Origin of the sequence: Hominisplanchenecus murintestinalis, assembly GCF_943193015.1 — a bacterium.
In the GTDB taxonomy this organism is placed as follows: Bacteria; Bacillota; Clostridia; order Lachnospirales; family Lachnospiraceae; genus Hominisplanchenecus_A; species Hominisplanchenecus_A murintestinalis.
The window spans coordinates 1-46404 of the sequence record NZ_CALPCM010000022.1; the positions used below are offsets into that span (position 1 = coordinate 1).

The window sequence follows — 46404 nt, forward strand, 5'->3', positions numbered from 1 at the left end:
GGGCTGGATTCTCCGGCTGAATTTACGCATTCTCACGGACTTTGCAGCAAGTGCAAAGTCCTGGGCTGAACTGTTACCTCAATTCCCCGCGCTGTGGTAAGTCCCCGGACGGGTCACGCGATCATAGATGTAATAATTCTCCGGTTCTTTATCGGTATTAGCATCCAGATTCATAGCAAGCGCCTCATCCCTTGTAATCGTACAGGCGTCAATAAAGTTCTGATCCTCTATATCCTTGTAATTATATTCTTCCCGATACTTTATACGATTGAGAATATCTGCCTTCCATGTCTGGCTTCCGGAATCATAGTAATACGTCGTAAAACCACTCCACACACCTGTCTCAGCATTATATCTGCTTACCTCATCCATCGCATCGTAATTATAATAATAGGTTTTTCCGTCATCAGGAAGCTTGATGCTTACATCTTTCATGATGATAGAAGGCGACTCCGTTTCAACGGTATCCTCGAATTTGGCGCCAGGATAATAATACTCCCATTTATTAAAATACCTTCCGTCATACCACGCATTTGAAAAATGTCCGACGGATCCCCAGCCCTGAAAGCCTTCGCTGGTACTGCCATTATCATACATAAATGTATAGCCGTCTGCACTTCCCCCAAATATTGAGGTCAGCAGCGTAAGCTTTACATAGCTTCCCTCTTTGCCGACTGTCTGCCGAACAGACGCCCATGTAAGCTCCGGCTGGTCTGTAGGTTCTTTCGGAACTTCCATTGCGCTGTACTCCCGGATCATTGCCGCGACGTCCTTTAGGTTACGCTTCCTGTAAGCATCCCCGCCGGAACCGTCAAATGAATACCAATATTTAATCTGATTGGCATGGATTCCCTGTCCTTTGCCTGAACCCTGGCCGCCATAGGACCTGGTTTCGCCGTTATAGGTTACATCTACAAGATAATGTGCCGAAGAAGACCACTCAACGGTCACTGCGCTGTTAAGTTTCTTAGCAACCGACATCATCACGGACGGAAAACCTATCGAGTCACATTTCATTGGATGCAGCGCTGATACGAGCATGGACTTGCTGTCAGCCCTGTAATATGGGCTCTGAATATAAAAAGCCTGGTCCACATGCGGTGAAGTCGAAAGACCGTAGTATGGCGCTGCTGTACTCTTTTTCTGCTCGCCCAGCACATATACGCCGCTATAAAGGGATTCGCTGCTAAAGCCACTCTGGATTCCCGATAGATTATCAAAATATGGCTTCCTGCTGTCTCCATAAGTTGATATCAAATAATCGACAACATCCTTAAGCCCGGCAACTTGAACCGTGGCCTTAGTATCTTTATATTCATAGTCTTTTTCTATGGTCGTCTCGCCTGTTGTTATATTGTAAACCGAATGTGTTCCTGTTACTTTTCCTACCTGAAGACTTAGTTTTCCGCCATCTGTCTCGCGTCCTTCTGCAATATATCCTCCCTTAACCCTCTTCGTCTTAATATTTTCGTATTTTACATCAGAAAAAACAGTGTCCGTCGGGGTTACGCTTCCCGTCTTACCTTTATCCGCATATTTAGTCTCCTTATCCACAAACCGGAATGAGTCAGGATCCGGATTATTTGTCTTAATGTAAAAATATGAATTAAACGGCGGCATAAGCGGAATCACCTCATAGGAATATCCCCCCTCATCCGTTTTTGCTTCATTTGGCGATACTGACGGTTTCTTTTTAGCCACAACCGTCACTTTACATGTGTATTTTTTCTTTCCGATTACCGCCTGAATTTTTGACTTACCCTTTTTAAGCCCTTTTACTGCCGCATATGTTTTTGATTTCTTTACGATTTTAATTCTTTTTTTACCTGCTATAACCTTCCACTTAACTTTTTTCCTATTGTTCTTTAATTTTACCTTGACAGTTTTCCCAACCGTCACCTTTGCTGATTTGGCAATACGCACTTTCTTTGCTTTCGCCTGTAGATTAGGAGCAGGATGAAACATTACTCCTCCCAAAACCAAAGCGACTGCCATAACTGCTGCCACCGCTTTTTTTAATACCTTATTCATAAATCCCTCCCTTTCCGCCCACACATGCAAGCAGGCATATCCATTCCCCGTGTCGTGCAAAACCAAACGGTGTTTGATTTTGCACAAATAGCTATACTATGTTACTTAGTTTCTCTATATTTAATATAGCACAACCCCAGGCAAATGTATAGAAAATCATTAAGCCAAATCCAGATGCTTAGTAACAGTTCAGCCTTCGGCTTCACTGTTACGGAATCCAGCCCATTTAAAGTTTGCTGTTCGCAAAGGGCTGGATTCTCTGGCTGAATTTACACATTCTCACAGACTTTGCAGCAAGTGCAAAGTCCTGGGCTGAACTGTTACGATGCTTATTTAATTTTTACTGTCCTTTTCTTCGTCACATACCCCGGCCTGCTCACCTGGACTTTTATCACTGTCTTTTTGGGCAGGCGTTTTGAGAGCTTCAGCACGATTTTCCCTGTTTTGTTCTTAGACGGTGATATCGTGATGGATTTTACTTTTCTCCTGCCTTTTATAAGGATTTTCTTATTGAGCGTTATTTTCACCTTGCTCTTTTTCATTGTTTTGACGGTAATCTTTTTAGCGTTTTTCTTCGCTTTTATCTGGAGCGTTGTGATCTTTTTCTTAACTGGCGGTTTCACGGTTGGCCTGGGGGCGTTCGCCTGCTCTTTTGCTTTGACCGTAACTTTAAACACCGCCGTTTTCCCTCCGTAGGAGACGGTACAGGTATAAACGCCCGCCTTTTTCATGTTCACCCCGGAAGCATCGAGCTTCGCCGCTTTGGTGACGTCCTCTTCTGTCCCGTCCGCATACCGCGCCTTTACTATCAGATCAGAGGATGTAAACGCTTCCCCCTCTGTGTAAACAGTCTTTGTCTTGGAAACCTTCAGCTCATAAAGCTGTCTCTGGGAGGCTTTTTCATATACGGCGCTGTCCAGTACGACAAAGTCTGCATTGTTTCCGGTCTGTCCGTCCTCTTCCGGCGCAGATACTTCCACATAATACACCTTATCCTTCTCATAGGGGACATGGAACGCCGCGTAGCGGCTGTCAAAGGACTCCAGCTCTCCCACCTCCATACTGTCAACGACAGAACCCTCTGCCGACGTTTCCCGGAGGTTTACCCGGACGCCTGTTTCTGTATGATATCCTCTGTTTACCACTGTCGTGTAAATGCAGACGCCGCCGTCCTCTTTTGCCCCCCATCCGGTTCCTTCCGCACTGATATCACGGTAATCCAGGGTAAACTCTTTCCTGTTGTTTGCGGTATCCGCATCCTGTCCGGCGCGCTCCTCTGCTTCAAAGGTAAGCCTTGTCCCTATCTGCTCTTCCAGAATCTTATATGGATATGTGAACGTCTGCGTCTGTCCCGGAAGCAGGGCGTCCTGAGCTTCCATGCTGCTAAGGATGTTCCCCTCGCTGTCTAAAATGTTTATTTTATAATTCCCGGCTTTGTTCCCGTGGTTCTTCATTTCGACACGGAACAGGGTCTGAGCGCCCGGAAGAATCGTTCCGGCGTCTGCCGTAATCTCCTCTATCCCGATGTCGCAGCTTTGCCCCACCGCAAGCAGCGCCAGGTTCGCCGTGCCATAAGGCTCTTCCGCTTCATAGTCTCCCGTCACATCTATACGGTTCAGCAAAAGCTCCATGCCGCTTTCCGTCCATGCCCCGCTGAAACCGGAAATGCTCTTTCCGAAATCTGTCAAAGCCTTCGGAGACCCCCATTTCCCGGATTCTGAATCATAAAATACGCCGTACAGCTCACAGGACAGGCCGTCCGAAACTGGATAGACGACCGCCCTGTTTTCCCCATCGCAGACTACCCGGAAGTTGTCGGTGGCTATCACCCCTTTTTCTGTGACAGCCGTCCCTTCACTTCCGTAAATCTGCTCCCGGCACATCACCGTGCCGTCCTGGTACCAGTACAGGCTTCCCCCTTCCATGAGCGGGGCGGAAACCTGCGCGGCGTCTTCCGCTTCCTCAAGCGTATCGCCGTCCAGATAAACTACAAGGTCTTCGGTCGTATTCGGATCATTATCGGAGTCCTCGCACCACGCGGCGCTCAGCTCTCCGTCTGCATACCCCGCCGTAAAGCCGGAAACAGAACCCAAATCTTCATACATGCACCCCGGCGCGCTCCAGGAGCTGCCGTCAAAGCGGCTTGCCCAGACAGCGTTTTTCCCTCTCATCCCGAACCAGTCGTACATGCTGTTATTCAGCCACAGGACTGCCACCTCTCCGTTTCCACCGCAGACCTTCGGCGTCATGCACAGCCCGTTGTTTCCTTCCTCCAGTTCTGATACCCGGAAGCTCCTTTCCTCCCTGTCGAATACCGCTGCGGAAATCCCCATGCCATATGCCATAGTATCCAGCGTGTCGCCCTCGCCAAATGCCCGCCTTCCGTCCTGCCATACGACATAAGCCACATCATCTATCACAGCCAGCTCCGGCTGGAAGTCTACGGTGCCGTCCCCCTCTACAGGCCGCGGCTCCGACCACGCGGAACCGTCAAAATACGAATAGTACAGGCAGATATCGTTGACAGCGCTGCTGCCGCTGTCTATCCATACCGCGATTTTACTTCCGTCTGAAAAAGCCGCCAGCTTCGGCGCTGACTCCGCATATGTATTCGTCTTGAAAACTGTCTCCCCGCTGCTTTCCGCGGCGCGGCTCTTTACGGTGCTCTTCCGGTTCGCCAGAAATTCCGAGCCTTTCTCCAGGTAGCTCAAATCCTGCGCCTGGTACAGCCCAGCGTCATACCAGGCAAAGACGTCCGCCTCTTCGGAGACAGCCCTCGCTTTTTTCGTCGCGGGATATTCCACAAACCATTCCTTTATCGGCTCAAAATCATGCCGGTATTCAAAAAATCCCAGCTTCGCTTTAAAGTAGGCGTTAATCGACGTCTTCATGCTGAAATAAGGGCTTGCTGGAGAAATCTTTACATACGGTTTAAACGCCAGTTTCCCTCCCCCGCCGATCGTTGCAACTTTATTAATGCCGACGCCTGCCCCTACGCTGCCTGACACAGTGGCTTCCAACTCTCCTGCAGGCAGAAAGCCCTTCGCCTGCGCGCTGCGGTATACATTCCACTTCGCCTCGGCTTCCCCTTTAATCTGGGCTTCCCAATAGCACGGTACAGGTCCGATGGCAAACTGCCCGGACCAGTCCCAGGAAACCGACGGGCTAAAGATTACCTTCCCATCCAGAAATTCAAAGCTTCCCTGCGGCGTGACATAGCCTTCCAGATAGCCGATAATCGTAAAATCTGCTGAAAAGCCAAAGGAACCCTGCGGATATTTCATCGCAGTCCCATACGTACTTTTTATATTTTTCAGCTTTTCCAGCGTCTTTTTACGGTCTTTTTGTTTTACCGCATCTTTTATATTCTGCCACAAAAGTTTCGTTTCCGTATTCGGCACATGCGCCCTGCTTTTGCTCGCCGCATTCGTGGCATATTTATCTGATTTTGTATATTGCGCCACATCAATCCCTATCGTCGCATACACCTTATTATCTTCTACCCCCACAGACACCGGAAGAAAATTCACCACGTCCAGCCCGACCTTCGCGCCGCCGACAAACGGCCAGCTCTTAGGCAGGGTGATTCCTATCTTACTGTCAATGGAAAATTTTATTCCGTTCGCCCAGGCGGGTACTGCGCCGTCGGCTTTCAGCTTCAGCTCCCGCACGGATACATTCCCCTTATCATCCGTGGCGCGCAGGTAAATCGTATCGCTCACATCAAACTTATTCTTGAGAACCATCCGGAGCGTCCCATTGGAAAACGTCTGCTTTGCGCCTTTCTGCGCCAGCTCGACCTTTCCATAGCCATGTTTTCCCCAGTCAATCTCCGCTTCCAGAGTAACCGCGTCAGACTTCAGCAGGTCTACGGCATATTCTTCATTCATCACATCCGTATTCCCTATCCATACGGCATTGATCACCGGCTTCTCCGCCGACGGCTGCAGGTAAACTTTCCGGGACTGCTTCAGCCGCTTTTTCGAAATCCACCGCGTCGAATAGCCCTTCTTCGAAATCACCGCCTCGCTCCAGCTTCCCTCTGCCGTCTCCGCGACGCCGTCTGTTCCAGTTTCATACTTCGCCGTTCCCGCCGAAACCCTGGCACCTTTCGACAGCCCATACTTTACGCCCTTCTCCGGATTTTTCTCATGATTCTCGTATACGGTAAGCGTCAGCTTTTTTAAGGGAGCCTCCGGCGTATTCTCCCCGGGGAAAACCGCGCCGCCCACCTCCGCATCTGTCCCGTCGGAACATACCGTCCCCGCATAGGTATAGAGATTCGAAGATGAAAGATTCAGATTCAAAGCCAACCGCGCGCTGTCACCATAGTTACCGACATAGTAGCCATGACTGATGACCCTGCCGTCGCAGTCGACGTAAATCGCATTGATTGAATTACCGCCCGGCGACCGCAGCCACCAGAAGCAGTTTCCGGCATAAGATGTATCGCTATAGCTCCACACTCCCATCGCCTTTGCATAGGTGCTGCTCTGGCAGCGGCGGGCTTCGTCCCTTGTATCTCCATTCTTTACAAACCCATAGGATTTTGCCCTGTCTGTATTCCACACATCCGACTCGGAGAGCAGAAAGATTTTGTCCTTGGTAGCGTTTCCTCCGTTTGTTCCATATTCTATGTTGTCGGCATTCTCCAGATATGAATTTGCGATTGCCGCCTGCTCGGATGCGGTAAACGCGCTGCCGATAAAATTCTTCCGTCTGTAGTCCACGGACTGCTGGTTACTCCCCGCCCCGTAACCGTTCAGCCAGCTCCGTATGATGCTCGTCTCCCAGGTGACGTCTTCCCATTCAATATGGTACTTCTGGCCGTCCAGCGCCACGTCCGACAGGAGCAGCGCCTCGTTTCCGTCCGTATGTAGCACCCGCCACTTGATTGGCTCATATTTGAAGTAGTGGTAGACTGTGCTGCTGCTCCAGTGATAGCAGTCGCCGTCATCGGGGGTTACGAAATTCGTATCTTCCTCTTTCAGCCTCCGGTACTTTTCCCCGTTCAGTGTGATATCGTTATTATCATCCCAGCCGGATGCACTTTGCAGCGCACGGTACACGCTGTCCGACACGATAACGTCCCCGTCCCGCCGCAGGCTGGCGTCCAGAGCCGTATATTCCACGCCGTTTGGTATCACTTCCGCCTGTGGATAACTCCCGAACCACACGCAGTCCCAGGTCACCTTCTGCCCCGCTTTCATGCTGGCGTCCGGGACGATGCGGGGGTTTTTCAGCGTAACGTCCGCCGCTTCTGCGTTTTCTGCTACGTTCTCCGGCATCGCCGCCGGAAGCGGGGATAGCGCCAGCACAGCCGCCATGACCGCCGCCAGCGCCGCGGACAGAAGTCGCCTTACCGCTGGCTGAAATGTTCTTTTGTTTTTCCTCATCTTTCTCCCTCTCCTTTGCTTTCTCTGTCTGTATAGTTCCTATCATGTACTATAGCCTTTTTAAGAAGCATAGTCAATTATGAAAGCGTATTTTATCGCACTTTCTGTAACAGTTTAACCCAGGACTTTGCACTTGCTACCTGTACTGATTGTGCATTTTGCGCAAATGGCATAAAGATATCTATGCGCGCAAAAAACACCCGCGCAATAAAACACGCGAGTGTTTTTCAGCCGCAATCAATACGGCTATCTCTGTATCAGTATACTACCATATGCCCAAAAATATTTCAAGTAAAATTTAGAAAAAATATTCACGAATATTTACGAAAAAACATTTACTTATCAAAACTATTATAATTTATATCAGGTTTGGGAAAAGCTTCTAAAATTCGCAAATCATCTAAATTTCGTATTCCTATCTTTCCTCGGATGTTTGCAAAAGCATTGGGATGAATCCCCCGTTCCAACGCAGATAACATTGCATAAATTTCTTCAATAAATGTTTTATACTCTTTCTGAGGCAAGTAATATTTGAGATATACAACCAGGTCAAAAATTCTCTGTTCATGGTCATTGTGATAAGATTGACGCAATTCCTGAAAATATTTCTCAAATATCCTCCCAGAATGCCGTCTGCCATCATTTGACCGAGATAAACAATAGATACGTTCATTATGCGCACAGGCATTTCTTACTTTTCGCATCCAATGCAGACTTCCAATCAGCAATTTCACATTAGGTAAACCATTATTATCAAACATGTTATACAATTTACAAATAGAATGTGTTACTTCAGGCTTACTATACTGGAGAACAGAAATAAATGTCGAAAAATTTACGACCTTCAACATAATCCACGTAGGTATTTGTTTATGGTTTGACATATAAAATTTAACATAATCTAATTGACTTCTGCTAAGTTCACTATATGCAGAAGATATTGTGCTCATTTTATTTTGCAGGGAACTCGAAGGATTGTAAGCATTTGTATCGTACCACGTAATGCCTCCATTGTTGTTTACTTTATCAAAACGATAACCTGTAAGAGTTCTCACTTCCTCTTCGACCTGAGTTATATATTTAAGCAATAACGAACGGAGATTATCATCAAATTGCTTTACTAAATACATTTGATCTATTGTTGTTTGAGGAAGATAAATATGTTTACCTTTTGAATCATTACCAGAAACAAACGGCATTTTATATCCATTTATAATGTTAAAATACCCTGTTCGCACAAGTATTTGCTTATGTTTCGATCCAAGACATTCTATTTTTTTATCATTTCTTAATTTTCTCATCTGTTGATTATATGTTAAAAAATATTTATCATTTTGCATCACATTATCTTCCTTTTTTATTTTTATCATTAATCCATTCTGGTTGTTTTCAAAAGAAAATTCTTAGGATATCCATAAGCTGATTATAATAAAAATCTTCTTTAAATACAAGCCAAAGATTAAACTATAATCTTCCCAAAGCCCACACAAAAAAGGAACGGATATCCCCCAGATATTTTTCACCGTTCCTTTTCCATACTCTTCTGATACTAAATATTCCTTGCTATGCCCAGATATCTTCCTCTGCCATTTGATAACCCATAAAGCCTCTCCTGTGTTTGTTTTTATTCATTGTATCACAGGAGCTTTCTGCAAAGCATAGGATTCGGGCTTCTATTCTGTTTCTATTCTGTTTCCAATCAGTACTTCCTTCCCCCGAAACGCAAATCCGTACTTCCGTATCCTCTCCTCCGGGATTCCTTTCGAACGGAGCGCGGCAGCGTAGTCCTTTTCCTCTATCTGCCTGAGCGCCGCCTGGACGGTATCTTCCATGCTCTTCTCCTTCGCCGGCTGGTGTATTTTAAATTCCAGTATAAACGCATCATCAGTTTCCTGAAGCGGCTCCAGCATCACGTCATATCTTCCGAATCCGCTTTCCCTGTTGGAAGTCAGCACATACCGCCCGGACAGATCTACCATCAGTCCCAGGACAAAGCCATGATAAAACCTTTCCGGTTCCTGCCGGGACGGGTTCTTCCCTGTATCAAAAGAACTGAATGTTACGGCCGCCACCGTATTCATGTATTCGTTCATCGCATCTAAATCTCCAAGAAGCAGCGCTTTGATAAAATCATTGTATGCATAAGAGACGCTCCCGAACCACCTGCGCACCATCCCCCGGAACATGGTCTTTACTTCAAAGTTCGTCAGCTCCAGCTCATACTCTTCCTTCCAGTCTCCAAACTCTGTCTCATACGCGTTAAACTGCTTCACTTTCAGATACCCGGCGGCAAGCAGGAGGCTCCATACTGCCTGCCCGTCGCTGTCCAGTTGGCTGTACACAATCTGCTCGTCTATTTCCGCGCATATGGATTTTCCCTGCATCAAATTCTCAAAAGAAGTTTTGATTCCCTTATCCCCCTCGCGAATCAGTTTCCCTGCAAGGCTGTTTGAGCTAGTATTCGCCCAGTAAGCCGCCAGTCTCTTCTTGCTCAAATAGTTGAGAATTGACCAGGGATTATAAATATCTGTAACGTTTCCGAACGTAAAGCCATCGTACCACTGCTTTACTTCCATTTTCTTTTCAGACATCCCATATTCATCCAGTGCGCAAAAAACTTCTTCCTCCGTAAACCCAAAGCTGTCCGCATATTCATTTGAAGTAATTGTCACGACATTCAGGTTATTCAAATCTGAAAAGATAGATTCCTTGCTTACTCTGGTAATCCCTGTCATAACCGCCCGCTCCAGACAAGGGTTCGTCTTAAATGTGGAATTAAAAAGCCCACGGATAAACTCTGTCATCTTCTCCCAGTATCCGCCTACATATGCTTCCTGCAGCGGCGTATCATACTCGTCCAGGAGAATGATGACCTTTTTCCCATAATAGCGGCTTAAAAAATCTGACATCTTATGAACGGCGACTGCCGCTGTCACCTCTGACATATTCATAGAAATACTTCGGAAATACTCCTGCTCTTCCTCCGTCAGCAGACCTGTTTTCAACAGAAAATACTTTTTATTGTACAAATCCGTCAGAACCCGGCAGATTCCCTGTTTTGTCATTTCATAAGTCCCTTCTTTCACATTCGCAAAAGAAAGGCTGATAACCGGATACGTCCCCTGGAGCTTCCTGTATTTCTCATCTTCCCAGATGGAAAGCCCCTCAAACAAATCTCCCCGTCCCGCATAGTCTACAGAGAAGAACTGTTCCGTCATGCTCATATTCAGCGTCTTTCCGAATCTCCTCGGACGGGTAATCAGGGTCACTTCATCTTCTGCTTCCCACCATTCGCGGATAAAGTCTGTTTTATCAATATAGAAAACATTTCTCGTCCTCATTCTTTCAAAGTCCTGCCGCCCGATTGCTATCGTCTTTGCCATAGAATCACTTCCCTCCATTTTCGCCTCTGCCCATTCCTTCTATCCGAAATATCCCGAAAGCCTTTTTTTCATTATACCCAATCCATTCTTACTTTTCCATAGAGAACATACTTTTTTCACCAAAGCTTTTTAATATGTATCTTATTGTATAAATTTCTCTATGCGGGATGAAATACGGCAGACAGGTTCTTCCCCGTCTGCCGCATACGTTTCTATGTGTTCTTCTATATTTATCGCACTTTCCGACTGCTGTCTGCATCGATTGTACATTCTGCGCAAATGGCATAAAAGATATGCTTATGCGCAAAACTCTTGATGAAGAATCTCTTGTCTCACTTCTACAACCGCTCCTATCCTTACTACCAGGTAAAATTAATAAAAAAGTGCAAAAAGTGAGACGAATGCTTTTTGCAGGAAAGGACAGATAGATGCCAAAACCAAGAACCGCTTCCGGTGAAAAAAATCTTGTCGGCTCCCGCCTTATTGAACTGCGCAAAAGAGACGGGCTGTCACAGCGCGCTCTTGCCTATCGGCTGCAGCTCGCCGGATACGACATTGACAAAAACGTCATTACCCGGATTGAAACAAACAAGCGATATGTCACTGACCTGGAGTTAAAAGCTTTTTCAGAACTTTTCCATGTTTCCTACGATTACCTGATTGATGGGAAAAATGACTGAAAACGGTACGCTGGTATTCTGGGTGACAGAGCAGTGGGCGGACTTACATTCCCTCTATCAGCACTTCCTTCCCCTGGAATGCCACCCCGTACTTCCTTATCCTCTCCTGCGCAATTCCTTTCGCCCGCAGCACAGCGGCATAGTCCTTTTCCTCTATCTGCTTCAGCGCGGCCGCGGCCGTATCTTCCAGGCTCTGTTCCTTTCTCGGCTGGAATACTTTAAACTCCAGGATAATCGCATCGTCGTTTTCTTTCTTCGGCTCCAGCATCACATCATATCTGCCGAACCCGCTTTCCCTGTTTGAAGTGAGGAGATATCTTTCGCTCAAATCCACCATCAGCCCCAGCACGAACCCATGATAAAACTTCTCCGGCTCTGCGCCGTAAGCGCTTTTCCCCGTGTCAAAACAGCTGAATATATTCAGCGTCACCCTGTTCATATACTCATTCATCGCGTCCAGGTCGCCAAGAAGCATCGCCTTAACAAAATCATTATAGTTCCCATCCCTCTCCGAAAACCATCCGCGGATCATGTTTTCAAACATCAGCTTGACTTCCCTGTTTGTCAAAGCCAGCCAGTATTTCGTCCTTCCCTCCGCTTCTGTAAACTCCGTCCTCACCACTTTCAGATAACCGCTGGCAAGAAGCAGGCTCCAGATAGCGTTTTCATTTCCTGAAAGCTGATTATAGACAATCTGCTCATCCAAAAATATTTCCATAGCTTCTCCCTGCAAAAGCCTTTCGAAAGTCTGCTTAATCTTTCCATCTCCCTCTCGGATTATTTTTCCGGCCAGGCTGTTGGAGCTGGTGTTTGCCCAGTAAGTCGTTAATCTTTTTTTATCCAGGTAATTCAAAATCGACCAGGGATTATAAATATCTGCTTTGTCCCCAAACGTAAATCCATCATACCATCTCTTCACATCCTTTTTCATCTCAGGCAATCCAAACTCATCTAATGCCTGAAATACTTCTTCTTCTGTAAATCCAAAGCTATCCTCATATTTTTTTGAAGTAGTCGTTACGACCTCCAGATTATTTAAATCTGAAAAAATAGATTCCTTACTCACTCTTGTAATCCCTGTCATAACTGCGCGCTCCAGATAAGGATTCGTCTTAAACGCAGCATTGAACATATTTCTGGTAAAAGAAACCATATCGTCCCAGAAACCATTTACATAAGCTTCCTGCATCGGCGTGTCATACTCATCCAAAAGGATAATAACCTTTTTCCCATAATAACGGCTCAAAAAATCCGCCATCTTGTGGATTGCTATCGTAGCCGATACCTCTGCCATATCCATAGAAATACTCCGGAAATATTTCTGCTCCTCCTCCGTGAGCAGGCCCGTTTCCAGCAGAAAATAATTCTTATTATACAAATCCGTCAGAATCTGGCTGATTCTCTGCTTTGTCATCTCATAATTCCTCTCTTTTACATTTGCAAAAGAAAGACTGATAACCGGGTAACTTCCCTGTAATGTCCGGTACTTCTCCTCTTCCCAGATAGAAAGCCCCTCAAACAAATCGCCCCGTCCTGCATATTTCACTGAAAAGAACTGCTCCAGCATACTCATATTCAATGTCTTCCCAAAGCGCCTGGGACGGGTAATGAGCGTTACGCTGTCCGCATTCTCCCACCATTCTTTGATAAAATTTGTTTTATCGATATAAAACCATCCGTTTTTTCTCAAATCCCCGAAATCCTGATGCCCAATGCCTACTGTCCTTGTCACAAAATCACTTCCTCTCTTATGCCATTTTCTTTTAGTATAACGAATATCACAAAATATTTCCATGTTCTTTTCCGGTTTTTAACCTCCCGTCCCGGCGCCTCATCCACACAAACGCTATCACGCATACAGCCACCGACAACAAAGACCCTCCCGGCGCCGCCATCCCCATCGGGAACAGCGTGTCCGCAAAATATTTCGACGCCAGGTACGCGCCGGGAATGCGCACACAGACAATGGACAAAAAATTATGTAAAAAGGAAATCCCCGACATACCATAGGCACAAAAATACCCGCTGAAGCTAAAATGCATCCCGGCAAACATACAGTCCCAGATATAGCTCCTCAGATACTGACCGCCCAGAACAACCGCCTGCGCTTCATCGGTAAACATCCCGACAACCGGCTCGGCAATCCACTGTACCAGCACCGATACCGCCAGCCCGAAGCCCGCCGCCAGAAAAACCGCGTAGCGCAGTGTAAGAACCGCCCGCCCATGCTTCCCCGCCCCGATATTCTGTGCGGAGAGCGCGGAAACTGTAGAAAGCATAGTCGATGGCACCAGGAACACGATTCCTATGATTTTTTCCACAATCCCGACAGCCGCCGCGTCATTCAGACCCCTGCGGTTCGCTATGACTGTAATTACGATAAACGCAATCTGGATAAACCCATCCTGTATGGCAACCGGAATGCCGATTTTCAAAATCTGCCCCATCATTCCTGCCTGCGGCCTGAAATACTTTTTCTTCAGCGCCAGCCCCGTCTTCTGCCTCCGGATAGCGGCTAATGCAATCATCACACTGATTGTCTGGGACAGCGTAGTTCCCAGCGCGGCTCCCGCCGCCCCCAGCCTAAACACGCCGATAAACAGATAATCCAGCGCAATATTCGCCGCACATGCAACGGCAACAAAATACATCGGGCTTTTTGAATCCCCAAGCCCGCGGAAAATCGAACTGATAATATTGTAAGCCGTAATAAACGGAATACCCACAAAACAAATCGTAAGATAAAGCGCTGTACCGGAAACTGCCTCCTCCGGGGTAGACATCACCGCTACAATCGGCTTTACCAGAAAAAGCAGCAGCACCGTAGCCACAGCCGACACTCCCATAAATAGGGACGCCGTATTCCCCACTGCAAGGGATGCCTCCTCCTGCCGCTTCGCCCCGACTGCCTTTCCTATCGTTACGGTAGCGCCCATAGCCAGCCCCACTATCATAACCGTCAGCATGTGCATTACCTGGCTTCCCACCGAAACCGCCGTTATATCCTCAACGCCATGAAATTGCCCCACAATAAACAAATCTGCCATTCCGTACAAAGTCTGCAAAAAGTATGATAGCAGATACGGTAACGAAAAATATACAATATTTTTAAATACACTTCCAGATGTCAGATTCTTTTCCATAATACGATTCCTGCCTGTTTCCGCCCTTTACAGCATAGTTTTCTCCATTCAAAAAACAGGCATTCCACTCCTTCCGGGGTTATTATAAACCCTTTTATAGAGGAAGCGTCAAGAAAAAACAGAAAACTTTTTATCTTGGAAAATCTTGTATTCATGAAAAAATTAATTTAAACTGATAAAAAATGAGCCTGTGGTTTCCCTTTGGACTGTATAGACATGAAAATCACCGGAAAGGATAAACACATGAAACGAATACTGATTGTTGAAGATGAACTCTATTTACAGAAAACCATAAAAGAACTTCTGGAAAAGCATGGATATCACACCATAACGTCTTCCAGCCTGTCTGATGCCATGCACTATATGCTGAACATAGATGATATTGATTTATTTTTGCTGGACATCTGGCTCCCGGACGGAGACGGCTTTCAGCTGTGCCGCCATATCCGGCAGCGCAGCCTGAAACCCATCCTTTTCCTTACAGCGTGTAACGACGAAGAGTCCGTAGTAAAAGGGCTGAACCTGGGTGGGGACGACTATATTTCAAAGCCTTTCCGTGCCGCAGAACTGATTTCCCGCATACAGGCAAACCTGCGCAGGCAAAATCCTTTAAACGCCGTAAAAATACTGCGGGGCGGAGAAATCAAACTGGATAAACAGCAAGGCTGCGCATATAAAAACGAGGAAAACCTGAATCTGGGCACAATGGAATATCAGCTTCTGCTGGTTCTCATGCAGAATCCCCGCCGCATTGTAAAAAGAGAACTTCTATTAGAAAAACTGTGGGATAATTCAGGAAAATTTGTAGAGGACAATACTCTTTCTGTAAATATGAGCCGCCTGCGAAGAAAGACCGGCGCTGAGTATATCGAAACAATCAGGGGGTTTGGCTACCGCTTTACAAAACAGACAGAGGAAGGTTTGGACTATGTTTAAAAAAAGAGATTCTATCTGGATAACAGGCTTTGCAACTGTAATGCTCCTGATTCTTATTCTCGGATTTCTTTCCCTGTTTTTTATAAAAAATTCTTTTATTACAATGCAGCAAAACGTAATCGGAAAACTGTATGAAAGAAACCCTGAACTATGTGCCGAAACCCTGCAATATATGTTTCATGAAGATATCGCCAAAGAAGCTTCCGAAAAGGGAACGCAGGCTCTTATTTCCCTGGGATACACAGAAAAAGGCGGATATTACCTTTACCGGCACATGGGCTGGCATAAGGCCTTCCTGGGTATTTTTTGCCTTCAGGGAATCCTCGCACTGCTTCTCCTCTGCCTGTTTTTTCACTTAAAAAGGCAAAATCACCGCGAGGAAGAACTTTTGATTCAGGATATCCGAACCGAAAAACTTCAACTTCCAACATATCGGTTTTCGAATAAGAACGTTGTATTAGAAATCGCGAAACTGTTGGACATGCTTCATGCAAAAGAAGCATATCTGTCCGAAAAAAATAAATCCATACAGGCGTTTATCGAAAACATTGCACACCAGATTAAAACGCCCCTGAGCTGTATTTCTATTTCTATGGATTTCATGCTGGAAGAATCAGGGGGCAGCCAAAGCGAACGTATCTCTTCATGCTTTTTGTACTTAAACCGTATCGAATCCCTCCTAAAAATACTTCTTGATATTGGACGCCTGGAATCCGGCAAAACCATCATGCACCGTGAACCTTTCTATATAAATCACCTTTTCATGGAATGTAGGGAAATCCTTCCCGACGGAGAACGCCGGATTTCCATTTTAACGGAAACACCTTCGGAAAACAGTATAGAGTATCACGGTGATTACGAATGGTTAAAAGAAGCTTTTTTAAATATCCTGAAAAACTGTCTGGAACATGACGGCACAAAAGAACCTGTTTTAGTTTCCCTTTCCCAGACGCCTGAAGGTATCAAGATTCTAATACGTGATCATGGAAAAGGTTTTTCCGAAAAGGATCTTCCTCATATTTTTAACAGATTCTATATCCCGGAATCCCTGAAAAATTCCCATACAGGGATTGGGCTGAATCTTGCAAAACTGGTTATCGAAAAACATTTTGGAACCCTAAAAGCCGAAAACCATGAAGATGGAGGCGCGGCATTCTCCGTTATCCTCCCCGAATATTCTTTAAAAAGAAAAATATAATGCCTGTCACCTTCCTGTAAGGTTCCTGCTGTAAAATAGAACCATCGAAAGGGGGCGTAAAAATATGACTATATTTCTCAAGCTGGTTTTAAAAGGTTTAAAGAGAAGAAAGCGAGAAATGCGCTATGTTTCTGCCGTGACTTTTCTCTCTGCGCTGTTTATTTCCTCCGTGATTTTATTTCAGAACATCATGGATAACTACCTGATGGAGACAAACTACCAGAACTATGGGGACTGGATACTGTCCTCCGTAGAAGACTTCCAGGAATCCGGCGTCCTGTTCTCTGAACTCAGGCATCCCTATCTGGCGGCGTCTGGCGTCTGCCAGACTGGCGGGGAACTTTTAGACAGGCAGAATGAACCCAGCGGCGTAAATCTTGGAACTCTCGACGCTGCAGTACGGAATTTTGGAAATATCTCACTTTATGAAGGGAGATTTCCCAAGTCTCCAGACGAAATTGCAATGGATTTGTCCTCTCTCTCCACCCTGGGTTACAGCTATGAGCTTGGACAAACCATACGAGTCGCTGTCCAAAATGAAAAAGGCATCCATGAAACAACGTTCCGCCTTACGGGAACGATAAAAAGCTTTGCTGAAAGTTGGAAACACCTCAGCAGATACCCGCTTCCAAACGGCATTGTAACGGAAAAAGGGCTGCAAAAAACAGGGACTCCTCTATATTCCACACATTTCTACCAGTTGGACAAGCTATATGAAAATCTCGACACGGAAGAGTTCGCATCCGCATTCCTAAAACAAAGCCAGGCGCTGGTATATAACAGCTATACTTATGAAAACAGGGTCTGGGGTTCCCGAGATATGTTCCAGGCAGCCAAATTTATCTTACTGCTTACCGGAATTTTATCCATCGGATATTTGATGATGTCTTATGTTACTCAGCGGAAGAAATGGTATTACCGCCTCCGGTGCACCGGGGCTGACAGACTGCAGATACGAATTATGACTTTAACAGAGACTATATATGGTACATTTCCCTATGCGTTTCTCGCCATGATTCTCCCTTACCTCGCAGGTGCAGCAATCTGCTGTGCAGTATCCGCAGGTTCCCGGCTCCCTTATTTTTTCGAATTTCACCCTGCGGATTTTCTTTCACAGCTGGGAGCTGTCCTGGGCGCTATTTTATTCGCAGTCCTATGCGCATGCCTTGCCAGCCGGGATAAACATCTGGAAAGAAACCGTGCGGAAATCACAAAACGTCAAATAAAACGTCTTCGGAAAGACAGCCGAACCGCAAAAAATACGGCGCGCATCTTTCTTCGCCGCCAACGAAAGCTTCACCCATTCCAGAAGACAGCATCTATCCTTTTCTCTGCCACAACCTGCCTGATTCTCATCCTATGTCTCAACAAAATCTATCAGGCTTCACAAAAATACGCAGAATTAGCAAACAACGCTTCCGATTTTCATGCATCTTACAGGAAAACTCTCATAGAACGAACCGACTTTGCCAACGATCCCTATAGTTGGAGCGCTGCTTCCTCTTATATGTATGACATGTATGACGGGATGAGCAAACAGGCAGAAGAAGAAATCCAGCCGCTTATCGGCATCCGCCGCATTGACAGACAGATTTGGGATGAAACACACTGCCTGCAGTGGAGGACTAAGAATGACAACAAAACACTGACCCCACTGTTTTGTTATCAAGATACAGACAGCAAAACTCTGAAGAAACTGGAAAAAGAATATAACCTCCCGGAACTGGATAAAGCAGCTTTCCAAAATGGAGAGCAAATCATTCTGCTAGCGTTCGGCCAGGAAGCTTCCGCAATAATTGAAAAGCCCATAGAAACCCCGCCACATATTGGAGACACAGTGGAAATCGTCGGCCGGGAATCTCTTTTTTATCTGCCAGAGGAAAATACCAGCAGCAGCTTACAGGCCCCTGATTTAACGGAAATGAAAGAATATGCCCTGTCAGGACTCACCCCTGTAACAATAGGGGCCGTTATTGAGAATCCTTCTTTTGAATGGAAAGCGCTTTTCGGATATAACTTTGCCTATGGAGTTATTGCATCCCGGGAGCTTGCCGCCCGCGTAGCAAACGCGGACAGCAAGACTTTACAGAATAACAGGCTTTTCATCGATTTAAATAAAAATCAGTCTTTTGAATCCACACAAAAGCGCCTGGCATCTATCTTTCAAAAAAATAATATAGAATATGTTTCGTACACTGAAGAACTGCGGGAAACCTGGAATTCTTACATTCGACAAGCATGTATTTATGGTATCGTGTTCTGTACAATACTGTTTATTTTTCTTTTGCTGGAGCTGCGTTTCCACCAGATACAACATCAATACCGTGAACGGAAATATCTCCTCCTAAAACAGCTTGGCATGGAAGATACGATGTTCCGTCACATGCTTATAAAGGAATCTTTGGGGCAGTCCTTATGGATACTCATCAGTATCCCATGCAGCTACGCCGTCATGGCAGGAATCTTTTATCTGAAAAATAAAAAACTATGGAACACAGCCGGGCTCTGCCAATGGTCGGAATCCCTGGGGGATTATACTTCTGATTTGTACTGGCTGACTCTGGATAACCTGTATTCTTATACAAGTCTGAGTTACACCATAATCTTTGTAATCCTGCTGGCCTTTATCCTGACCCTGGCTGGCTGGAAATCCGCGGAAACGCACAAAAAACGGGAGGAAATACTATGAGCTATGTTTTACAAGTTTCAGACATATCAAAAACTTACGGAAATGACAAAATTAAGGTACATGCGCTGAAAAAAAGCAGCCTGACATTTTCCCAGGGAGAATTTACTGCCATTATAGGAAAAAGCGGCTCCGGAAAATCCACCCTGCTCCGAATACTGGGTACTCTGGAACGGCCGGATGCCGGTGAAGTGCTGCTGGATGGCGAAAATATATGCAGGCTCTCTGACAAGAAATTATCGGAAATCCGGCGCAGGAAAATCGGATTTATTTATCAGGATTACAGCCTGTTTCCTGAATATACCGCTTACGAAAATATTGTAATGCCAATCCACCTGGATGGACGGACGGAAAACAAACACATTATAAAAGATATCATGAATACGTTGGGAATCCTCTCCTGTGGGGATAGATTTCCTGCTGAAATGTCAGGAGGGGAACAACAGCGGACAGCCATTGCCCGGGCGCTCTGCATCTCTCCGTCTGTCATCCTGGCGGATGAGCCAACCGGAAACCTCGACGCAGAAAATGCCAATGAGGTCGTGATGCTTATGAGTAAAGCCGCCAGGCTATATAACCAGACAATTATCATGGTAACCCATGACCGCCAGATGGCGGATTATGCAGACAGGGTTTTGAAAATTTGCGACGGAATGTTCGTCTAAATTGCGGGGACTGGCTACACAGTCCCCTATCGCTATTTTATCTATTTCCGGTTTTCCCTCAATCTCCCCATCCTCTTCATACACACCCAGTAATTCCTCTCCCTCACTCTCCTTGCGTCCTGAGTCTTCCCCTCTATCTCCTCCTGCCCCATCATCCAATCCGCCCTTACCTGCCCTATCTCCAGGCATCGTTTGACTTCCTCCACTTTTTCCCTATCCATTCCTGTATTTTCCGCATCTTCAATCAACTCCTCTGCCGCCACGTCGTAAATCGGATGTGAAAAACCATGCCGCCCCGGCTGGTATTCTATTTCAAAAATGCGGCTCTCCTTTGTCTCTGGCAGAAAGCAGGAATCCTCGGAAGTGTCTGCTATATGCAGATAATACAGCGACGCCCTGCCTTTCCCTTCCTTCTTTCGGATAATCCTCCCCAGCCGCTGCACCCGCTGCCGTTTTGAGGCCGTTCCGGACAGAACAATCCCTACAGACGCCTCCGGGATATCCACCCCCTCGTCCATAGCCTTACATGCAATCAATATATGTATCTCTCCTGTGTAAAACCGCTCCAGGACATTTTTATTCGCCTGCCGCCCCATTTTCGAATGATACCGCCCTACCCGGCCGGGATACTTATTCTGTAAAATCCCATACAGTTCTTCCGCCTGGCTGACACGTTCCCCAAAGATCAGGATTCCTTTCTTTACATCCAGGCGTTCTATCAAAGCACATACGCAGGAAACCCTCTCGGACGCCAGGCAGACCACGCTCTTTCGTTTGTAGGAAAGCGCCAGATAGCGCGCTGCCGCCTCTGCTGCCCTCTTATCCCCGCCGCCGGTAATCTGCGACAGCATCGCATAGCGTTCCCTCTGCCCCAGCTCTCTCAGCGCCGGGTACATCTGCTGCAGCTTATGGGAAAGCCTGGACATCTGCTCACTGATTTCCTCATACTCTTCCCTCTCTTCCTTCCGGAACTCCAGGCCGATATGGAAGATATCATATCGGCACACCGTACGCATCGCCCCTGCCTCCTCCATCCCATAACTGTAGATTTCCCGCCCCAACACCGACGAAAGGTACTGTCGTTCTTCTCCGGATGGGAGAGTGGCCGAAAGCCCCAGCGAGAAAAAGTTCTCCCCACATGGCTTTATATAAGGAAGAAATTCAAAAATAAGACTGTTCTGTCCGCTCCCATAATGATGGCATTCATCCGCAATCAGCAACACTGCCTCTCCGCCCCGCAGCTCTGCCAGAATCTTCCTGGCCAGTTCATACCGCGCGGAATTAATCACATAAATCATATACCTGCGGCCATTTTCTCCCTTGTGACCGCCGCCCCGCAGGCCGATTTCTCCCCGAATGTCTCCCGAATTCCCCTTATCCCCGCATGAATCCGTCAGAAATTCCCGCAAAGCCTGATTCCACTGCCGCATCAGCGCTGCCGTCGGCACGACGATTTTCACACGCAGCCTCCTGCCCAGCCGCTTCTCCAGGCGCGCAGCCGCAGTCAAAGCCAGAAATGTTTTTCCCGCCCCGGTCACTGCCTGCACTATCCCTCTTCCGTTATTCGAAAACCATCGCTCCAGACACTCCTCCTGCCATTGATAAAGCTCTTTTTTCATAGCGGCTCCTCATTACGCAAATTTTATAACTGATTTTATCATACCCTGTCTGTTTTTGGAACAAATTGTTGAAAACCTTAACTATCTCGTTTATACTGTTACTATTCAAAGTCAATAAGGTTCTTGCCAGACATAACCGCAAGAATGCTTATGGAAAATTAAACTCAGAAAGGACGCCATCTATGAATTACGAAAATCTCTACCAGGATATGCAGCCCCTTGAAAAATCCCTGAAGGACAGTATCGCATCCATGCAGAAACTTTTTAAAGCCATTCATAAAGAAAATGAGAATGGAGATATCAAAAGCCTTGCCCGGGATTTAAACGCCATGTCGGAGAGCGCCGCTTCCGTATCTTTCACCCTGGAGAATATGATAGGATTCGTTAATGGCTTTGATACAAAGTCATATTTTGAGAACGGTGATTTTGCTGAACAGATGCTGCAAATCTGCCAGGAAAAGGGCGTAGACGTCCGGGGTGATTTCCCTGTCTACGAAATGTTCCCTTACCGTGTGAAACTGGATACGGAAAACCAGGATTTATATCTTGACAGAAAGAAAATACAGTGCGTACGTCCTCAGAGCTTCGTAGAAATCGTACGCGGCGGACAGGAAAAACTGAACAAAGCTTCTTTCAATGCCCTTACTTTTGTCAACGAACTGGCCGACGCTTATGACATGGCCATCCTGAAGCAAAACAAGCAGCCCCAGGCCGATATTTACTTAACCAGCCTGTACAAATTCCTGGCTCCTATGGGACGCTTCCGCAGGGACTATGACCAGCAAAGCTTCGCCTTTGATTTAGCCAGGCTGTACATGTCTGAGGTAGAAGAAACAAAGAACGGAAGAAAGTTCCAGTTTGGCCCCAGTCGAAATAATGGCAAGGCCATCCGTATCCTGGACAGGGATGGGCAGGAGCAGTTTCTTGCCACCATCCGTTTCTATGAATAAAAAGGAGACTTATGAAACCAGAATTCAACGAAATTCCGAAGACTGCGGATTGTTCCTCCGCTCTTCCGGCTGAGAGCCTTACCTGCGGCGTCCGCTTTCTCACGGACTTTTGGACAGAAAAATATCTCCGTGAATATATCCGGTATGGCGGCAGTAAAATCAAATTTATCACCGGGCGGATGGGGAGCGGCAAAACCCATTTTCTGCGTCTGATGACTTCTATCGCCCAAAAGGAAAATTATAAAACCGTCCAGTTTTCCGCAAAAAATATCTGGATGCACGATTTTAAAGAAATCTACGTAGAAATCTTCCGTCAGTGCGGCATTATGGAATGCCTGGAAGGAATCAGCCGTCATCTGATACAGGAAATGGGATTTGATTACCGCGACATTCCGGAAGGCATGAAATTTATTGACTATCTTTCTCAGAACGGCCTTGGCGACGCGCTGACTAAGCGCGAGATCCGCTCGCAGCTCCGCCAGATGTTCCTGAACAATCCCATGCTGGACAATAATTTTGCCCTGGCCTGCAGTATGCTTACAGGCAGCATCCTCGGTTATCCTGTTCTCGAAGAACAAAACCGTGATTTGCTTCTGGCATGGCTGGAAGGCGACCGCACTATAAAGCTTTCCCAGCTTAGGGCTCTGGATTTCTACCCCAGCCGCATCACCCGGTACAACGCCCGGCATATGCTGCGCTCACTGGCTGAAATTATCCGTATGGGCGGTTCCTCCGGGCTGTTTATTGCCATTGATAATCTGGAAATCCTCATCAGCCGTTCCAGCCTGGAACCGATACACTACACAAAAATGAAACGCGAAGATACTTATGAGAGCATCCGACAGCTTATCGACGACATCGACAGCATGAAAAATATCATGTTCGTATACGCTTTCGACCGGGAGCTGATTGACAATGAGAATACCGGGCTAAAATCCTACCAGGCGCTATGGATGCGGATACAAAATGAAATCGTGGGGGAACGCTTCAACCGTTTCTCCGATATGGTGGACATGGACAGGTTCGCGGCGCAGGAATATACCCCGGACATCATTGTTTCTATCTCTGAAAGCCTTGCAAGCCTGCAGAACCAAAACCCTCTTTCCCCACTGAACCAGCAAACCGCCCGAGAAATTACAGAACAGGCACGGACAGGCTCTATAGGCATTCCCCAGCTTATCCAAATCGCTATGCAGGAGGTGAATCCCGATGTATGATATCGAAGCCAGACATATAATAGAAGCATTACGTTCCGGCATTCCCTCACGCGCCGTCGGCCAGTATTTCTCCGAAGCACGCCCGAAAATCATGAAAGAAATTTCCGGACGGCTCGATATGGTCTGCGACTCGCACAGATCAAGTGGTATGGTAATCTGCGGAAAATACGGGGAAGGGAAAACCCATCTGCTGAACACAGTATTCAACCTGGCGCATTCAAACAATATGGTAGTTTCCTATCTCTCCCTGAGTAAAGAAACCCCTATGGATAAGCTTTACCTGGTCTACCAGAAAGTTATCCAGAACACTTACCTTCCCAAGAGACAGCAGCCGGGCTTTATGCATGAACTGGAAAAAATTTCTGCCAACAGCCCCATTGCCAACGAGATGCTGCTCTACGCGGCAAAGCATCTGGAAACGGACAAGCTATACTATCTGTTCCGCTCTTACCTGAACACAGAAGATTCTGATGAAAAGTTTCTGCTGCAAGCTGATATGGAAGGAGATTTTGTGGCAAACGCGCCGCTGAAAAAGATTTACCGCCGTATTTTCGGCCAGCCTGTAAAATACAATGTGAACTTTACAAAAACCCGGCATTGCGGGGATTATTTCTCCTTTATGAGCCGCCTGTTTACCCAGATGGGCTACCACGGCTGGGTAATCCTGATTGACGAGACTGAGCTCATGGGACGCCTGGGAAAGAAAGCCCGCCTGAATGCCTACCGGAATATGGCGCGCTTCCTGCTGCCTGAATTCTGCCCGGAAAACACGTTCAGCATCTTCGCTCTCAGCGCTTCCTATGTGGAAGATGTAATAGAAGGAAAGCATGAATACGAAAACCTGTCGGCAGTCTATCCTGAAGAACAGGAACCCGCACGGACCGTCCTGGACATCCTTTCAAGGGCGCCCCAGCTCCTGCCTCTGACACGCCTGGAAATCCAGGAAGTATTGTACAAGATTCAGGATTTCCATGGGAAAGCTTATGAATGGACGCCGAACGTTTCCCTCTCCTCCCTCGTAGAATCCACGCAGGCAGGAGGATATCTGCTCCGCACCAAAATCCGGGCGGCTATCGAATTCCTCGACCAGTTGTACCAGTATGGGAAAGCCGGTCAGACAACCGTCAATGAACTTGGTGAAGAAACTTTTACTGAAGACGTTCCCTCTATTGAGGATTTTGACTAAAGAACTATAAGGGCTGTGCCGCACATGCACAGCCCTTCCTGAATATTTAAGGAGGCCTTACTCTTGAAACAAAACCTGAAAAACGAATACCTTTCCATCCCGAATCTGATGGGATATTTCCGTATTCTCCTGATTCCCCTGTACCTTTATCTCTATATCTGCGCAAAGTCTTATCGCCTTGCCATTCTTATTATGCTCTTATCCTTTTTGACCGATTTTCTGGACGGAAAAATCGCCCGGCGCTTCGATATGGTCACTGAATTTGGAAAAATCCTGGATCCCGTAGCAGACAAACTGACGCAAGGCGCTCTCGCACTAGGGTTTGCCCTCCGTTATCCTGCCGTCGTCATCCTGCTTCTGGTGTTTCTTATAAAAGAACTGTGTATGGCAGTTCTGGGAATCTATATGATGAAGCGCGGCTACCGGATGGACGGCGCGCAGAAGCACGGAAAACTCTGCACTGCAGTCCTTGATTTCACCATGCTCCTGCTTTTGGTATTTCCGGACATCGCCTATTTTACTGTCAACCTGCTGTCCGCCCTGGCAATCTTTGTCATGCTTTTTTCCCTTGTAAAATATCTCAGGATGTACTGGACAGCTTACCGTAACCTGAACAATTATAACTCTGAAAAAAATAATACAAAAGCCAAAAAATTATGGAAAATGTTATTAGCCGTAATTCTTCTGACACTGCTTTACGCATCCGCTGTCATTCTTCCATATACCAGGCAGCCAACCGTTTCAGAAGAAACGGTACAGAGTTTCCAGGCATCTGACTTTTACAGTGAATCCGACGGCGTGGAACGCGCAAAAGTAATTTCCGACAACGGAGAAGCCCTCGCGGAACGCGTGCGCCTGATTTCCCAGGCAAAAGAAGAAATCATCCTCTCTACCTTCGATTTCGACGCCGATTCCAGCGGAAAAATCCTTCTCTCCGCACTGCTCGACGCCGCAGACCGGGGTGTGCGTGTAAACATCCTGATTGACGGCCTGGCATACACCACAGGAATCCAAGGAAACCCCTGGTTCCTGGCTCTAACGGAAACTGACAACGTAAACCTCAAAGTATATAATCCGATAAGCCTTCTGAAACCCTGGACGCTTATGGGCAGGCTGCATGACAAATACCTGGTTGCCGATTCCACAGCCTATATCCTCGGCGGCAGAAACTCTTATGACTATTTTCTCGGAGATCAGGAAGGCTACAAAAACTATGACTGGGACGTGCTCGTTTCCACAAAAAACTCTCCGGACTCCGGCTCCATAGTCCAGCTTCAGACCTATTTCCATTCTATCTGGGAACTGCCCGACTGCCGTACCGCAGGAAAACAACGCTTATTTAAAAATCATCCCGCCGTACAGGAATGCCGCCAGGAACTCCGGAATCTTTATCAGCAGACACAATCAGGGCACAAGGACTGGTTTGCCCCCCTGGATATTCTGACAGCCACTGTTCCCGCCCGCAGCATCCGGCTTGTCTCCAATCCCATCCATGTACGTGCAAAAGAGCCTGTTGTCTTTTACACCATCACGGAGCTGATGAAGAATGCAGACGAATCCGTCATTTTCCATACTCCGTACATCATCTGCAATGACTGGATGACAGAGCGGCTCAAAGAAGTCTGCACACATGTTCCCCGCGTACAAATGATGACCAACTCCATAGCCAACAATGGAAATCCCTTTGGCGCTATGGACTACCGTGAAAACAAAGCACGGCTTCTGGATACAGGGCTGCAGATTATGGAATATGACGGCGGCATCTCCTACCACGGAAAATGCTTCGCCATCGACAGCCGGATATCCGCCATCGGCTCCTTTAACTGGGACATGCGCAGCGCCTACCTGGACACAGAACTGATGCTAATCATAGACAGCGAAGAGCTGAACCGCCAGCTGCGCAAAGAAATGCACAAATATGAAAAAGACGCCCTGAAAGTTAAAGATGCTGATTCCTACGAATTGGCGGACGGCCAGTCGCCCCAGCTGATGGCTTCGCAAAAAAAGTTCAGCATCGATATGATTCGGCGCTGGGCTTATTGGGCAAGATTCCTGATGTAAGACATATTTTGATTTGATTTTTAAATTTTGTATTGACAAACCTCCAGACTTGTTGTATTATATAACTCGTGAGTTGCAAGCGCAGCTTCCCAACAAATCAAATCAGATATTGATTTGGATGCGGAAGTGGCGGAATTGGCAGACGCGCAGGCTTCAGGTGCCTGTGGTAGCAATACCGTGTGGGTTCAAGTCCCATCTTCCGCATGAACAAAAAAGAAACTTCGGAAATCGAGGTTTCTTTTTTTGTTCTTTTAATTGATACAATAAAGCAGTATGAAAACATCTCTAAAGCTCATACCAACACACAACAAAGCGATTCGTAAAAAAGGAACCGCCCACCGCGGTTCCTCTTCAAACTTTATTATTAAATTTACGCAACTTTGCTCTTTGCCAGCTCAGCCAGTGTTGCAAAACCTTCTGCGTCATTTACAGCCATATCAGCCAGGACTTTTCTGTTCATCTCTACTCCGGCCAGCTTCAGACCATACATAAACTTGCTGTAGGATAATCCGTTGATACGTGCGGCAGCGTTAATACGTGCAATCCACAGACGTCTGAACTGACGCTTTTTCTGCTTCCTTCCTGCGTAGGAACTTGCCAGCGCCCTCATAACGGACTGCTTTGCAATCCTGTACTGTTTGGAACGGGCACCTCTATATCCTTTTGCCAGCTTTAATGTTCTGTTATGTTTTTTCCTAGCGTTCATTCCACCTTTGATTCTTGCCATTTCTCAAATCCTCCTTCGCCTGATTTTATAAATACGGTAAAATCTTCTTCATGTTCTTTACGTTTGTAGCATCGGTAATCGCTGCTTTCCTCAGGTTCCTCTTCCTCTTAGAAGATTTCTTTGTTAAGATATGGCTCTTATAAGCTTTATTTCTTTTTAACTGTCCTGTACCTGTCTTTTTGAAGCGCTTTGCAGCAGCTCTGTTTGTTTTCATTTTTGGCATTGTATATGTTCCTCCTTATTTGTATATTTATCTATATACAGCCCTCTCCAGCTTCTACAGCGCTGGAACCTGCCGTACCCTTTTAACACGAAACGCCCTTATGAACGTTTCTCCGTTAAAAACATCACGATGCTTCTGCCTTCTACTTTCGAAGGCTTCTCTACAACAGCGATATCTGCCAGCTCCTTTGCGAAATCATCCAGGATATGGCGGCTGGCATTCATATGCGCCATCTCACGTCCGCGGAACCGCAATGTAATCTTAACTTTATTCCCCTTCTGGATAAACTTCCTGGCAGCGTTTATCTTTGTACTCAAGTCGTTGCTGTCAATGTTCGGTGAAAGACGCACTTCCTTCACTTCAATGATTTTCTGCTTCTTCTTTGCTTCTTTTTCTTTGCGCGCCATTTCATAACGGTACTTTCCATAATCAATAATCTTACATACCGGCGGCTTCGCTGTGGGAGCAATCTTTACCAAATCCAGCTCCGCTTCCTGCGCCCTTTTCATCGCTTCTCTCGCGGACATAATACCTAACTGCTCTCCATTCTCTCCAATCAGACGGATTTCCCTGTCCCTGATCTGCTCGTTAATCATTAATTCGCTAATAGTCGTGCACCTCCATCAACACTTTCAATCTCTCCATCCAAAAAAGTGGATAGTCAGACTATCCACTCTAAATATCTACACAGAAAACTCTCGTCCGAAAGCCCTATGTTCCATATTAACCGACAGTCGCCTCCTGCGCTGCGGTGAGAGCGGATACTCTTCTTTATTTTCTAACCTCTGCTACTTTACCACAATTACATTTTTCTGTCAACGATTTTTGCAAGTTTTACCTGCCTTCCCTTAAAGTCTCATTGCCATCTGGAACAAACGGCAGGTCATCCTTAGCAAACTCCAGGTTTACAGCTCCTGCCGTAAACCTGGGATTTCCCATCTCTTTACTTTCTCACCTTTACTTTTGGTGAAAGACCCTTTTTCTTTAACAGTTTCTTGTAAGCAGACAATTTCTTTGCCGGCACTTTAACCTTCAGCTTTTTATAGCTGCTGCTTCCCGCCTTGGTAAATGCCTTGCTTCCGACTTTCTTTGTCGTAAGTTTTGTAGTCTTTATCGTGATACTTTTCAGCTTCTTGCAGTTATAAAACGCCTTTTTCCCGATTTTGGTTACCTTCGCCGGAATAACCACAGAGGTCAGAGATGTACAGTTCATAAACGCATTATCCCCTATGATCTTTACAGAAGCCGGGATTTTAACCTTTTTCAGTTTTTTATTACCTTTAAAGGCATTCGCTTTTATCGCTGTTACCTGATATACCACCTTATTAATCGTTACTGCCGAAGGGATCGACACGGACGCCGCATTTTTATTTCCGGCTTTTGTAAATTCCACGGCAGAACCTGCTGTTACGACAGTATAGACGCTTCCATCTGCCGCAGTGAGCTTCGTTCCTGGTTTGGGCAGATTTTGCGTTGATGGTTCTCCATCCTCATCCTCATCTGTATCATCCCAAGAAGTGCCGGGCTCATTTCCGCCTGCGCCCTGTAATCTTATTTCTTTTTTGTTACACTTAAGACACCATCTTATTTCCTCTCTTATGCCAAACCTAAACCATTCGCTCCAGTTATGTCCTGCCGGAATGATTTCCTGCTTTCTCTCCCCGCACCTTATGCAAGTATAGATACAGATTCCACCTTCTTCACAGGAAGTCTCCTTTTCAAACACCCCGCCATTCCACATGTGCGAACCTTCACAGGAATCCGATATTGCCATGTTTTCTAAGCGATATGGATTTACTGTATAAAACCGTACGCTGTTCCCGTCAGACACATACCATTTCACCACACCGTTACCCGTTACAGCCGGTTGGCAGTCTGACAGGCGCATGTCTGTCTTTATGATATCCGAGATTTGATTTCCGTCGCCATCAACAGTTACCATTTTTGTCCAGACAGTATCCACACCTTCGTAATGCTCCTCCCACAGAATAAGGAACTGCCAGTCATTCATCTTGACAAGCTGCGGCGTCCCCGGCACAACTCCGTCTGTTTTTTGGTAATCCGTCAGCCAGGCAATCTTGTTTTTTGTCAGGCTCTTACTCGTAACTGTCAGGAAAATATTCCTCTGCCCCGCCGCAGAATAATTTTCTTCACTTGTCTGATCCACAGAATTTCCCACAATCAGACAATTATCTGCTGAAAGTTCAAAACCTCCCGCCGATACGCCCGTTGCATTATTTCCAAAACCTCCCTGTATAGGCAGGGGAAGCGTATAGCGGACGTCTGTGATTTCTCCGTCCACATCTGCGCGTGTCAGAGCTATTGCCCTGGGGCCTCCGTCGCCGTGATCCACACGGTACACATACGTACCGTCTGTCTGGACAAATTGATTGAACGAATGACTCACATATCCCGCCTGGGAAATGTTCAGCATATCGTAATAAGATTGCAGTTCTGTCATATCTGTCTCGTTTACAACATAGGTCATGTTCGCCTGGTGATGCAGCCCATCGCTTGACAGATACATTTCATGGCACGTATGGATATAAAGCTTTCCATCGGTTTCCGCCATACGCAGCGAACCGGCGTCAAATGGAATATAGGTGTTCGCGCCATATACCGAATATTGACCCATCTGCTTCCAGTCCTTTGAATACTTTACAGCGCGCATGATTTCACAGCTGTCGCTTTCCTGCTCATTTTCCTGTCCAAATACCAGGAAATTGTAATCTTTCCCTGCAAAAAATCCTCCAAACAGCGGAAGCGGAGATTCTATCGTCCGGCTGTTTATACGGCTGCCGTCTTTCGAATAGGTTTCTACCAGAACCCCTCTGTCTCTGATATACTCCACTCTCTCCAGTGTCTGGTTTTCTCTTTCCGTCAGATACGAATTTACAGGGCGGCTCCATACCTGGTAATTATTAAGAGAAATATTCTGGCTCACCGTTCCATTAGAAGTAACAACGCCGCCCTCCTCATTTGCGCCCTCTCTTTCCTGTACTGTAACGCTATGGCTGGCTCTCAGAGTTCCGCTGATATTTGATACCGTAATCTCCACCGATCCTGCTTTCCATGCCGTCAAATCTCCGTTTTCTGATACGGATGCCGTACGCTTATCCTCGCTGCTCCATTCATAATAAGATGTATATGGTTTATTGTGGTTTATTGTCAGGCGCTGGGACTCGCCTACCCGCATCGTCGTTTCCCCTGTGATTTCAATTTCTTCAGGGTCGCTCCAGTCTACCATTTCCACATAGTAGACATCATTTTCTTTCTCAATCAGAACCAGCGTTTCGTCCATCCAGAACATATTGAACACATAATGGGCAGTGTTATACTCTGCGGTGCGCTTGCCCGTTTTTATATCATATTCTGTCAGACGCCGTCCATTTTCATATAAAATCAGGCTGTCATGTCCCTCATGGTAAACCGTCCGCACACCAATACTGGAGGTATCGCTGTAGCTGCTTTCCTGCTCGTATTCTGTAGGTTCTCTTAAATAACTTTGGCAAATGTCGAGATTCTCCGAATGAGAATCCATCACCCGCACCACGCCAAGCAGTACGCTGACTGCCGTCAGATAACGACCGCCGAGCAGAACCGCATTATTCTGATGCTTCTTATATACATCCTGGCAAAGATATATAATATTGTCCATCTCCCGTGTAATGATTCCGCTTTCCGTAAACGAACTATATACGTCTACGCGTTTTATCACGTTATCTGTAACATTTCCCATACGAAGCGCAAGACCCGGATGCGAATATCCCCAGGAATAGTAGTCATAAGACACCTCTATATAGAAATTTCCGTTTGTACTGTCAAATCCGTTAAAGCGGTATACGCGGGTTCCCGAAGCCATCCAGGAAAGAAGCGTTCCCTCCGGGCTAAACAAGAAAACTCTGTGGTCATACTGGTTGCTGCTGTTATCCGCCGCAACATAAATGCGCCCCAGATCATCCGCGCCCACGGCTGTCGCCGTATATCCTGGTATATAGACCGTTCTGTCTACCTTTCTTTTCAGCAAATCATAAACTGTGCACTGCTGCCGGTATACGATATACAGCTTTTCTCCTGCGCTGTAAGAACAGGTAACCCCTGAAAATGTATACACCGGAGTAACCTGCTTCGCTGACAGCGAGTAAAAACTAAGCTTATTTCCATTCAGGAAATAGATTCCATTCTGCTGTGCGCACGGAATCTGCACCGTCTCGGTACTGACAGACGTATAAGAAAGCGCTTCCTGCGGCAGTTCCGTCACTTCAGCCTGCGGAATCTCATAAGGCTCGCCCGTAACGATAAATCTTTTCTCTGCCTGATAAACGCCGTCCCGGCTCCTTACAGAAACCGTAACCTCTCCTGGACGGTACGCCGAAAGCGTCCCATCTGAGGCAATCCCGGCTATCTCCGGCGCGCTGCTCGTCCATTCAAAATCCAATGCAAGCGCCGGGTCAAGCTTCGCATTCAGCTTCAGCGTATCTCCCACTGCAAGGGTTTCTGTTTCTGCTTCCAGCTCCAGGGTCTGAACGCCTGTCAGCTCATCCAAATCCACCCAGCTTTTCTCTTCCGGGTAGCTAAGATTCTCCATCTTATCTGTCCATCCCTGCCTGGAAAAACCACAGTAAATCGTAATTCCCTCTGTATTTACAGCGCTATAAGATCCAAAACCCGGCGCATTCCCTTCAAATATCAGATTCTTCAGGGAAATACATCCCGAAAAAGCTCCATACCCAAGATAACTCAGCCCCTCCGGAAAATATACGCACCGCAGGTTCCTGTTTTCACTCGCCGCATAATTTCCGATTCTTGTTACACTTTCTGGGATGCGGAGCGTTTCCTGTGGAAAATCCCCTGGAATCATCAAAAGCTGTGTTTTTTCTTTATTATATAAAATCCCGTTATCCGAACAATAGCTCTCATTCTCTGACGCCACTTCAACAGATTTCAGACTGCTGCAGCCACCCAAAATTTCTGAACCAATAGACGAAACCCCCTGTGGAATCTCCAGGGAACCCAGCTTCGTACATCCTCTAAAAGCATAATTCCCAATCGCCGTAATGCTGCCCGGCAGGCTGACCTCTTCCAGCTTATCCAGCTCGTAGAACACATATGCCCCAATAGAAGCAATTCCCTCCTGAACCGTTACAGAAGTAATGAAGCCCCGGTAAGCCTTAAAAGGCGATGCTTCTTCCCCATAAGAAGTGTAATCCTTCATAGCGCCGCTTCCGCTGATTACCAGCTCCCCGGTTTCACTATCCAGCGACCATGCTGCATCTTCCCCGCAAGAGCCGGAAAGCGCATCCAGCGGAAGAAATGTCACATTATTTTGTGTATCCTCCGCATAATCCTGTGCCGCCGTACCCGTGTATCCTGCCAACGCTATATGCATCGGAAGATATGTTCCGCTGCTCCCATTTACACAGTAATACCCAAAAGCCCGCGCGCCAATCTCTGTCACGCTTTCCGGAACACTCACCTGTGTCAGTGCAGTACAGCCAAGAAATGCACCCTCGCCAATCGACGTCACGCTTTCCGGAATCGTAACCCGTTCAACAGAACCCAGGAATCGAAAACCAAACGGCGTAATGGAAACCACTCCGTCCGGAATCTGAAGCTGTACAGGATTATCAGCCCCCTGGTAGGTATATGCTGCTTTTCCAAGTACTACGACGCCATCCTCCTGTGCTCCCAGAAACGGCGTTCCCCGAAACGCATCTTCCCCGATCCATTCTACACCCTCCGGGACTGTCACCCGTTCCAGTGCAGCGCAGCCCTCAAATACGGAATTTCCAATGGAGCGCAGGCTTTCTGGAAGCTCCACCTCCACAATCTCTTTATGATTTTTAAATACTGTGTCCGCGATTTGGGTCACGCCCTCCGGCACCGTTACCGACGTGCCGCTGCCGTTGTATTGATAGAGCATCCCATTTCCCAGTATCACGAATTCGTTTTCCGAAAGACTCTCCTCATAGGCAGTACCGCTGAATGCATTCGCGCCAATCACAGCCAAACTATCCGGCAATGTAACTTCTGCCAGGCTGCTGCAGCTTGAAAACGCCCCTTCTCCGATAGATGTCACGCCTTCCGGTATCTCAATGCTTGTCAGGGCACATCTTGCAAATGCACTTGCCCCTATTTTCTGAATCCCTCTTTGGAACACCACTTCCCGTAATTTTCTGCAGTTTGAAAAAAGGCTCTCCGATACTTCTGTAAGCCCGGATGGCAAAGTTACCCTCTCCAGCTCATAGCACTGTGTAAACGCGCCCCTCCCAATCTCCGTCACACTATCAGGAATCTGAATCTCCGCAAGTTTCCAGGCGTCAAAAAAAGCGGAAGCCCCGATTGTTTTCAGTCCGGCAGGCAGGCTTATGCTCTCCAGATTATAACAGTGCAAAAAAGCATCCTGCCCAATCGCCGTCACATTTGACGGAATTACAATTTCCTTTAAGTTTTCACAACTTCGAAATGCGCTGCTGCCAATCCGGGTCACGCTTCCCGGCATACGGACTGTCCTCAGCTTCGTACAGCAGTATAAGGCATAATTTCCAATCGATGTGATGCCATCCCCAACGATTACCGAAGTAATCCTGTCCCGATACAAATAAAAAGGTGAATCGGAAGCAGAACCCATACTGTCTGCCATATCGCCGGAACCGCTAAACGTAAGCGTTCCCGTTGACAAATCAAGGGAATATGTAATACTTTCCCCGTAAGCGCCCGTCACTGTATCCGTGTCAGCTATTCCTGCTTCCCGCGCTTTTACTCTACTTTTCTCTTCTTGTCCGTTTTCTTCATCCACCAGGTTCCATTCCGTATTCTTATCCAAAACACCTCTGTTTACCTGTATCCACCCGTCGTCCGGCTCTATCGGCGCTTCTTCCGTAAACGCCTTTTCCACGCCCGGATTCACCGCTTCCCTGTCAGATCCATCCTCATGCTGTACTTGCCAGCTTTCTTTCCTCCCTGCTTCCTCTGCCGCTTCTACTCTTCCCTGCGCGGCTCCTGCCATACATGGCTGCAATGCCAAAGCCACAGACAGAAGTATAGAAATTACTCTTTGTTTCATAATTTTTCCCTTCTTCCTTTATATATGCAAAGCCTTGCTATTATCATTTTTATTATAGTACAGAAAAAATACAAAGTCTACTACCGCTCCCTAATATTACAGATTACGTACTTTTGTAGATTCTGCCTGACTGTTTTGCTTTTTCGACCAACCGTTCTATTGAAACATTCCTGTTTTCTTACTATAATATAGAAAAATTTATTAATTTTTAGGAGGTGCCACATGTTACTGAAACTCTCAACTCTTTCACATCTGTGGAAACGTGGTCTGGGTATTTTCACTGCCGGAGCTATGGTAATTTCTATGCTGCCGTCTCTGTCGCTGCCCGTCTCTGCCGCTGCTACCACAAAACCTTCTCTCCTGAAAGCCGGGAGCATCCCTGTCAGCGAAGAAAACTTCACGCGGAACGAACCTTTTGCCAGGGGCACGGCAGGCTGCGAGCGTTTCCGCATTCCTGCACTGATTACCCTGCAGAACGGAGACCTTCTGGCTACCGCAGACGCCAGGTACGGAGTTGTTGACGGCTCTGATGCGCCTGACGGCGGCGGTCTGGACAGTATCGCTTCCGTATCCAGCGATGGAGGAAAAACCTGGTACTACAGCTTCCCATTTTACTTTCCGGACAGCGACGGCTATCCCGGAAACAGCACCAAGGCAAACGCCACCACCATCATTGACCCAGGCGTTGTGGAAGGACCCGACGGCACGATTTACTGTATTGCCGACGTAAACCCCACGGGTGTTACCACCATGTCCGGATTTAAATCTCCCGGAGCCGGAACCGGCTATGTGGATGTAAACGGCACGCTGCGTCTCGCGCTTACATCCGATTATTCCAAATCTAACAACCGCCCGGACGAGGCTAATGCAGGCTACGAATATTATGTAGGTGATTTTGACGAAGAAGGTTTTGCCCCTGTCCTCAATATGGAAGACGGGACTCCCTCTAAATATGGCGTCGATGAGTGGTACAACCTCTACTCCGTTGAAAACGGCGAATATAAAGACACTCTGCGGCAGGTTCAGGTTAAACAGGAAAGTACCGACGAAGATGAGCCGGATGTTATGGTACAGCAGAATGCATTCTATGCCGGTTCTGACCTTCATGTGTACCGGACAGGCTATATTATGTCTGTAGAATCGAAAGACCACGGACGTACCTGGGACAACCCACAGATTCTAAATACACAGATTAAGAAAGAAGGAGAGACAGCCCTCCTGGTTTCCCCCGGAAAAGGAACGACAATCAGCAATGGCGACATCACAATTGGCTTTTATAAAACAGAAGGAGGCGAACAGGCCAGTATGGTATATTCTACTGATAATGGTTCCACCTGGCAGCGCACGGAAAATATTCCTGCAACTGAAGATTACACCTGTTCTTCCGAGGATGAAATCGTAGAGCTTGAGGACGGCACTCTGCGTATGTTTTTCCGCCGCGGCGGTTATAGGAACCCTGTTGGAACTCTGGCATATGCCGACATCGTAAAACAGCCTGACGGCACTTATGAGATGGGCGCTCCCAAAGCAAGTCCCGCCTCCCACCAAACTGGCTGCAACCTCAGCGCGATTTCCTATTCCAAAAAAATAGACGGCAAGCAGGTGATTCTGGTTGCATGCCCTTCGGGTGTGCGTGCAAACGGCGTCATCCATACCCTTTTAGTAAACGATGACGCAGAGCACTCTATGGAGCTTATCAACACCTTCAAAATCCCCGAAGGACAGGGCGGCTACGCAAGTTTCGTATATTCCAGCCTTACAGAACTGGAGGATGGCAGCCTTGGCCTGCTCTGGGAGCCAAACCACTACGCTATCCGTTTTAGCAAATTCGACATCTCAGATGTAATTCCAAATAAGAATATCGAAGGAAGTACTACCAAGATAAACCTTGAAAGCGGAGACACTTTCTCAAAAGTTTACACCTACGAAGGAAACATCACCCAGGCGCCGGATAACCAGGTTGTATCTATAGGCAAAGAAAATACCCACTTTGCAATGTACGACCACACCAGCAATGTTGCTTCCAGCCTGGACAGTTTTTCAACAGAAGCTAACCTTTCCCTTCTGCCTTCTGATGCAGAATTTACGTTTACAGGTTCAGGAACTACATGGACAATAAAAAATAAATCAAAAAAATTATACCTGACAAACGATAATTCTGCGGAGGCATTTTTCTCAACTACTGCTGCTAACATGACTGTTACGCCGACTGCCGGGCAGAACACGTTCCGCATCTGCAAAGAGGACGGAACACGTTATATTACTTTTAACAATCCTAACATGACCTTTAACACAAATGAAAATTACACAGATGGCGATAGCAAATATGAAATAGTACTGCTTGAAAAGCAGGACAAGGTTTCAGAAACTGATACCATTCCGGGTTACAAACAGGTTTCATCTATTACAAGCGGAAAGAAATACCTGATCGCACACCTGCAGGATAACAAAGCGATTATCCTCTATCCCACAAACGGTACGGCTGCGCAGACCAAACTCCTGAATCCTGCTGTTTCCGTCAACAACCCCACGCTCACCTTTACCGGACTTGGCGAAGGATATACCACAGCCATCATTGACGGAGTCCGTTATCAGATTCATGTAACAGAAGAATACGGTGAGGCAGACTCTGGCTGCAGCCACAGTATCGCGATAAAAAATGCAATGCCTGCATCCTGTGAAGATGAAGGGTACAGCGGAGATAAAATCTGCAGCCTCTGCGGCGGCCTTGTTGAATCCGGTGAAGAAATCCCCTCCCTTGGCGGGCACAAATGGGACGAGGGAACCATCACAAAAGAAGTTTCCCGTACAGAGGATGGTGTAAAAGTGTACACCTGCCAGAACGACGCCTTCCATAAAAAAACAGAAATCATCTACTCATCGGCATTTTCCCTTCTGGCAGATGCATGTGAGGAAAGCGAAGTTTTGATAGAAAATTTAGATATGTACGAATCCGTCGGCGCTGTAATATTACAAACAGCTTATGACTCTGCACAGAAAGCCCTTTCCGGCAAAAATGCATCCCGCGCAGAAATGTACCGCCTGGAAAACCTTCTGCGCACTGCAAAAAATGCTCTGAAACCAAAGACTGTAGAAACTCTCAAAGAAGAACTGACCCAGGCAGTAACTGCAGCACAAAAGGACGCCGCTTCTCAGGGCGGAGTTTCCGCTGATATCTGGAACACGTTCCAGGATGCTTTGCAAAAAGCCTCTGCACCTGTCCCGGATGATGCAACTGAAGAAGATATCTGGACACTGCTGAAAAATCTGAACCAGGCTCTGAAAGACCTGAACGACGCCAAAGAAATGCTCGTGGCTGAAGCGCTGGCCACAGCAAAAAATAATTTAGCTGCCGCTGTTTCGCAGGCAAAAGGCATTTATGCAAAGGGACAGGGTAATTATACCCCTGAAACCTGGAATGCATTCGCCGCAGCGTACAATGCTGCCGCAAACCCACCGGCAAACGCAGATGCTTCTGCCCTGAAAACACTGTTAGACAACCTGACGCGCGCACAGGGGAACCTAAAACAAACTGCTCCCGTACCCCAGCCTGAGCCTATAACCAAAAAAGGGGATATCCTTCCTTATAAGGGCGTAGACTACAAAGTTCTGGATGTAAAAAAACTGACAGTTTCCGCAGCAAAATGCCAAAATAAAAAGGCTGCTTCTGTCACAATTCCTGCGACGGTAAAAATTAACGGAAAATCCTACAAGGTCATTCAAATTGACACAAATGCATTTAAAAACTGCACAAAACTCAAGCAAATTACTATTGGCACAAATGTGGCTTCCATCGGAAAAAACGCATTCCAAGGCTGTAAGAAGCTGGGCAAGGTAACACTAAAGGGAACGAAACTCAAAAACATTAAATCTGGCGCATTTAAGAAAACTTCATCTAAAATGACTGTAAAAGCGCCGAAAAAACTCAAAAAGTCCCAGCGTACCGCTCTTCTGAAAAAGATGAAAAAAGCCGGTATGAGTAAAAAAGCAAAAATTAAATAAAACGGCTGCCCGGGTATCACCCGGGCGGTCTTTTATTTTCATAATTTTTTGAAACCATTTCCGATATTTTTAAATTTCCTAAATTTAATGATTTCATTTATTTTCTTTCTTCTATTGAAAGAATTTTCTTTTTTTATTATAATAAGATTATTAACTTAACAGGAGGTTTTATATGATAAACAAATTTTCACAGATGTGGAAACGGGGTCTAACCATCGTTACTGCAAGTACCGTGGCGTTTTCGATGCTCCCTGCTTTTTCACTCTCCTCTTCCGCTGCGGCTACAGACAAGCCTGTACTTAAAAAAGCCGGAAGTTTATCTGTATGTGAAGAGAATGTCACACAGAACCAGCCCTTTGCTACAAATACTGCCGGCAGTAAAGGATTTCGTATCCCTGCATTAATTACCTTGGAAAACGGCGACCTTTTGGCAACTGCCGATGCCCGGTGGGAAAGATTTGCCGACGGCGGCGGACTGGATACCATTGCATCCGTATCCAGTGATGGAGGAAAGACCTGGAATTACAGCTTTCCTTTCTTTTTCCCAGACAGCAATGGATTTTCCGGACATGATTCTAACCCTCTTTGGAGCGACGCTACGACTATTATCGACTCCTGTATCCTGCAGGGACCGGATGGTACCGTTTACTGCTTTGCAGATGTAAACCCCACCGGAGCTACCACTCTCTACCAAAACCAGGCGCACATAGACCCAAACAATTCAAATATCCTTCGCTATATAGGTAATAACCCGGCTCTTCCATGCACAGGAAGCGTAGGAACCGGAACAGGATACGTGACAGTAGACGGGAAACGCCGTCTTGCGGTGACAGAAGATTACACCAAAGTCATGACGGAACCATCCGACACAGATTTACAAACATATCCTTACTATGTAAGTGACTTTACGGACGGATTCGCCCCTATTCTTTCAAGGTCAGACAACTCTCCTACAGGTTTTGGCGTAGATGAATGGTATAATCTCTATACAATAAACGATGACGGAGAATATATTGATGATTTAAAACAAATGCAGGTACGTTCTGACTCCATTAATACAGATCCTATTGGTGAAGTACAACAGAACATATATTATGAGGATTCCAAATTCCACATTTACTGCGTTGCCCATATCTGGATGGTAACTTCCAATGACAATGGAAAAACCTGGACAAATCCGCGGGATATTAACGACCAGGTAAAAAGACGCACCAACGAACACGCCATCCTCGTCTCACCCGGACAGGGAATGGTCACAAGTGATGGAACGATTGTATTTGGCGTATACGACAACTCTGGAAATATCACGGGAGAACAGGAAAATGCCAGTATCGTCTATTCCTCCGACCGCGGAAATACATGGAAACGAACAAACGATGTGCCAAATATGTGGTCTTCTGAAAATGAAATTGTAGAAATAGAGGATGGCAAGGGTACGCTGCGCATGTTCTTCCGCAACGGGAACAGTAAAATATGCTATGCTGACGCTGAGAAAAATAACAAAGGTGAGTATATTTTTAAGAGAACTGTAATCACGAATATCCCTGCGGGTTCCGGCTGTAACCTATCTGCTATTTCTTATTCAAAGAAAATCAACGGGAAACAGGCTGTCATGGTTGCATGCCCCAGTACAGGACGCTCCAATGGTAAAATACACACCTTCCTGGTAAACGATGATGACCGGCACACGCTGGAACTGCTGAATGCCTATGCACTCGGAAGCGGCGGATATGCTTACTCCTGCCTGACAGAGCAGGCCGACGGTTCTCTTGCCCTTCTGTGGGAAAAAGGAAATAACGGCGGTATCTTCTTCAATAATTATGATATCCAGGATGTTGTTCCCAATGGAATCATTGACAGCACTCCTGTAAAAATGGAAGTTGCCGAAGGCGAAACCTGTACAAAAACCTTTACACACGAAGGAACCGGTACAATAAACACACAGCCAGACGCTTCCTGTGCGTCAGTATCCACCCGTCAGGAAACTACTTACGCACTGTACGAACACAGCGGGACTGCTGTCGCTTCCAGTTTAAACAGTTTTTCCTCAACTCCCAACAAATCACTGAATCTTGCAGATGCAGAGTTTACCTTTACCAGCTCAGGAAATTACTGGCACATTAAGAATGAAGCAGCCAACAAGTATCTGACAAACACAAACGCCTCTACCTTCTTTAATGATTCTGCCATAAATATGAAAGTAACCCCAACGGCTGACAGCGATCTTTTCTATCTCTGCCAGCACAACGATTCAAGATATGTCATATTCCATACTCCCAGCATGACCTTTAATGCAAACAGTGGTTTTACTGCAAACGACGTCAGCTATGAGCTGGCTCTTCTGGAGAAACAGGATACTGTCTCCGATGACGACGTAATTCCGGGATATAAACGATTGTCCAGAACATCCGGCATCACAAGCGGCAAGCGTTACCTGATTGCCCGTATCTGGGATGAAAATAACATTATCATCCTGTACCCCACAAACGGTACAAACGCACAGACAAAACGTGTAGATCTTACAAAGCCGCTTATAACTACCTTTGTTTCTATTACCGGAGTCGGCGAAGGACACACCCAGGCTGTTATTGACGGCACACCTTACAGCATTCGGGTAACAAAAGAGCATCCTGCACTGGCAGACGGATGTTCACATACCCCTGTAGAAAAAAATAAGCTGGAGGCATCCTGCATCACGGCAGGCTATACCGGGGATTCCATCTGCTCCAAATGTGACGGCATCATAACCCCCGGAGAGGTAATTCCTGCCCTGAGACATGAATGGGATGAAGGTTCTGTCAGCAAACCTGTTACGGAAACAGAAAACGGCGAACAGATTTACCACTGCCGCCGCGATGAGTCTCACACAAAAACTGAATTTATATATACTTCCGCATATTCCGAGTTTATGGAAAAATACGAAAACTCCAACAACACAAGCAAAGATGACGGGCTGTATACACCAGAATCCCTGAATTCTCTCAAAGCTGTCTTGGCAGATTGTAAACAAGCAACAGACGGCAACTTAAGCCTCCTGAAATTGTACGAAAAAATAGAGGCTTTAGAGACTGCCAAAGCAGCTCTAATCAAAGTGTCTGCGGAATCCTTAAAATCTGATTTGGCTGCAGCATTAAACATTGCAAAAAAAGACACACAGCCGCCTTCAGGTATTTCAAACGACATTTGGACAGAATTTTCAACCGCTCTCACAAACGCAGAACAGGCGGCAGACAGCGAAAGCGCTGATGATCTCTATGCAGCCCTCAAGGCTCTGACTCTGGCTCAGCAGAAACTGGACAGCGCGAAACTTGAACTGGCAAAATCAAACCTCACAACAGCAGTTGCTGATGCACAGAGCATTTATGCCGCAGGCTCAGCAGGCTACACGCCTGATAGCTGGAAAATATTTTCGGACGCCTACAAATCTGCCGTAAACCCACCTGCCGACGCAAGCCCGGCAGATTTGGCAGACCTGCTGGCAAACCTGAAAAATGCACAGAACGGCCTGAAAAAAATTACGAATCCTGAACCTAATCCTGCTCCTAATCCCGAACCGCAGCCGTCGCCGCAGCCTGTCACAAAAAAAGGAGATAAGATTACTTACAAAAATGTAGAGTACAAAGTTCTGGATGCAGATAAAAAGACCGTTTCCGCAGCAAAATGCAAAAATACAAAAGCCGGTTCCATTACCATACCAAACACAGTAAAAATCAACAGCGCAGACTACAAGATTATCCAGATTGACGCAAAAGCCTTTAACGGATGCAAAAAGCTTAAACAGATCACCATAGGCGCAAACGTATCCTCCATTGGAAAGCAGGCCTTTAACGGCTGTAAAAAGCTCTCCAAGGTTACGCTCAAAGGCACAGCGCTGAAGAATATCAAAACAGGCGCTTTCAAGAAAACCTCCACAAAGATGACGGTAAAAACTCCAAAGAAAATGAAAAAGACACTGCGGAATGCACTGCTTAAGAAAATGAAAAAAGCAGGCATGAGCAAAAAAGCAAAAATCAAATAAAAGCATTAAAAAATACAGGGATTCACGACTATTGGCGAATCCCTGTATTTTTAACCATTTCTATTTCTGGAATGTGCTGCACTCTGTCTGCTCACATTTGCATGCAGACGCACCGGAAATTCCAATTTTATCTGCATCACAGACACAATCTTTATTGTACATACACTCACAAGCCTCACAGGCAACCTCAATCTTCTGGGATGGCGTACCCATAGAGCTTTTCGCTCCTTCGCTGGTACGTGCCCGGAAACTGGTACAGCAGGTTTCCTCAGAAGTCTCGGCGTTATCGCCGCCTACCTTGATATCTCCTTTGCTGCAGTACATCCCATTATTGTAGACGCAGCTCTGTGCTGAACAAACTAATGATGGCATCGTCATGGCCTCCTTCATTACATATATTAAACGAATACACTATAGTATTTGCCACGACAACATTTTTATTCAGAAAATCTACGGAAACAGCTGCGTTTTATTCTGCTGCTTCTACTTCGCGTATTTGTCTTCCTGATATTTCCTTTTTTATATCGTCAATAAACAATCCAAGGGCTTTCTGTCCCTCATCTCCGGCAAAACGGCTTCTTACAGAAACAAGATTTCCTTCTTCCTCCTTCGCGCCAACTACCAGCATATAAGGAATCTTTGCCAAACGTGCTTCACGGATTTTATAGCCTATCTTCTCACTTCTGCTGTCCATTTCTGCACGGATTCCCGACTCCTTAAGCGTATCCAGCACTTTGCCCGCATAATCCATGTATTTTTCAGAAATTGGAAGCACACGAACCTGTACCGGGGACAGCCATGTAGGGAATGCCCCTGCAAAATGCTCAATCAGAATACCGATAAAACGTTCAATTGAACCAAACGCCACGCGATGAATCATAATCGGCCTGTGCTTCTCCCCATCTGCCCCAATATATTCCAAATCAAACCGCAGAGGAAGCTGGAAATCAAGCTGAATCGTTCCGCACTGCCAGGTCCGGCCAATAGAATCCTGAAGATGGAAATCAATCTTGGGACCATAGAATGCCCCATCCCCTTCGTTTACCACATAGTCCAGTCCCAGCTCATCCAGTGCGCCTCTCAAGGCATCTGTAGCCATCTCCCAATCCTCATCGCTTCCCATGCTGTCCTCGGGACGGGTAGAAAGCTCTACATGATACTTAAATCCAAACAGGCTATAAACCTCGTCAATCAACCTTGCCACACCCTTAATCTCATCCTTAATCTGATCCGGAGTCATAAAGATATGTGCGTCATCCTGCGTAAAACAGCGCACACGCATCAACCCGTGGAGCTGTCCTGATTTCTCATGCCTGTGAACCATTCCCAGTTCCCCCAGACGCAGAGGCAGGTCACGATACGAACGCGGCTCCGACTGATATACCAGTATGCCTCCCGGACAATTCATAGGTTTAACCGCAAAATCCTGCTCATCAATCACCGTAGTATACATATTTTCCTGATAATGCGCCCAGTGTCCCGAAGTCTCCCACAGACTCCTGTTCAGGATAATCGGAGTAGAAATCTCCTGATATCCATTCCTGCGGTGAAGCTCATGCCAGTAATCCAGCAGCACATTTTTCAGTTCCATTCCTTTCGGCAGGAAAAATGGGAAGCCCGGACCTGCTTCGCTCATCATAAACAGCCCCAGCTCTTTTCCCAGTTTTCTGTGATCACGCTTTTTGGCTTCTTCCAGCATGGTCAGGTATTCTTCCATCTCCGCTTTCTTTCCAAATGCAGTTCCATAGATACGTGTGAGCATTTTGTTATGCTCATCTCCCCGCCAGTACGCGCCCGCCAGATTCGTAAGCTTAAATGCTTTCACCGGCTTTGTACTCATCAGATGAGGGCCTGCACAGAGATCCACAAACTCTCCCTGGCTGTAAAAGCTGATTTCCGCATCCTCGGGCAAATCCCTGATTAGCTCTACCTTATACGGCTCCGCACGTTCCTCCATAAATGCGATAGCTTCCTCTCTCGGTTTGGTAAATCTCTCAATCGGCAGAGCCTCTTTAATAATCTTCTTCATCTCCGCTTCAATTTTTTCCAAATCCTGGGGCGTAAACGGAATTTCCCTGTCCATATCATAATAAAACCCATCTGCAATAGACGGCCCGATTGCCAGCTTTGCATCCGGATAAAGACGTTTCACTGCCTGCGCCATAATGTGGGAAGCTGTGTGGCGGTACGCCGCCAATCCCTCAGGGTCGTTTACTGTCAGGATATTCAGCTCACAATCCCTGTCAATTATGGTGCGTAAATCCACGGTTTCACCATCCACCTCGCCCGCACATGCCGCACGCGCCAAACCTTCGCTGATATCTGCTGCAATTTCATATACGGATTTACTCTCAGAATACTCCTTTTTGTCGCCGCTTTTCAGTGTGATAATCATTTTCGTTTCCTCCTTCTTAATATAAAAGCCCCTTTCTGCACATCTCTATGCAAAAAGGGGCGATGTTTCATCGCGGTTCCACCCTGCTTGTTTCTTTCAAAACCACTTATTTCTGATGATAACGGTATCACCGGACCGTATTAAGGCCACTCAGAGGCGGTATTCAGATATTTCCGGCATAAGACGCTCCCACCATATACATCTCTCTCTGCATGCTTCCATATCTTACTCTTCTCTTCAGCGTGTTTTCTCTTTTCTCATTCATTATAACACCGCCCGGAGATTTGTCAACGGTTAAACATCCTGTATTTTTTTATTTTCTTTGCAAGGTTTTGATACCCTGAATCGTGTTATTATTGAAAAGCTAAAATAGAAACAAGCAAGATAGGAGGAATTGGAAATGAAGATTTTAAAAAAAGCCGGCGCAGGAATTATGGCCGCCCTGCTGCTGACAGCTAATTTATCCATGCCTGTCATGGCTCATGGACATGGAAACCGCCATAGGACCAGCTACTGTGATGGAAGCGGTTACTATAATGAAAATGGCTACTGCGATGGAAGCAGTTACCGTAACACAAATACTTCCCGCGCCAAGACAAAAAGAACCTATTGTTCTTACCATGAAACTTTCCACAAAACCAAAAAAAGCTGCAAAAATTATTGTAAAAAGCACAAAACAACCCACTATAACGGCAAAAGACATTCTTTGAAGAAGCATCATTCGAACCACCATCGTTAAAAGAGCAGGTAGTGTAAATAAGTTTGTGTTTTTGGAAATAAATGGCTCCTTTTTGGTAAGAATTAGGATATGGAAATTCTTAT

General features: G+C 46.4%; 25 protein-coding genes, 1 tRNA gene and 1 other annotated feature. Of the genes, 13 read left to right on the forward strand and 13 right to left on the reverse strand.

Going from position 1 to position 46404, the window contains the following annotated elements:
* Positions 1–78: 78 nt before the first annotated feature.
* The 4 genes from NFR99_RS09045 to NFR99_RS09060 form a co-directional block, all read right to left on the reverse strand.
* A complete protein-coding gene (locus tag NFR99_RS09045) occupies positions 79–2031 on the reverse strand; it encodes a hypothetical protein (RefSeq protein ID WP_120483861.1) in 1953 nt (650 codons plus the stop codon).
* A gap of 329 nt (positions 2032–2360) precedes the next feature.
* Positions 2361–7427 (reverse strand): DUF6273 domain-containing protein, encoded by a 5067-nt coding sequence (locus NFR99_RS09050; RefSeq protein WP_251353459.1) that lies wholly within the window; start codon positions 7425–7427, stop codon positions 2361–2363.
* Positions 7428–7762: 335 nt separating this feature from the next.
* Positions 7763–8767 (reverse strand): Abi family protein, encoded by a 1005-nt coding sequence (locus NFR99_RS09055; protein ID WP_120483863.1) that lies wholly within the window; start codon positions 8765–8767, stop codon positions 7763–7765.
* Between the two features lie 333 nt (positions 8768–9100).
* The gene (locus NFR99_RS09060; protein WP_251353460.1) at positions 9101–10810 is read right to left on the reverse strand and encodes an AAA family ATPase; all 1710 of its coding nucleotides are present in this window, start codon (positions 10808–10810) and stop codon (positions 9101–9103) included.
* A 428-nt stretch (positions 10811–11238) separates the two neighbouring features.
* Between NFR99_RS09060 and NFR99_RS09065 the strand changes: the two genes are divergently transcribed.
* The gene (locus NFR99_RS09065; protein ID WP_120483865.1) at positions 11239–11490 is read left to right on the forward strand and encodes a helix-turn-helix domain-containing protein; all 252 of its coding nucleotides are present in this window, start codon (positions 11239–11241) and stop codon (positions 11488–11490) included.
* A 43-nt stretch (positions 11491–11533) separates the two neighbouring features.
* Here NFR99_RS09065 and NFR99_RS09070 read toward each other — a convergent pair whose 3' ends face one another.
* On the reverse strand, positions 11534–13222 hold the full coding sequence (locus NFR99_RS09070) for an AAA family ATPase (RefSeq protein WP_135976067.1): 1689 nt from the start codon (positions 13220–13222) through the stop codon (positions 11534–11536).
* 46 nt (positions 13223–13268) lie between these two features.
* Positions 13269–14633, reverse strand: coding sequence for an MATE family efflux transporter (locus tag NFR99_RS09075; RefSeq protein ID WP_135975747.1), 1365 nt, complete (start codon positions 14631–14633; stop codon positions 13269–13271).
* 243 nt (positions 14634–14876) lie between these two features.
* Between NFR99_RS09075 and NFR99_RS09080 the strand changes: the two genes are divergently transcribed.
* The 4 genes from NFR99_RS09080 (at position 14877) to NFR99_RS09095 (ending at position 20118) form a co-directional block, all read left to right on the forward strand.
* On the forward strand, positions 14877–15569 hold the full coding sequence (locus NFR99_RS09080; RefSeq protein ID WP_168354770.1) for a response regulator transcription factor: 693 nt from the start codon (positions 14877–14879) through the stop codon (positions 15567–15569).
* Entirely contained in the window at positions 15562–16767 is a 1206-nt protein-coding gene (locus tag NFR99_RS09085; RefSeq protein ID WP_120483869.1) for a sensor histidine kinase, read from the forward strand. The genes NFR99_RS09080 and NFR99_RS09085 overlap by 8 nt, the downstream gene beginning before the upstream one ends.
* A 64-nt stretch (positions 16768–16831) precedes the next feature.
* A complete protein-coding gene (locus NFR99_RS09090) occupies positions 16832–19456 on the forward strand; it encodes an FtsX-like permease family protein (protein ID WP_251353461.1) in 2625 nt (874 codons plus the stop codon).
* On the forward strand, positions 19453–20118 hold the full coding sequence (locus NFR99_RS09095; protein ID WP_135975744.1) for an ABC transporter ATP-binding protein: 666 nt from the start codon (positions 19453–19455) through the stop codon (positions 20116–20118). Before NFR99_RS09090 ends, NFR99_RS09095 begins: the two co-directional genes overlap by 4 nt.
* Before the next feature lie 41 nt (positions 20119–20159).
* Here the strand turns inward: NFR99_RS09095 and NFR99_RS09100 are convergent, their stop codons facing one another.
* Positions 20160–21737, reverse strand: coding sequence for a DEAD/DEAH box helicase (locus NFR99_RS09100; RefSeq protein WP_251353462.1), 1578 nt, complete (start codon positions 21735–21737; stop codon positions 20160–20162).
* Between the two features lie 182 nt (positions 21738–21919).
* Here NFR99_RS09100 and NFR99_RS09105 point away from each other — a divergent pair, with 182 nt between their 5' ends.
* The 5 genes from NFR99_RS09105 to NFR99_RS09125 all read left to right on the forward strand — a co-directional run bounded on the left by NFR99_RS09105 (position 21920) and on the right by NFR99_RS09125 (position 27355).
* A complete protein-coding gene (locus NFR99_RS09105) occupies positions 21920–22687 on the forward strand; it encodes a hypothetical protein (RefSeq protein ID WP_120483873.1) in 768 nt (255 codons plus the stop codon).
* Positions 22688–22698: 11 nt separating this feature from the next.
* Positions 22699–23904, forward strand: coding sequence for a BREX system ATP-binding domain-containing protein (locus NFR99_RS09110; protein WP_120483874.1), 1206 nt, complete (start codon positions 22699–22701; stop codon positions 23902–23904).
* Positions 23897–25090: a BREX system ATP-binding domain-containing protein gene (locus tag NFR99_RS09115; RefSeq protein ID WP_120483875.1), complete on the forward strand. Its 1194-nt coding sequence runs from the start codon at positions 23897–23899 to the stop codon at positions 25088–25090. Before NFR99_RS09110 ends, NFR99_RS09115 begins: the two co-directional genes overlap by 8 nt.
* A gap of 63 nt (positions 25091–25153) precedes the next feature.
* Entirely contained in the window at positions 25154–27151 is a 1998-nt protein-coding gene (locus NFR99_RS09120; RefSeq protein WP_251353463.1) for a phospholipase D-like domain-containing protein, read from the forward strand.
* A 120-nt stretch (positions 27152–27271) separates the two neighbouring features.
* Positions 27272–27355: transfer RNA gene (locus tag NFR99_RS09125), tRNA-Leu, on the forward strand.
* Positions 27356–27521: 166 nt separating this feature from the next.
* On the opposite strand, the gene rplT is transcribed toward NFR99_RS09125, so the two are convergent.
* From rplT to NFR99_RS09145, 4 genes are all read right to left on the reverse strand, one after another.
* The gene (gene rplT / locus NFR99_RS09130) at positions 27522–27878 is read right to left on the reverse strand and encodes a 50S ribosomal protein L20 (protein ID WP_120483877.1); all 357 of its coding nucleotides are present in this window, start codon (positions 27876–27878) and stop codon (positions 27522–27524) included.
* A gap of 25 nt (positions 27879–27903) precedes the next feature.
* A complete protein-coding gene (gene rpmI / locus NFR99_RS09135; protein ID WP_120483878.1) occupies positions 27904–28101 on the reverse strand; it encodes a 50S ribosomal protein L35 in 198 nt (65 codons plus the stop codon).
* A 98-nt stretch (positions 28102–28199) separates the two neighbouring features.
* Complete coding sequence (gene infC, locus NFR99_RS09140) at positions 28200–28697, reverse strand: translation initiation factor IF-3 (protein WP_120483879.1); 498 nt, start codon at positions 28695–28697, stop codon at positions 28200–28202.
* A 347-nt stretch (positions 28698–29044) separates the two neighbouring features.
* Positions 29045–35167: a leucine-rich repeat protein gene (locus tag NFR99_RS09145; RefSeq protein ID WP_251353464.1), complete on the reverse strand. Its 6123-nt coding sequence runs from the start codon at positions 35165–35167 to the stop codon at positions 29045–29047.
* A gap of 222 nt (positions 35168–35389) precedes the next feature.
* Here NFR99_RS09145 and NFR99_RS09150 point away from each other — a divergent pair, with 222 nt between their 5' ends.
* Positions 35390–39169 (forward strand): leucine-rich repeat protein, encoded by a 3780-nt coding sequence (locus NFR99_RS09150; RefSeq protein WP_251353465.1) that lies wholly within the window; start codon positions 35390–35392, stop codon positions 39167–39169.
* Positions 39170–39341: 172 nt separating this feature from the next.
* The gene (locus NFR99_RS09155; protein WP_251353466.1) at positions 39342–43187 is read left to right on the forward strand and encodes an exo-alpha-sialidase; all 3846 of its coding nucleotides are present in this window, start codon (positions 39342–39344) and stop codon (positions 43185–43187) included.
* Positions 43188–43247: 60 nt separating this feature from the next.
* On the opposite strand, the gene NFR99_RS09160 is transcribed toward NFR99_RS09155, so the two are convergent.
* Both NFR99_RS09160 and thrS read right to left on the reverse strand, forming a co-directional pair.
* Entirely contained in the window at positions 43248–43559 is a 312-nt protein-coding gene (locus NFR99_RS09160; protein WP_120483883.1) for a DUF1540 domain-containing protein, read from the reverse strand.
* A 97-nt stretch (positions 43560–43656) separates the two neighbouring features.
* The gene (gene thrS / locus NFR99_RS09165) at positions 43657–45582 is read right to left on the reverse strand and encodes a threonine--tRNA ligase (RefSeq protein WP_120483884.1); all 1926 of its coding nucleotides are present in this window, start codon (positions 45580–45582) and stop codon (positions 43657–43659) included.
* A gap of 52 nt (positions 45583–45634) precedes the next feature.
* Positions 45635–45832, reverse strand: a binding site (T-box leader).
* A gap of 150 nt (positions 45833–45982) precedes the next feature.
* Between thrS and NFR99_RS09170 the strand changes: the two genes are divergently transcribed.
* Positions 45983–46321 carry a hypothetical protein gene (locus tag NFR99_RS09170; RefSeq protein WP_251353467.1) on the forward strand — a complete coding sequence of 113 codons (339 nt, stop codon included), beginning with the start codon at positions 45983–45985 and terminating at the stop codon, positions 46319–46321.
* Positions 46322–46404 lie beyond the last annotated feature (83 nt).

Coding starts and splice junctions, on each gene's coding strand:
- NFR99_RS09095 (WP_135975744.1), top strand. CDS start 19,453: ATGAGCTATGTTTTACAAGTTTCAGACATATCAAAAACTTACGGAAAT.
- NFR99_RS09115 (WP_120483875.1), top strand. CDS start 23,897: ATGTATGATATCGAAGCCAGACATATAATAGAAGCATTACGTTCCGGC.
- NFR99_RS09065 (WP_120483865.1), top strand. CDS start 11,239: ATGCCAAAACCAAGAACCGCTTCCGGTGAAAAAAATCTTGTCGGCTCC.
- NFR99_RS09045 (WP_120483861.1), bottom strand. CDS start 2,031: ATGAATAAGGTATTAAAAAAAGCGGTGGCAGCAGTTATGGCAGTCGCT.
- NFR99_RS09155 (WP_251353466.1), top strand. CDS start 39,342: ATGATAAACAAATTTTCACAGATGTGGAAACGGGGTCTAACCATCGTT.
- infC (WP_120483879.1), bottom strand. CDS start 28,697: ATGATTAACGAGCAGATCAGGGACAGGGAAATCCGTCTGATTGGAGAG.
- NFR99_RS09145 (WP_251353464.1), bottom strand. CDS start 35,167: ATGAAACAAAGAGTAATTTCTATACTTCTGTCTGTGGCTTTGGCATTG.
- NFR99_RS09055 (WP_120483863.1), bottom strand. CDS start 8,767: ATGCAAAATGATAAATATTTTTTAACATATAATCAACAGATGAGAAAA.
- NFR99_RS09090 (WP_251353461.1), top strand. CDS start 16,832: ATGACTATATTTCTCAAGCTGGTTTTAAAAGGTTTAAAGAGAAGAAAG.
- NFR99_RS09085 (WP_120483869.1), top strand. CDS start 15,562: ATGTTTAAAAAAAGAGATTCTATCTGGATAACAGGCTTTGCAACTGTA.
- NFR99_RS09110 (WP_120483874.1), top strand. CDS start 22,699: ATGAAACCAGAATTCAACGAAATTCCGAAGACTGCGGATTGTTCCTCC.
- NFR99_RS09100 (WP_251353462.1), bottom strand. CDS start 21,737: ATGAAAAAAGAGCTTTATCAATGGCAGGAGGAGTGTCTGGAGCGATGG.
- NFR99_RS09075 (WP_135975747.1), bottom strand. CDS start 14,633: ATGGAAAAGAATCTGACATCTGGAAGTGTATTTAAAAATATTGTATAT.
- NFR99_RS09080 (WP_168354770.1), top strand. CDS start 14,877: ATGAAACGAATACTGATTGTTGAAGATGAACTCTATTTACAGAAAACC.
- NFR99_RS09050 (WP_251353459.1), bottom strand. CDS start 7,427: ATGAGGAAAAACAAAAGAACATTTCAGCCAGCGGTAAGGCGACTTCTG.
- NFR99_RS09160 (WP_120483883.1), bottom strand. CDS start 43,559: ATGCCATCATTAGTTTGTTCAGCACAGAGCTGCGTCTACAATAATGGG.
- NFR99_RS09170 (WP_251353467.1), top strand. CDS start 45,983: ATGAAGATTTTAAAAAAAGCCGGCGCAGGAATTATGGCCGCCCTGCTG.
- thrS (WP_120483884.1), bottom strand. CDS start 45,582: ATGATTATCACACTGAAAAGCGGCGACAAAAAGGAGTATTCTGAGAGT.
- NFR99_RS09060 (WP_251353460.1), bottom strand. CDS start 10,810: ATGGCAAAGACGATAGCAATCGGGCGGCAGGACTTTGAAAGAATGAGG.
- rpmI (WP_120483878.1), bottom strand. CDS start 28,101: ATGCCAAAAATGAAAACAAACAGAGCTGCTGCAAAGCGCTTCAAAAAG.
- rplT (WP_120483877.1), bottom strand. CDS start 27,878: ATGGCAAGAATCAAAGGTGGAATGAACGCTAGGAAAAAACATAACAGA.
- NFR99_RS09150 (WP_251353465.1), top strand. CDS start 35,390: ATGTTACTGAAACTCTCAACTCTTTCACATCTGTGGAAACGTGGTCTG.
- NFR99_RS09105 (WP_120483873.1), top strand. CDS start 21,920: ATGAATTACGAAAATCTCTACCAGGATATGCAGCCCCTTGAAAAATCC.